Annotated in this window: 55 protein-coding genes (1 of these 55 only partly in view); 33 read left to right on the top strand and 22 right to left on the bottom strand. The window is 64.2% G+C overall.

Annotated elements, in window-relative coordinates:
- On the top strand, window positions 1–767 hold the 3' portion of the coding sequence (locus DM872_RS09090; RefSeq protein WP_179059163.1) for a helix-turn-helix domain-containing protein. The gene continues 346 nt to the left of window position 1, outside the view; the window shows 767 of its 1,113 coding nt (coding positions 347–1,113); its start codon lies off the left edge, out of view; it ends in the stop codon at window positions 765–767.
- A gap of 98 nt (window positions 768–865) precedes the next feature.
- Here the strand turns inward: DM872_RS09090 and DM872_RS09085 are convergent, their stop codons facing one another.
- From DM872_RS09085 to DM872_RS09075, 3 genes are all read right to left on the bottom strand, one after another.
- Window positions 866–1,252: a VOC family protein gene (locus DM872_RS09085; RefSeq protein ID WP_179059162.1), complete on the bottom strand. Its 387-nt coding sequence runs from the start codon at window positions 1,250–1,252 to the stop codon at window positions 866–868.
- A gap of 85 nt (window positions 1,253–1,337) precedes the next feature.
- Window positions 1,338–2,780 carry a SulP family inorganic anion transporter gene (locus DM872_RS09080; RefSeq protein WP_179059161.1) on the bottom strand — a complete coding sequence of 481 codons (1,443 nt, stop codon included), beginning with the start codon at window positions 2,778–2,780 and terminating at the stop codon, window positions 1,338–1,340.
- Window positions 2,781–2,881: 101 nt separating this feature from the next.
- A complete protein-coding gene (locus tag DM872_RS09075; protein WP_179059160.1) occupies window positions 2,882–3,316 on the bottom strand; it encodes a helix-turn-helix domain-containing protein in 435 nt (144 codons plus the stop codon).
- An 81-nt stretch (window positions 3,317–3,397) separates the two neighbouring features.
- Here DM872_RS09075 and DM872_RS09070 point away from each other — a divergent pair, with 81 nt between their 5' ends.
- From DM872_RS09070 to DM872_RS09060, 3 genes are read left to right on the top strand one after another with little or no spacing between them, the layout of a single operon-like run.
- The gene (locus tag DM872_RS09070) at window positions 3,398–3,883 is read left to right on the top strand and encodes a DUF2938 domain-containing protein (protein ID WP_179059159.1); all 486 of its coding nucleotides are present in this window, start codon (window positions 3,398–3,400) and stop codon (window positions 3,881–3,883) included.
- 38 nt (window positions 3,884–3,921) lie between these two features.
- Entirely contained in the window at window positions 3,922–4,488 is a 567-nt protein-coding gene (locus DM872_RS09065) for a flavodoxin family protein (RefSeq protein WP_179059158.1), read from the top strand.
- Window positions 4,489–4,503: 15 nt separating this feature from the next.
- Window positions 4,504–4,731 (top strand): DUF2798 domain-containing protein, encoded by a 228-nt coding sequence (locus DM872_RS09060; protein ID WP_179059157.1) that lies wholly within the window; start codon window positions 4,504–4,506, stop codon window positions 4,729–4,731.
- 164 nt (window positions 4,732–4,895) lie between these two features.
- Here the strand turns inward: DM872_RS09060 and DM872_RS09055 are convergent, their stop codons facing one another.
- A complete protein-coding gene (locus DM872_RS09055; RefSeq protein WP_179059156.1) occupies window positions 4,896–5,462 on the bottom strand; it encodes a hypothetical protein in 567 nt (188 codons plus the stop codon).
- Between the two features lie 193 nt (window positions 5,463–5,655).
- Here DM872_RS09055 and DM872_RS09050 point away from each other — a divergent pair, with 193 nt between their 5' ends.
- From DM872_RS09050 to DM872_RS09040, 3 genes are all read left to right on the top strand, one after another.
- On the top strand, window positions 5,656–6,147 hold the full coding sequence (locus DM872_RS09050; protein ID WP_179059155.1) for an RNA polymerase sigma factor: 492 nt from the start codon (window positions 5,656–5,658) through the stop codon (window positions 6,145–6,147).
- Between the two features lie 83 nt (window positions 6,148–6,230).
- Window positions 6,231–7,202 carry a FecR family protein gene (locus DM872_RS09045; RefSeq protein WP_179059154.1) on the top strand — a complete coding sequence of 324 codons (972 nt, stop codon included), beginning with the start codon at window positions 6,231–6,233 and terminating at the stop codon, window positions 7,200–7,202.
- Window positions 7,203–7,318: 116 nt separating this feature from the next.
- Window positions 7,319–9,754 (top strand): TonB-dependent siderophore receptor, encoded by a 2,436-nt coding sequence (locus DM872_RS09040; RefSeq protein WP_373273696.1) that lies wholly within the window; start codon window positions 7,319–7,321, stop codon window positions 9,752–9,754.
- A 175-nt stretch (window positions 9,755–9,929) separates the two neighbouring features.
- On the opposite strand, the gene DM872_RS09035 is transcribed toward DM872_RS09040, so the two are convergent.
- On the bottom strand, window positions 9,930–10,073 hold the full coding sequence (locus tag DM872_RS09035) for a hypothetical protein (RefSeq protein ID WP_162945806.1): 144 nt from the start codon (window positions 10,071–10,073) through the stop codon (window positions 9,930–9,932).
- A 149-nt stretch (window positions 10,074–10,222) separates the two neighbouring features.
- Between DM872_RS09035 and prpD the strand changes: the two genes are divergently transcribed.
- Window positions 10,223–11,707 (top strand): 2-methylcitrate dehydratase, encoded by a 1,485-nt coding sequence (gene prpD, locus DM872_RS09030; RefSeq protein ID WP_179059152.1) that lies wholly within the window; start codon window positions 10,223–10,225, stop codon window positions 11,705–11,707.
- 45 nt (window positions 11,708–11,752) lie between these two features.
- On the opposite strand, the gene DM872_RS09025 is transcribed toward prpD, so the two are convergent.
- Window positions 11,753–12,085 carry a hypothetical protein gene (locus DM872_RS09025; RefSeq protein WP_179059151.1) on the bottom strand — a complete coding sequence of 111 codons (333 nt, stop codon included), beginning with the start codon at window positions 12,083–12,085 and terminating at the stop codon, window positions 11,753–11,755.
- A gap of 284 nt (window positions 12,086–12,369) precedes the next feature.
- On the opposite strand from DM872_RS09025, the gene DM872_RS09020 reads away from it, so the two are divergent.
- The 8 genes from DM872_RS09020 (at window position 12,370) to DM872_RS08985 (ending at window position 20,008) form a co-directional block, all read left to right on the top strand.
- Complete coding sequence (locus DM872_RS09020) at window positions 12,370–13,383, top strand: hypothetical protein (protein WP_179059150.1); 1,014 nt, start codon at window positions 12,370–12,372, stop codon at window positions 13,381–13,383.
- A gap of 242 nt (window positions 13,384–13,625) precedes the next feature.
- On the top strand, window positions 13,626–14,606 hold the full coding sequence (locus DM872_RS09015) for a quinone oxidoreductase family protein (protein WP_077526986.1): 981 nt from the start codon (window positions 13,626–13,628) through the stop codon (window positions 14,604–14,606).
- An 11-nt stretch (window positions 14,607–14,617) separates the two neighbouring features.
- Window positions 14,618–15,466, top strand: coding sequence for a TauD/TfdA dioxygenase family protein (locus DM872_RS09010; protein ID WP_179059149.1), 849 nt, complete (start codon window positions 14,618–14,620; stop codon window positions 15,464–15,466).
- Between the two features lie 69 nt (window positions 15,467–15,535).
- Window positions 15,536–16,588 (top strand): 3-keto-5-aminohexanoate cleavage protein, encoded by a 1,053-nt coding sequence (locus tag DM872_RS09005; RefSeq protein ID WP_179059148.1) that lies wholly within the window; start codon window positions 15,536–15,538, stop codon window positions 16,586–16,588.
- A gap of 111 nt (window positions 16,589–16,699) precedes the next feature.
- Window positions 16,700–18,001, top strand: a complete 1,302-nt coding sequence (locus tag DM872_RS09000) for an MFS transporter (RefSeq protein ID WP_179059147.1) — start codon at window positions 16,700–16,702, stop codon at window positions 17,999–18,001.
- Window positions 18,001–18,669, top strand: coding sequence for a DsbA family oxidoreductase (locus tag DM872_RS08995; RefSeq protein ID WP_179059146.1), 669 nt, complete (start codon window positions 18,001–18,003; stop codon window positions 18,667–18,669). The genes DM872_RS09000 and DM872_RS08995 overlap by 1 nt, the downstream gene beginning before the upstream one ends.
- Window positions 18,666–19,016, top strand: a complete 351-nt coding sequence (locus DM872_RS08990) for a Rieske (2Fe-2S) protein (protein WP_179059232.1) — start codon at window positions 18,666–18,668, stop codon at window positions 19,014–19,016. The genes DM872_RS08995 and DM872_RS08990 overlap by 4 nt, the downstream gene beginning before the upstream one ends.
- Window positions 18,998–20,008, top strand: coding sequence for a YeiH family protein (locus tag DM872_RS08985; RefSeq protein WP_179059145.1), 1,011 nt, complete (start codon window positions 18,998–19,000; stop codon window positions 20,006–20,008). Before DM872_RS08990 ends, DM872_RS08985 begins: the two co-directional genes overlap by 19 nt.
- A 1,116-nt stretch (window positions 20,009–21,124) precedes the next feature.
- Here DM872_RS08985 and DM872_RS08980 read toward each other — a convergent pair.
- On the bottom strand, window positions 21,125–22,129 hold the full coding sequence (locus DM872_RS08980) for an AraC family transcriptional regulator (protein ID WP_179059231.1): 1,005 nt from the start codon (window positions 22,127–22,129) through the stop codon (window positions 21,125–21,127).
- Window positions 22,130–22,491: 362 nt separating this feature from the next.
- Here DM872_RS08980 and DM872_RS08975 point away from each other — a divergent pair, with 362 nt between their 5' ends.
- The 7 genes from DM872_RS08975 to DM872_RS08945 all read left to right on the top strand — a co-directional run bounded on the left by DM872_RS08975 (window position 22,492) and on the right by DM872_RS08945 (window position 31,637).
- Complete coding sequence (locus tag DM872_RS08975) at window positions 22,492–23,055, top strand: RBBP9/YdeN family alpha/beta hydrolase (protein ID WP_179059144.1); 564 nt, start codon at window positions 22,492–22,494, stop codon at window positions 23,053–23,055.
- Between the two features lie 135 nt (window positions 23,056–23,190).
- Complete coding sequence (locus DM872_RS08970) at window positions 23,191–25,113, top strand: DUF1302 domain-containing protein (protein ID WP_179059143.1); 1,923 nt, start codon at window positions 23,191–23,193, stop codon at window positions 25,111–25,113.
- A 41-nt stretch (window positions 25,114–25,154) separates the two neighbouring features.
- On the top strand, window positions 25,155–26,513 hold the full coding sequence (locus DM872_RS08965; protein WP_179059142.1) for a DUF1329 domain-containing protein: 1,359 nt from the start codon (window positions 25,155–25,157) through the stop codon (window positions 26,511–26,513).
- Window positions 26,514–26,583: 70 nt separating this feature from the next.
- Window positions 26,584–27,636, top strand: a complete 1,053-nt coding sequence (locus DM872_RS08960) for a WD40/YVTN/BNR-like repeat-containing protein (protein WP_179059141.1) — start codon at window positions 26,584–26,586, stop codon at window positions 27,634–27,636.
- A gap of 17 nt (window positions 27,637–27,653) precedes the next feature.
- Window positions 27,654–30,182 (top strand): efflux RND transporter permease subunit, encoded by a 2,529-nt coding sequence (locus DM872_RS08955; protein ID WP_179059140.1) that lies wholly within the window; start codon window positions 27,654–27,656, stop codon window positions 30,180–30,182.
- Window positions 30,183–30,323: 141 nt separating this feature from the next.
- Window positions 30,324–30,674, top strand: coding sequence for a DUF3302 domain-containing protein (locus tag DM872_RS08950; RefSeq protein WP_179059139.1), 351 nt, complete (start codon window positions 30,324–30,326; stop codon window positions 30,672–30,674).
- Between the two features lie 3 nt (window positions 30,675–30,677).
- Window positions 30,678–31,637 carry an HlyD family secretion protein gene (locus tag DM872_RS08945; protein WP_179059138.1) on the top strand — a complete coding sequence of 320 codons (960 nt, stop codon included), beginning with the start codon at window positions 30,678–30,680 and terminating at the stop codon, window positions 31,635–31,637.
- 4 nt (window positions 31,638–31,641) lie between these two features.
- Here the strand turns inward: DM872_RS08945 and puuE are convergent, their stop codons facing one another.
- The 4 genes from puuE to DM872_RS08925 all read right to left on the bottom strand — a co-directional run bounded on the left by puuE (window position 31,642) and on the right by DM872_RS08925 (window position 34,764).
- Window positions 31,642–32,565, bottom strand: a complete 924-nt coding sequence (gene puuE, locus DM872_RS08940; RefSeq protein ID WP_179059137.1) for an allantoinase PuuE — start codon at window positions 32,563–32,565, stop codon at window positions 31,642–31,644.
- Entirely contained in the window at window positions 32,565–33,431 is an 867-nt protein-coding gene (locus DM872_RS08935; RefSeq protein ID WP_179059136.1) for a GNAT family N-acetyltransferase, read from the bottom strand. The genes puuE and DM872_RS08935 overlap by 1 nt, the downstream gene beginning before the upstream one ends.
- A 78-nt stretch (window positions 33,432–33,509) precedes the next feature.
- Window positions 33,510–33,911, bottom strand: a complete 402-nt coding sequence (locus DM872_RS08930; RefSeq protein WP_179059135.1) for a hypothetical protein — start codon at window positions 33,909–33,911, stop codon at window positions 33,510–33,512.
- A gap of 55 nt (window positions 33,912–33,966) precedes the next feature.
- Window positions 33,967–34,764, bottom strand: coding sequence for an alpha/beta fold hydrolase (locus tag DM872_RS08925; RefSeq protein ID WP_179059134.1), 798 nt, complete (start codon window positions 34,762–34,764; stop codon window positions 33,967–33,969).
- Between the two features lie 137 nt (window positions 34,765–34,901).
- On the opposite strand from DM872_RS08925, the gene DM872_RS08920 reads away from it, so the two are divergent.
- Window positions 34,902–35,441 (top strand): cysteine hydrolase family protein, encoded by a 540-nt coding sequence (locus tag DM872_RS08920; RefSeq protein WP_179059133.1) that lies wholly within the window; start codon window positions 34,902–34,904, stop codon window positions 35,439–35,441.
- A 22-nt stretch (window positions 35,442–35,463) separates the two neighbouring features.
- On the opposite strand, the gene DM872_RS08915 is transcribed toward DM872_RS08920, so the two are convergent.
- Window positions 35,464–37,029 (bottom strand): aldehyde dehydrogenase (NADP(+)), encoded by a 1,566-nt coding sequence (locus DM872_RS08915; protein WP_179059132.1) that lies wholly within the window; start codon window positions 37,027–37,029, stop codon window positions 35,464–35,466.
- Window positions 37,030–37,114: 85 nt separating this feature from the next.
- Complete coding sequence (locus tag DM872_RS08910) at window positions 37,115–37,738, bottom strand: isochorismatase family cysteine hydrolase (protein ID WP_179059230.1); 624 nt, start codon at window positions 37,736–37,738, stop codon at window positions 37,115–37,117.
- Between the two features lie 102 nt (window positions 37,739–37,840).
- Here DM872_RS08910 and DM872_RS08905 point away from each other — a divergent pair, with 102 nt between their 5' ends.
- Window positions 37,841–38,371: a winged helix-turn-helix transcriptional regulator gene (locus DM872_RS08905; protein ID WP_179059131.1), complete on the top strand. Its 531-nt coding sequence runs from the start codon at window positions 37,841–37,843 to the stop codon at window positions 38,369–38,371.
- Here DM872_RS08905 and DM872_RS08900 read toward each other — a convergent pair.
- The gene (locus tag DM872_RS08900; protein WP_179059130.1) at window positions 38,368–39,549 is read right to left on the bottom strand and encodes an MFS transporter; all 1,182 of its coding nucleotides are present in this window, start codon (window positions 39,547–39,549) and stop codon (window positions 38,368–38,370) included. The genes DM872_RS08905 and DM872_RS08900 overlap by 4 nt on opposite strands.
- Window positions 39,550–39,573: 24 nt before the next feature.
- Entirely contained in the window at window positions 39,574–39,789 is a 216-nt protein-coding gene (locus DM872_RS08895) for a DUF1127 domain-containing protein (protein WP_179059129.1), read from the bottom strand.
- Between the two features lie 125 nt (window positions 39,790–39,914).
- On the opposite strand from DM872_RS08895, the gene DM872_RS08890 reads away from it, so the two are divergent.
- A complete protein-coding gene (locus tag DM872_RS08890; protein WP_179059128.1) occupies window positions 39,915–41,423 on the top strand; it encodes a winged helix-turn-helix domain-containing tetratricopeptide repeat protein in 1,509 nt (502 codons plus the stop codon).
- A gap of 4 nt (window positions 41,424–41,427) precedes the next feature.
- Here DM872_RS08890 and DM872_RS08885 read toward each other — a convergent pair whose 3' ends face one another.
- From DM872_RS08885 to DM872_RS08875, 3 genes are all read right to left on the bottom strand, one after another.
- Window positions 41,428–42,171 carry a DUF3726 domain-containing protein gene (locus DM872_RS08885; RefSeq protein ID WP_179059127.1) on the bottom strand — a complete coding sequence of 248 codons (744 nt, stop codon included), beginning with the start codon at window positions 42,169–42,171 and terminating at the stop codon, window positions 41,428–41,430.
- On the bottom strand, window positions 42,165–43,874 hold the full coding sequence (locus DM872_RS08880; RefSeq protein ID WP_218649177.1) for a hypothetical protein: 1,710 nt from the start codon (window positions 43,872–43,874) through the stop codon (window positions 42,165–42,167). Before DM872_RS08880 ends, DM872_RS08885 begins: the two co-directional genes overlap by 7 nt.
- A 187-nt stretch (window positions 43,875–44,061) precedes the next feature.
- Complete coding sequence (locus DM872_RS08875) at window positions 44,062–44,967, bottom strand: LysR family transcriptional regulator (protein ID WP_179059125.1); 906 nt, start codon at window positions 44,965–44,967, stop codon at window positions 44,062–44,064.
- A 93-nt stretch (window positions 44,968–45,060) separates the two neighbouring features.
- On the opposite strand from DM872_RS08875, the gene DM872_RS08870 reads away from it, so the two are divergent.
- The 6 genes from DM872_RS08870 (at window position 45,061) to DM872_RS08850 (ending at window position 50,660) form a co-directional block, all read left to right on the top strand.
- On the top strand, window positions 45,061–46,503 hold the full coding sequence (locus tag DM872_RS08870) for an aldehyde dehydrogenase family protein (RefSeq protein WP_179059124.1): 1,443 nt from the start codon (window positions 45,061–45,063) through the stop codon (window positions 46,501–46,503).
- Window positions 46,504–46,516: 13 nt separating this feature from the next.
- Window positions 46,517–47,503 carry a dipeptidase gene (locus DM872_RS08865; protein WP_179059123.1) on the top strand — a complete coding sequence of 329 codons (987 nt, stop codon included), beginning with the start codon at window positions 46,517–46,519 and terminating at the stop codon, window positions 47,501–47,503.
- A gap of 28 nt (window positions 47,504–47,531) precedes the next feature.
- Entirely contained in the window at window positions 47,532–47,654 is a 123-nt protein-coding gene (locus DM872_RS30455; protein ID WP_256873335.1) for a hypothetical protein, read from the top strand.
- Window positions 47,655–47,781: 127 nt separating this feature from the next.
- Complete coding sequence (locus DM872_RS08860; protein WP_256873339.1) at window positions 47,782–49,293, top strand: BCCT family transporter; 1,512 nt, start codon at window positions 47,782–47,784, stop codon at window positions 49,291–49,293.
- Window positions 49,294–49,354: 61 nt separating this feature from the next.
- Window positions 49,355–49,726, top strand: a complete 372-nt coding sequence (locus DM872_RS08855; RefSeq protein WP_179059121.1) for a RidA family protein — start codon at window positions 49,355–49,357, stop codon at window positions 49,724–49,726.
- A 172-nt stretch (window positions 49,727–49,898) separates the two neighbouring features.
- Window positions 49,899–50,660 (top strand): TerC family protein, encoded by a 762-nt coding sequence (locus DM872_RS08850; protein WP_179059120.1) that lies wholly within the window; start codon window positions 49,899–49,901, stop codon window positions 50,658–50,660.
- 246 nt (window positions 50,661–50,906) lie between these two features.
- Here DM872_RS08850 and DM872_RS08845 read toward each other — a convergent pair whose 3' ends face one another.
- From DM872_RS08845 to DM872_RS08835, 3 genes are all read right to left on the bottom strand, one after another.
- Window positions 50,907–51,131 carry a transmembrane sensor/regulator PpyR gene (locus DM872_RS08845; protein WP_179059119.1) on the bottom strand — a complete coding sequence of 75 codons (225 nt, stop codon included), beginning with the start codon at window positions 51,129–51,131 and terminating at the stop codon, window positions 50,907–50,909.
- Between the two features lie 79 nt (window positions 51,132–51,210).
- Window positions 51,211–52,413 carry an NAD(P)/FAD-dependent oxidoreductase gene (locus tag DM872_RS08840; protein ID WP_179059118.1) on the bottom strand — a complete coding sequence of 401 codons (1,203 nt, stop codon included), beginning with the start codon at window positions 52,411–52,413 and terminating at the stop codon, window positions 51,211–51,213.
- Between the two features lie 243 nt (window positions 52,414–52,656).
- Window positions 52,657–53,013: a response regulator transcription factor gene (locus tag DM872_RS08835; protein WP_179059117.1), complete on the bottom strand. Its 357-nt coding sequence runs from the start codon at window positions 53,011–53,013 to the stop codon at window positions 52,657–52,659.
- 323 nt (window positions 53,014–53,336) lie between these two features.
- On the opposite strand from DM872_RS08835, the gene DM872_RS08830 reads away from it, so the two are divergent.
- Window positions 53,337–54,266, top strand: a complete 930-nt coding sequence (locus DM872_RS08830; RefSeq protein ID WP_179059116.1) for a LysR substrate-binding domain-containing protein — start codon at window positions 53,337–53,339, stop codon at window positions 54,264–54,266.
- A gap of 31 nt (window positions 54,267–54,297) precedes the next feature.
- Here the strand turns inward: DM872_RS08830 and DM872_RS08825 are convergent, their stop codons facing one another.
- Window positions 54,298–55,254, bottom strand: coding sequence for a GlxA family transcriptional regulator (locus DM872_RS08825; RefSeq protein WP_373273695.1), 957 nt, complete (start codon window positions 55,252–55,254; stop codon window positions 54,298–54,300).
- Window positions 55,255–55,449: the final 195 nt, after the last annotated feature.

The raw sequence follows: 55,449 nt of genomic DNA, 5'->3' as shown, positions 1-55,449 counted from the left end.
ACCTGATCACCGATGAGGTCTCCTACTCGGCCAACGTCGAGGCCGTATACGGCTGGCCGGTTCGCCGCAATGAAGACTTCTGGGTCCATCTGCATCCCGACGATGTCGCCGCGCTTCAGGCCATCTACCGCGAGTGCGTGGCAGAGGGCAAAGGCTACGAGTTCGATTTCCGCATCTTCCACCCCAATGGCGAGCAACGCTGGATCACCTCCCGTGCCACCTCGCTGCAGGACAGCTCCGGCCGCTCGGTGAAGATGGTCGGCGTGAGCCTGGACAGCACCGAACGCAAGCGCGTGGAAGAAGAGCTAAGACAGAGCGAGGAGCGCTTCCGCGCCATCTTCGAACTGGCCGGCGGTGCCCTGGCATACATCGGCCTCGACGGGCAATGGCAGCGGGTCAACCAGCCGCTGTGCGAGCTGCTGGGCTACAGCGCCGACGAACTTGCCGGCCTGACCTTCCAGCAGCTCACCCACCCCGACGACCTTCCCGCGAACCTGGCCCAGGTCCAGCGTCTGCTGGAAGGAAAAGAGGCGGTCAGCACCATGGAAAAACGCTTCCGTCGCAAGGACGGCAGCGACCTTTGGGTGAAGGTCCGCACCTCGGTCCAACGCAACCCTAGAGACGGCAGCCCGGAACACATGATCAGCGTCTACGACGACATCACCGCCACCCGCGCCGAGCGTCAGGCGCTGGAGGCGCGTATTGCGGAGTTGGAGCAGCGACTGGGCTTGGTGAAGGACCCGTGTGGGGGCGATTTCAATCGCTGAGGGCGGCGGAGCTGCCCCTTCTGTAGAGGTTGGGCAGGACTGCGTCCTGCTTAGCGAATGAATTCGCCCCCACAGTAAAAGCACCGACCCAAACAGCGTCAGCTCTGCCGCGCATAACTCACCGTCAGCATCTCCCACTGATGCCCGTCCGGCTCATTCCAGTAGACGATGGAGCCGCCGTGTTCCTTGTCCACCTGATGGTCGACCGGCCCATGCACGGCGCTGCGATAGTCGATGCCCGCCGCCTTGATCCGCCCCAGGATCGCCTCGAATTCCTCCGGACTTACGCGGAAGCAGAAATGGATCAGCGGGAAGGGCTCGTCCCACTGATCAAAGTCCAGGGTCAGCCCGTCGTTGACGTAAACCGGCGCGAACGGGCCGATGCCGGTTGCCGACCAGGGCACATCCAGCAGCTCGGCCAGGAGCCTCGCCGAGCGCAGCTTGTCCCGCGCCGGCACCATCAGGTGATCGAGTTGAATGGTCATGGCAACCTCCTTGCGGATTTGCGCCTTCCTCCCGATCTAACTGCAGCGCAGAACCGCCGCCCTCGCCAACCCGCCTGACGAGGGGTTAGTGCTGCTCTCCGGCGCGCTTGAGCAGCTTCTTGCAGCGCTCGGACAGGTGCAGCACGCGCAGGTGTTTGCCGGCCTTCGCGTAGCGCTCGCGCAAGGTCTTCAATGCGGCAATGGCGGAGTAGTCGACGAAGCTGAGGTGCTTGCAATCCAGGGTCACCTCGGCTGGATCGCCCGCCGGGTCGAACTGGTTGAGGAACGGCGTGGTGGAGGCGAAGAACAGCGTGCCGTGGACGCGGTACAGCTTGCTGCCGTCGCCATCCAGATGGCTGTCGGCGTAGAGCTCGCGGGCGTGGTGCCAGGCGAAGTTCAACGCGGCGATGACGATGCCGCAAAGCACAGCGGTGGCGAGGTCGGTGAACACGGTGATCACGGTCACGGCGACTATCACCAGGACGTCGTTCAGCGGCACCTTGCCTGCCACCCGCAGCGAGCCCCAGGCGAAGGTCTGCTGGGCGACCACGAACATCACGCCCACCAGCGCCGCCAACGGAATGCGCTCGATCAGCGGCGAGAGGAAGAGGATGAAGAGCAGGATCATCACCCCGGCTACCACGCCGGAGAGCCGGCCCCGGCCGCCAGAGCTGAGGTTGATCACCGTCTGGCCGATCATGGCGCAACCGCCCATGCCGCCGAAGGCACCCGATACGATATTGGCCGCGCCCAGGGCTACGCATTCGCGATCCGGGTAGCCACGGCTCTCGGTGATCTCGTCGGTGAGGTTCAATGTCAGCAGGGTTTCCAGCAGGCCCACCAGCGCCATCAACACCGCGTAGGGTGCGATGATCTTCAGGGTCTCCAGGTTCCAGGGAATATCCGGCAGCGCCAGGGTGGGCAGACCACCGGCGATGTGCGCCATATCGCCCAGGGTGCGGGTGGGCAGGCCGAGCAGGTAGACCAGCAGTCCGACACCGAGAATCGCCACCAGCGCCGGTGGCACCGTGCGGGTCAGGCGTGGCATGAGGTAGACGATGGCCATCGTCAGCACCACCAGACCTAGCATCAGGTACAGCGGATAGCCGCTCAGCCAGTCTTCTCCCGCCTTGAAATGTTCCAGCTGGGCCAGCGCGATGATGATCGCCAGGCCGTTCACGAAGCCGAGCATCACCGGGTAGGGCACCATACGCACCAGCTTGCCGAGGCGCAGCAAGCCGAACGCGATCATGATCAGGCCACCCAGCAGCACCGTGGCGAGCAGATATTGCACGCCGTGCTCCACCACCAACGCGACGATCACCACGGCCATCGAACCCGCCGCCCCGGACACCATCCCCGGCCGGCCGCCGAACAGCGCCGTGAGGGTGCAAATAATGAAGGCGCCGTAGAGGCCCATCAGCGGATTGAGATGGGCGACCAGGGCAAAGGCGATGCATTCGGGGACGAGCGCGAAGGACGTGGTGAGTCCGGCCAGGACATCGGCGCGCAGGCGGGCTGGTTTCATGGTGTACCTGAACTGGGCCAGCGGATCTGGCCAAGGGAGTGGCAAAAAGGGGGCGGATGTTACGGAATTGGCGCTGACCCGGCCAGTCGACCGGTGCCTACCTACGACCTGTTCCTGGGCTTGGGCGCCGCCTTGCTCCAGCGCCGCTCGATGGCGCCGCTGGACGCAGCCTTCAACAGTCGCTTGAAGCTCGGGCACTCCGCATGGCTCGGGGCGGGGCAGGCCGCCGCGTGACGCAGGCCATCGCTCATGGCTTTCAAACGCTTGACCAGCGCATCGATCTCATCGGCCTTGGCCGCGAGCAATTCACGGTCGATGTCCGGTTCGCCGTTGGGCGAGAACATCGAGCGGATCTCATCCAGCGACAACCCCGCCGCCTGGCCGAGGGAGATCAGCGCCAGTTGGTCGAGGATGCCGGGTGCGAACCAGCGTCGGGTTCCATGCTGGCTGAGGGAGGTGATCAGTCCCTTTTTCTCGTAGTACCGCAGCGTGGAGGAGGGGAGTCCCGTGCGTCGGGCGACCTCTGCAATGTCCATCTGTAGTCCCTTGACTTGAAGTTGACTTCAACTTCTAGAGTGGCCCTGACACCCACCACCGTCAACGCGCAAGGGGCTCACATGAACGACATCATCAAGGTGATCAGCATTGGCATCGGCGCCACCGCCGTCATGGATATCTGGCTGGTCTTCCTCAAGCGAATGGGCGTGCAGACGCTCAATTTCGCCTTCATCGGTCGCTGGGTAGGGCACCTGCTGCAGGGGCGCATCGCTCACGACGCCATCGCCAGGGCGCAGCCGATTCCAGGCGAGTTGGCCCTGGGATGGCTCACCCATTACGCCATCGGCATTGCCTTCGCGACTTTGCTGGTGGGGTTGGCCGGCATCGACTGGGCGACCAATCCGACCTTGCTGCCCGCCGTGCTGGTGGGCATGGGAACCGTGGTCGCGCCGCTGCTGGTCATGCAGCCCGCCATGGGCGCGGGGTTCTTCGCCAACAAGACGCCGACGCCGTTGAAGAACTGCCTGCGCAGCCTGGCCAACCACAGCGTCTTCGGCCTGGGGTTGTTCCTCGCCGCCGTCCTCGTGGACGGGATCGTCCGCTGATTTCCAAGCCCGCCATCCATCACATGGAAATGCTCGCCATGAAAAAACTCGCCGTCATCTATCACAGCGCCGTTGGTCATACCGAACACATTGCCCGGCAGATCTGCAAAGGCGCCCAGGGCACGGCCAATACCGAAGTCCTCCTGCTCAAGGCCGAAGACCTTGCTGGCGATCCTGGCCAATTGCTGGCGTTCGATGGCTTCATCCTTGGCTCGCCGACCTATTTCGGCGGTGTTTCCGGGGTCTTCAAGACCTTCATGGACGCGACCGGTCCGCTCTGGCGTACCCAGCAGTTGAAGGGGCGGCTGGCGGCGGGCTTCACCGTATCGTCACTGGCGGCGGGCGACAAGCAGTCGACGCTGATGGCGTTGTTCGTGTTCTGCATGCAGCACGGCATGCTCTGGGTGGGTAATCCCATCCTGCCGGAGCAGCATGCCGGCGTGCCCGTTGAGGAAGCCGCCAACCGTCTGGGCTCCTGGTCGGGGTTGATGGCCCAGTCCAGCCACTCAGCACCAGCCGATCAGTTCGCGCCGGGAGATATGAAGACCGCGCGGATGTTCGGGCGGAATTTCTCCGAGACCCTGCACCGGCTTGCCGGCGCCTGAGACGGAGGTGCCCACATGATTCCCCGCCGCTTCGCCCCGTTGCTGTTCGGCCTGATCCTCTCCGGGCTCATGTCCCTGCTCGTATCCGGCATCTCCACCTGGCGCGCCGCCGGCCCGGTGGTGGATTTTGCCAGCCTCTGGCTAGGTGCCTGGCTCATGGCCTGGCTGGTGGCCTTTCCGGTGGTGCTGCTGGTATCGCCGGTGGCGCGGCGGCTGGTGGAGGGGCTGGTGGGGAAGGAATGAGTCGTAGGATGGGTGGAGCTTGCGATACCCATCAGCTCTTCCCGCATGGGTATCGCTCCGCTCCACCCATCCTACGTTTGCCCACCAAGCTAGGCGTGGCTAGACCCCGTTGGTGGATGAAAAGAGCGTCATCCACCCTACACGCCGTGACGGAGCAGTCGTCGTCAGTTCAACCGATACATCGCCAGCTCATCCTTCGTCAGCACGCGCATGTGCGTCGGCTCGATGCTGTTCATGGTGTCCAGCAGGCTGAGGGGGACGTTCATGTCCTTGAGGTAGGCGGTCGGGCTGTAGCCGATGCCGGTGGAGGCGGCGAGGGCGGAGTCGCCGTGGGGGAAGTAGGGGCGGTGCAGGCCCACGTAGCCGCGAACGGTCTTGGTGCGGCCGGCAGCCAGGAGGTAGACGCAGCTGCCCTGGCACACGCCATTGGTGGGGACCATCACGTCGAAACCGGTTTCCCGCAGCAGCCGACCCATGCGGATGGCTTCGGTGACGCTGCCACCGATGTTGTCCAGCAGCGCGAGCTTGCGGTCGAACTTGCCGGGGTTGGCGCGCAGGCCCTTCATCAGCGCTTCGTAGTCGCCGGGGGCGATGTCCTCGGAGACCTGCACGGCGAGTATCCGACCCGCCTTGGTGTTCTGGACGGGCTGGACTTCCACCTTGGCAAAGGTGGCGGCCGAGCAGAGGGTGGCAAGGCAGAAGACGACGGCCCGGATTGCAGTACGGCTCATGGAACAGGCTCTTTCTGGAGAACGGTTGGCGACGGTCGGAGAAGATACCGAAAAAAGATGCCAAGTCTCCATATGACCTGAAAAGGGGCTTTCGTCGGACGGCCAATCAGCGGGGATGAGGGGAAATTGCGGTAACACTTGAGAGATATTATCATTCGCGACTTTCGATTTCCGGCTTCTCCCAATTCCCTAGATGCGCAAGCGCGAACACGGATTCTTCGAGCATTATGAAGAGCTCATCGGCACCTGGACGCGCCGGCTGAGAAGCCGCCATCGCGCCGAAGATTTTGCCCACGACGCATTCGTCCGGGTGCTGGAGGCTGACCAGGAGAACGTCCAGCAGCCCCGCGCCTATCTCCACCAGACGACCCGCAATATCGCCGTCGACCATTTCCGTCGCGAAGAGCGCCGCGCCTTGCTGGAGATGGACATCGCAGGCTCGGGCGATGAGTCGAAGGATGATCCCGAGTCCTTTATGCACGCAGTTCAATTGGCGGATTCCATCGAGAAGGCCCTGGCCGAATTGCCAGTGAACTGCCGCCAGGTGTTCGTCTGGCAGAAGCTGGAAGGGCTGAGCCAGGCCGAGATCGCCGAGCGCCTGGGGTTATCCAAGAACATGGTCGAGCGGTATATGATCCGCACCATTCGTCACCTGCGTGAGCGCCTGGATGTGAGCTCCACATGAACAGGAACCACCCAGAAGGGCATCAAGACCCGAGCCATGGACACCCACCGCAGCCTGATTCCCGCCACCTGGATGGCAGCCTGATGAAGCAAGCCGATTACGCCGACTGCAAGGTGCGCGACGAAGCCGCCCAGTGGTTCAGTCGCAACCGCGACCCCGAGCAGGGCAGCGACGAGCGCCGCGAATTCGAAGCCTGGCTGGCGGCAGCTGCGTCGCATCGATCCGAGTACCGCTTGCTGGAAGTGATGTGGAGTGCCGTCGACCTGATTCCCGAGCAACGCTTGCGGGAGCTGTGCACGGCAGAAGTCCTGCCTTTGCCGGTGCGTTCGCGCCGACGCTTCCTGCAGGGTGCGTTGGCGGCCGCGGCCAGCGTCGCACTGGTGATGGGCGCGACCTACCTGCTCGATCCGCTCTCATTGCGTGGCGAGAGTTTTACGACCGCACTGGGCGAACGTCGCCAGGTCATGCTGGCCGATGGCTCGACCCTCGATCTCAACGGTCGCACCCGCGTCACCGTTGTCTACAGTGCTGACCGTCGACTGGTGCGCCTGGAGGCCGGTGAAGCGATGTTCAGCGTGACGCCGGACAAGGCACGCCCCTTCGTGGTCGAAGCCGGACCAGGCCGCGTCACCGTCACCGGTACGCGTTTCAATGTGCGACGGGATGTCGAGGACGTGCGCGTGGCGGTGGAGTCGGGCCGCGTCCTGGTAGCCGGCGAGCGGGGTGAGGCGAGCCGGCCGCTGCTGGCCGGCGACGGGGTGCGGGTGGCGGCCGATGGCGGGGTCGGTCCGGTGCAACGCATCGATATCGCGAGCATTACCGCCTGGCGACAGGGCAAGCTGATCTTCAATGACGTGCCCCTCGTGGAAGTGGCGCAGGAAGTGTCCCGCTACCGGGAACAACCCCTGCGTGTTGCGGAGGAAGTGGCCAACCTGCGCTTCTCCAGCGTGTTCCGCGCCGATGACACCAACGCCTTGCTGACGGCCCTTCCGCGCATCCTTCCGGTCAAGGTCAGGACCCTGCCTGACGGGTCAAGCGAAATAATTCCGTTTTAGATTCAGGTTTTTTTTCTGTCGTTCGTCTTCTCGTCCGACTCTTTGCGCCCAGTGCAGTGCAGGGCGCTTTCTTTCAGGACCGGACGAACGTGATCAACGAAGTAACGCAACAAGCTGTGTCGCCAGATTCCTCCCGCAAGACTCCTCGTACCCACCGCTGGCTGCCCCTGAGCCTGGCCATCGCCCTGGCTGTCGGCAGCGTCGGTGTCGAAGCCGCCGAGCGCACTGAAGTCCACATTCCGGCGCAGTCCCTGGCCGGCGCCCTCGGCCAGCTGGGCAAGCAGACCTCGCTGCAGCTGTTCTTCAGCCCTGACCTGGTGGCGGGCAAACAGGCTCCCGCGGTCGATGGCAACCTGCTGCCGGAAGAAGTGCTCGCGACCTTGTTGCAGGGCAGCGGCCTGACCTTCGACCTCTCGGACGGCACCGCCATCCTACGTCGCGTATCCAGCGAAGAGCAGGGCGCGTCGGCCATGGAGCTGCCGGCCTCCAACATCACCGTGGTCGGTGACTGGCTGGGCACTGCCGAAGACGCGGTGGTGCAGAACCACCCCGGCGCCCGTACCGTGGTTCGCCGCGAAGCGATGATCGAGAAGGGTGCGATGAACGTGCGTGACGCGCTGCGCTCGGTGCCCGGCGTCCAGGTCCAGGAGTCCAACGGTACCGGCGGCAGCGACATCGCCCTCAACTTCGGCGTGCGTGGTCTCACTTCGCGTCTTTCGCCCCGTTCCACCGTCCTGATCGACGGCGTGCCTGCCGCCTTCGCCCCGTACGGCCAGCCGCAGCTGTCCATGGCACCGATCTCCATCGGCAACCTCGACAGCATCGACGTGGTCCGTGGTGCCGGTTCCGTGCGTTATGGCCCACAGAACGTCGGTGGCGTGATCAACTTCGTCACCCGCGCCATCCCGGAGAAGTTCTCCGGTGAAGTCGGCACCTCCATGGAAGACACTGCCCATGGTGGCTGGAAGTACCTCAACAATGCCTTTCTCGGCGGCACCGCTGACAACGGCATCGGCGCCGCGCTGCTCTATTCGGGCGTGAATGGCGACGGCTACCGCGACGGCAACAACGACAACGATATTGACGACGTCTTGCTCAAGACCCACTGGGCGCCCACCGAGCAGGACGACCTGTCGCTGAACTTCCACTACTACGACGCCACCGCCGACATGCCGGGCGGCCTCACCCAGGCGCAGTACGACGACAACCCGTTCCAGTCCGATCGCGACTGGGACAACTTCAGCGGCCGCCGCAAGGACGTCTCGCTGAAATACCTGCGCCAGGTGGACGACGTCACCCAGGTGGAAGTGCTGACCTATTACAGCGACAGCTTCCGGGGTAGCCACATCGCCAGCCGCGACCAGAAGTTCCTCAATTCCTATCCGCGCAGCTACTACACCTACGGAATCGAGCCGCGCGTTTCGCGCATCTTCTTCGCCGGTGAGAGCACCCACGAGGTGGGCGTTGGCTATCGCTACCTGAAAGAGGCCATGCACGAAGAAAGCAGCCGTGTGGCCCTGGTGAAGAACGTCCCGACGCCGACTCCCGGCCCATCGGCTGACGGCCATGTGTTCCAGGACCGTACCGGCGGCACCGAGGCCAATGCCTTCTACATCGACGACAAGATCGACGTGGGCCAATGGACCGTCACCCCGGGTGTGCGCTTCGAGAGCATCAACACCGACTGGCACGAGCGCCCGGTGATCGGCACCAACGGCAAGCCGGTGCAGGAGAAGAACCGCAGCAAGGACTACAACGAGCCGCTGCCGGCCCTCGCCGTGATGTACCACCTCTCGGATTCCTGGAAGCTGTTCGCCAACTACGAGACCTCGTTCGGCAGCCTGCAGTACTTCCAGCTCGGCCAGGGCGGGGAGGGCGACAACGCGGCCAATGGCCTGGAGCCGGAGAAAGCCAAGACCTACGAACTGGGCACGCGCTACAACAGCCAGACCTGGGGCGGCGAAGCGACGCTGTTCTACATCGACTTCGACCACGAGCTGCAATTCATCAGCAACGATGTGGGCTGGACCAACCTGGGCGCGACCAAGCACCAGGGCCTGGAACTGTCCGGCTACTACAACCTGGACGAACTGCTCTCGGGCCTGAGCCTGACCGGCACCTACACCTTCACCCGCGCCACCTATGAAGGCGACATCCCGGGCTTCAAGACCCGCGACCTGCCGTTCTACTCGCGTCATGTGGCCAACGTCGGCCTGCGCTACCAGGTGGACCGCTGGACCTACAACTTCGACGGCTACGCCCAGTCGGGCCAGCGCGCGCCGGGTACCGGTATCGATGCCAACGGCAACTTCACCGGCGACTACATCACCGAACCGACCGCTGACGGCCAGTTCGGCGACATTCCCGGCTACGTGACCTGGAGCGCCCGTGGTGCCTATGACTTCGGCGAGCAGCTGTCCAACCTGAAGGTGGGCGTGGGTGTGAAGAACATCTTCGACAAGCAGTACTTCACCCGTTCCAGCGACAACAACGCGGGCATCTACGTCGGCCAGCCGCGCACCTGGTATATCCAGGCCAGCGTAGGGTTCTGAGGTAGGAGGGCTCTGCCGTTCTGTAGGAGCGAGCTTGCTCGCGAAGGGCCGTGCTCGGATTGTTCGCGAGCAAGCTCGCTCCTACCCTCAGTAGCCCCGATTTAGTATCGAGAGGTACTCGGGCGAACCTGCGGTCCGCTCAGCGAATGAATTCGCCCCCACAGATGTTGTTCCCTCAATCCCAATCGTCCGGCTTCTTGTCCTTGCTCGGCGCCTTGTCGCTGATGCGCTTCACGTCCGCCGCAGGCACCTGTTCCGGTGGCTGGCTCGGGCCTTGGGGCTTGGGCGCGGGTGTGCGCACGTTGGGGTCGCTGTTCATGGGAACCTCCGATTTCTCTGTCTCCTAAGCGCAGCACAAGGCGGTGCGTCGCGCTGGCCGCCTGTCGCCCGGCGGGTTTCATCGGCTGGGACCAGCCTTTGCCAAGTCAGGGCCTAGACTGGAAGCCATCGCCACAAGGAGACAGGGCCATGAGCAGCAACGTCGACCTGAACCAGCGGCCACCCTATGACCCGGTGATCGAGACCATTGCGGATTACGCGCTGGCTTACCGGGTGGAGTCTGCGGAGGCGCTGGGCACGGCCCGTAATTGCCTGATGGACAGCCTCGGTTGCGCCTTGATGGCATTACGCTTTCCCGAATGCACCAAGCTCCTCGGCCCCCTGGTGGAAGGCACCCAGGTGCCGCAGGGCGCGCGGGTGCCGGGCACGTCCTACCGGATGGACCCGGTCAAGGCGGCCTGGGACCTTGGCGCGATGATCCGCTGGCTGGACTTCAACGACACCTGGCTGGCGGCCGAGTGGGCGCACCCCTCCGATAACCTGGGCGGCATCCTCGCGGTGGCCGACCACCTGTCACAGCGGCGCGTGGCCAGGGGGGAGCCGCCGCTGACCATGCGCCTGGTGCTGGAAGCCATGGTCAAGGCTCACGAGATACAGGGCGTGATGGCCCTGGAAAATTCCTTCAACCGCGTCGGGCTGGACCATGTGGTGCTGGTCAAGCTCGCATCCACTGCGGTCTGCGCCTGGCTGATGGGCGCGAGTCGCGAACAGATGCTCTCGGCCATCTCCCACGCCCTGGTGGATGGCCAGGCCCTGCGCACCTACCGCCACGCGCCCAATGCCGGCTCGCGCAAGTCCTGGGCGGCGGGCGATGCCACCAGTCGGGGCGTGCGCCTGGCGGATATCGCCATGCGCGGGGAGATGGGCGTTCCCGGCGTGCTCAGCGCACCGCAATGGGGCTTCTACGACGTGTCCTATAGCCACACCAACAAGGACCTGGCGACCAAGCCGCTGGAAAAGCACCACTTCAGCCTGCCCCAGCCCTTCGGCAGCTACGTGATGGAGAACATCCTGTTCAAGGTCAGCTATCCCGCCGAATTCCACGGCCAGACGGCCTGCGAAGCGGCGGTGCGGTTGCACCCCCTGGTGCGCAACCGCATCACGGAGATCGATCGCATCCTCATCACCACCCAGGAGTCGGCCATTCGCATCATTTCCAAGGAGGGCGCCCTGGCCAACGCCGCCGACCGCGACCATTGCCTGCAGTACATGACAGCGGTGGCCCTGGCTTATGGCGACCTGGCCGCCGAGCATTACGAAGACGACTTCCATCAATCCCATCCGATCATCGACCGCCTGCGCGAATGCATGGAAGTGGTCGAAGACCCCCGCTACAGCCGTGAGTACCTGGAAGCGGACAAGCGCTCCATCGCCAATGCCGTGCAGGTGTTCTACAAGGACGGCCGGCACACCGAGAAGGTGGAAGTGGAATACCCAATGGGTCACCGTCGCCGGCGCAGCGAGGGAATGCCGTTGCTGGAGGAGAAATTCAAGACCAGCCTGGCGACCCGCTTCGCGCCCCATCGGTGCGCGGAGATCCTGGCGCTGTGCAAGGACCAGGCTGCCCTGGAGGCAATGCCCGTGGATCGGTTCGTGGAGTTCTTCGTGGGCTAGCTGACAGGTGGAGAGAGCCCCGGACCGGGGCTCCTCAACGTCGCATCAATCGTCGTAACGGTCGTGGTCGCGGCTACGGCAGACCTTCTCTTTGTCGAAGACTTCCCGGGACGCCTCGATGCGCACCCGGCAGGGGCCATCACGGTAGTCGCGGTGCCATTCGCCACGGCGCCAGCTCTTGCCGCGTCCGTCCGGGCAGCGGATGACCTTCCGGTAATAGCCGCGGTCGGTGATTTCCTTCACCCGGCAAGGGCCATCGCGGTAGTGCTCGACCCTGCCGTCATCATCGTCCCGTCTGTGGTCGGCCTGGGCACTCTGCATGGTGCCGGCAAGGGTTGCGACCAGAACAAACACACCCACTAGCGGGCCTGTTTTCATTGCTTTACCTCGATTCCGATACGACTGGAGTGGGCCAGCGTCCACGCGCTCGTCGCGAGGCTCGACCTGGCGACGAATATGACCACGCGGCGGCATTTTTGCTCCATGGTGCAACGCGTCCGAACGAGGCACGGGGGAGGGTGGTCATACCTATACTCATAGGACCTGGGCCGACTGGCCCACGGGACGGGCGAACTCTCATGAGCGCTGCGCAAGTTTCCCCCCGAATTCGGGCGAAACAGGTGCCCGGCAGGCTCTTCGGAACCCCGGGTACGCTGCTTTCAATGCTGATCGTCATCCTCGCGCTGACGCTCGGCGGGTGCGCGTCGAAACCGGAAGAACCGCCTCCGGTCGTCGTCTCCCAGGCCACCTGGCGCCAGGTGGACCGCGACATCGCCGCCGCTTCCCTTGCGGCCACCAGCCAGGCCCGCCGTTACGCCCAGGATTCCATGGATCGCTGGATGGACCTGATCTACCAACGCACCGATAGCGAATTCCTCCCCTGGTTCTCCAGCTTCTGGACCCGCAAGTGGCTGAGCATCAAGGTCGGCTGGTATCGCCTGAGTTCTGACGGCGAACGGGAACAGACGGTGAATCGGCTGGCCGCCTACCTGCAGGAGGAATACGACGAGCAGGTGCTGCAGCCGGTTGCCCGCGAGATTGATCCGGACGACATCATGGAACAGACCACGCAAACCTATATTCAGCAGCTGGATGAGCGCCTGCAAGTGATTCCACAGCGCTTTGGCGTACCCGGCGACCAGTTCGCCCAGCATCTGCAGAAGATCCCGGCGATCGAGTTGGCACCGCCCGGCCAGCGTGCGTCGCTCTACCAGGTGCTCAAGGCCGACCCGCTGGAGAAACTGCCAGCCTATGCCTCGCTCATGGGCCAGATTCGCAATGCGCCCAACGGCGCAGGGGCCTGGACCACCGATGACGGCCTGTCGCGTATCACCCGCGACACCAGCGAGCAACTGGAATCGGAACTGGCGACCAGCGGTGCCGCCAGTGTCGCCACCAGTTTCATGGGACGCGTCGCGGGCCCGATACTGTCCCTCGGCTTCACCGGGGTCAGCGCCATGCTCCATGAAGAGGGGCGGGCCGATCGTGAAGCCACCTTGCGCAAGAGCCTCAACCAGGCCTTCGACGAAGAATGGCTGGAGCTGATGCGCAACCCCGACGTGGGGGTGATGGCCGGGGTGATCCACCTGTCCGGGCAAGTAGAAGGCAGCCTGACGCAGACCAAGACCCAGCCCATCCAGTTCCAGCCACTGCCCAAGGTGATACCTGCGCAATAGCCTGCCCATTCGCCGGCTCCCGGCCGGCACTGCTCCCCGCGTTCCACCTGTCGAACATCGAACACCCCACTGCATTTCTCGGCGCGGCGCAGGCTTTGCCGCTGCGCCGGCTGCGCCGGCTGCGCCTGTCATGAAATGCGAAGCTGCTGACGCCCTATGAGAAGCAGCCGGAGGGGGGGATGCCTAGAGTCCAATCCATGGGTCCGTGACCCGACTACAAGAATTCAGATTGGAGATAAGGCATGGCCAAAGCGGTTCGGTTTTATGAAGCTGGGGGACCGGAAGTACTTCGTTATGAAGAGGTCGAGGTAGCTGATCCTGGTCCGGGCGAAGTTCGCATCCGTCACGTCGCCGTGGGCCTGAACTACGCCGACACCTACTTCCGTAACGGTACCTATCCCATCCCGCTGCCCAACGGCATTGGCGTCGAAGCCGCCGGTGTGGTGGTGGCGGTCGGTGCGGGCGTGACCAACGTTGCCCTCGGCGACCGTGTCACCTACACCGGCTTCCTCAACACCCTCGGCGCCTACAGCACCGAGCGTCTGGTGTCCGCAGCGCCGCTGATCAAGCTGCCCGAAACCATCGCCTTCGAAACCGCTGCGGCCATGACCATGCGCGGCCTGACTTCCGCCTACCTGATGCGTCGTATCTACGACTTCAAGGAAGGCGACAGCATCCTCCTGCATGCCGCTGCCGGCGGTGTGGGTCTGATCGTCTCGCAGTGGGCGAAGCTGCTCGGCCTGACCGTGATCGGCACCGTGTCCACCGAGGCCAAGGCTGAAGTAGCGCGCTTTCACGGCTGTGACCACGTCATCAACTACAGCGAAGAAGACATCGCCCAGCGCGTGCGTGAGCTGACCGGCGGGCGCGGTGTCGATGTCGTGTTCGACAGCGTGGGCAAGAACACTTTCAACGCCTCCCTGGATTCGCTCCGCCGCCGTGGCCTGCTGGTGTGCGTCGGAACCGCTTCGGGTCCGGTGCCGGCCTTCGATCCGGTCCTGCTGGCCATGAAGGGTTCGCTGTTCATCACCCGCCCGGCCCTGGCTGACTACATCGCTGACCCGGCAGAGAAGGCCGAGTTGGTCGGTGAGCTGTTCGACCATGTTGGTAGCGGTCGCATCAAGATTGATATCAACCAGCACTACGCGCTGGAAGATGCGGTCCAGGCCCATCGTGACCTTGAATCGCGCAAGACCACCGGTTCGTCCATTTTCGTCATCTGAGGTCGCTGGCCATGAAAGTCGAGCAACTCACGTGCGCCATCGGCGCCGAAATCAGCGGTGTGAACCTGGGCGACGCTTCTCGTGATGACGGTCTGTTCGCCGAGATCAAGGCGCAGCTGCTCAAGCACAAGGTGCTGTTCCTGCGCGACCAGGACATCAGCCGTGCTGAGCATGTGGCCTTTGCCCGCCGCTTCGGCGAGCTGGAAGACCACCCCGTGGCCGGCAGCGACCCGGAGCATCCGGGCCTGGTGCGCATCTACAAGGACCCGGACCAGCCCAACGACCGCTATGAAAACGCCTGGCACACCGACGCCACCTGGCGCGATGCCCCGCCCATGGGTTGCGTGCTGCGCTGCGTGGAGTGCCCGCCGGTGGGCGGCGACACCATGTGGGCGAACATGGCGCTGGCCTACGAGAAACTGCCGGAAGACGTTAAGCAGCGCATCGAGGGCCTGCGCGCCCGCCACAGCATCGAAGCGAGCTTCGGCGCGGCCATGCCCGTCGAGAAGCGCCTGGCGCTGAAGGCCATGTACCCGGACGCCGAGCATCCGGTGGTGCGTATCCACCCGGAAACCGGCGAGAAGGTGCTGTTCGTCAACGCCTTCGCCACCCACTTCACCAACTTCCACACCCCCGAGTACGTGCGCTACGGCCAGGACTACAGCATGGGCGGCAGCGACCTGCTGCGCTATCTGGTCAGCCAGGCCTACATCCCGGAGTACCAGGTGCGCTGGCGCTGGAAGAAGAACAGCGTGGCGATCTGGGACAACCGCTCCACCCAGCATTACGCCGTGATGGATTACCCGCCCTGCGTTCGCAAGATGGAACGCGCCGGAATCATCGGCGACAAGACTTTCTGACCATCGATCCACCCGGCCGGGACAATTCGGCCGGGCCCCCTGAACAAGAACTTACCGAGGACATCCAGCATGCAATTCTTCGACGATTCCCTGCACCCGGAAAACATGGAAAAAGTGGTCATCACCGTGGCGCCCTACGGCCCCGAGTGGATGCCGGCAGACTTCCCGGAAGACATCCCGGTGACCATGGACGAACAGGTCCAGAAAGCCGTTGATTGCTATGAGGCGGGTGCCACCGTGCTGCACCTGCACGTGCGTGAACTCGACGGCACCGGCTCCAAGCGCCTGTCCAAGTTCAACGAACTGATCGCCGGTGTGCGCGAAGCCGTACCGGACATGATCATCCAGGTGGGCGGTTCCATTTCCTTCGCTCCCGAGGGCGAAGGCGAAGCAGCCAAGTGGCTGTCCGACGATACCCGCCACATGCTGGCCGAGCTGACTCCGAAGCCGGACCAGGTCACTGTGGCCATCAACACCACCCAGATGAACATCATGGAACTCCTCTATCCGGAGTACCTGAAGGGCACCTCCCTGGAAAACCCGGTCTACCAGGCCGCCTACAGTGAGATGACCGTGCCGGCCGGCCCGGCCTGGGTCGAGGAACACCTCAAGCGCCTCATGGCCAACGGCATCCAGCCGCACTTCCAGCTCACCGGCATGCATGCCCTGGAAACCCTGGAGCGCCTGGTGCGCAAGGGCGTCTACAAGGGCCCGCTGAACCTGACCTGGATCGGCATCGGCGGCGGTTTCGACGGCCCCAACCCGTTCAACTTCTTCAACTTCATCCACCGCGCTCCGAATGGCGGCACGCTCACCGCCGAGTCGCTGCTGAAGAACGTTCTGCCGTTCAACACCATGGCCCTGGCCATGGGCCTACACCCGCGCGTTGGCATCGAAGACACCATCATCGACCAGCACGGCAAGCGCTTCACTTCCGTGCAGCAGATCCAGCAGACCGTGCGCATCGCCCACGAGCTGGGCCGCGAAATCGCCAGCGGCAAGGAAGCACGCGAGATCTACAAGATCGGCGTGGAGTACAAGGACGTGGAGGAAACCCTGCGCATGAACGGCATGGCGCCTAACCGCCAGCCGGGTCAGAAGCACGTCCCGTTGCGCACCTGACCTGCGTAGCCAGGAGTCGGCCTACAAGGCCGGCTCCGGCGGGGTGCCAACCGACGCCCCGCCAGCTAGCGTGACAACAACAATTACACGCAAAGATTCAAGGTAACCCCGATGGCCTTTCATACCGCCACCACCGCCGATTTCGACGAATCGGCCGTCAATATCCCGCGCACCTACGCCTGGGTCGTCTTCGCCCTGACGTTCGGCCTGCTGATTTCAGACTACATGTCGCGGCAGGTACTCAACGCGGTATTCCCGCTGCTCAAATCCGAATGGACGCTTACCGATTCCCAGCTCGGCCTGCTCAGCGGCATCGTCGCGCTGATGGTGGGGCTGTTGACGTTCCCGCTGTCGCTGCTGGCTGACCGCTGGGGCCGGGTGAAGAGCCTGGTGCTGATGGCCACGCTCTGGAGCCTGGCGACCCTGGGTTGCGGCCTGGCGAAGAACTACGAACACATGTTCATCGCCCGCTTCCTGGTGGGCGTGGGCGAGGCAGCCTATGGCAGCGTCGGCATCGCGGTGGTGCTGTCCGTGTTCCCCCGGCAGATGCGCGCCACCATTACCGGCGCCTTCATGGCCGGCGGCATGTTCGGTTCAGTGCTGGGTATGGCCCTGGGCGGCGTCCTGGCGCAACACCTGGGCTGGCGCTGGTCCTTCGCGGGCATGGCGATGTTCGGCCTGGTTCTGGCGATGGTCTACCCGCTGGTGGTCAAGCAATCGCGCATCGCCAAGCCGCGCGTGGTGCCCAGCGCCAACGACGAGTTCCCGTGCCGACGCCCGCTGAAAACCCTGTTTGCCAGCCGTTCGGTCATCTGCGCCTACGTCGGCAGCGGCCTGCAGCTGTTCGTCGGCGCGGCGGTAATGGTGTGGTTCCCCAGTTACCTGAATCGCTACTACCACATGGGCACCGACCAGGCCGGCGCGGTCTCGGCCATCATCGTGCTCACCGGCGGTGCCGGCATGATCCTCTGCGGCATCCTCAGTGACCGCCTGTGCCGCAATGCACCGGACCGCAAGATCGCCCTGGCCATCGCCTATTGCCTGATCAGCTGCGTGCTGCTGTCGCTGGCCTTCCAGATGACAACGGGTGTGCCGCAGCTGGTGGTCATCGCCCTGGCGATGCTGGTTGCCACCGGCACCTCCGGTCCGGCCGGCGCCATGGTCGCCAACCTGACCCACTACTCGATCCACGGCACGGCCTTCGCCACTCTGACACTGGCGAACAACCTGCTGGGCCTGGCGCCCGGACCCTATGTCACAGGCGTGCTGGCCGATCTCTTCGGCCTGGATCGTGCTTTCCAGTTGATTCCGTTGATCAGCGTCGCTGCGGCCCTGGTGTTCTGGTACGGCAAGCGCCACTACCAGAAGGACATCCAGAAGCTCACGCCGCTGATGGCAAGTGAGGAACGTTAATGAAACCGCTGTTGGTCGAAATGACTTTCGACTTCATCTGTCCCTGGTGCCTGATCGGCAAACGCAACCTGGAGAAGGCGCTGGGCAACCTGGCCAAGCTGCGGCCGGATGTCTCCGTCGAACTCCGCTGGAAGGGCGTGCAGCTGCTGCCCGACCTGCCGGCGCAAGGTGTGCCCTTCATGGAGTTCTACCTGCAACGCCTCGGCAGCGAGGCGATGGTGCGGGCGCGCCAGGAGCAGGTGAGTGAAGCCGCCTATCACGCCGACGTGGATGTGGACCTGCGACGCATCGTGACCATGCCCAACACCGCCAACGCGCACCGCCTGCTGGCGTTGGCCACGGAGCAGGGCAGCGCGCGTCAGGTCGACGCCCTGCTCGAACGGCTGTTCGCCAGCTACTTCCAGCGTGGCGAGGACCTGGGCAGCAGCGAGCTGTTGCTGCGGGTGGCCAGGCAGTGCGGCTTCGATCCGCGAAACCTGGAGGAGGCGCTGTTCGACGATGGCCGTCCCTATGTGGGACGCGATGCGGTTCCCGCGAACCAGGCCGTTCCCTCGTTCGTGATCGACAACCGGCCGTCCCTGGCCGGTGCCCAGCCGTCGTGGCTGATGCTGGCCCAGTTGCAGCACGCGCTGGAGCGGCGCGAAGCGACGGAGGCATGCCTGCCATGACCGCGCGGGTAGAGGTGCCAGCGGACAAGCTGCCGCCGGAAGGCGGCCGCAGCCTGTTTCGTCATGACGGCAAGTCGCTGGTGCTGTTCAACCAGGGCGGTGAGATCTACGCCATCGACGAAGGCTGCCCGCACAACGGCGCCTCCTTGTTCGGCGGCAAGCTGGAGGGACGTTTGCTGCGTTGCCCGGCCCACGGCCTGCGCTTTGACCTGGCCAGCGGATGTGTCCCTGGCGTGAGCGGCTTCGGTGTCGCCACCTATGCGGTGGAGCTGCTGCAGGGCCGTTGTTTCATCGATCTATCGCGGCCGCGTCCGCAGGAATCAATCGTATGTCTGCAACAGCAATAACCTCGCTGGGATCGCGCACCCGGGTACTCATGCCCGGCGTGATCGTCAGCGCCGTGGTCGCCGCGGCGGCCACCTTCCTTTCCGAGCACTACGGTGCTCCGGTGATGCTTTTCGCCCTGTTGCTGGGCCTCGCAGTGAACTTCCTGGCGACCGACGGCGCATGCAAGCCCGGCATCGAGTTCACGGCCCGCGAAGTACTGCGGGTCGGCGTGGCGCTGTTGGGCATTCGCATCACCCTGGAACAGATCGCGTCGCTCGGCTGGCAGCCAGTCGCCATGGTGGTGGCACTGGTGGTGGTTACCATCCTCGTGTCAGTCGCAGTGGCGCGTCTGCTTGGCTTCAACAGCCTGTTCGGCCTGCTCACCGGTGGCGCCACCGCCATCTGCGGTGCGTCGGCGGCGCTGGCCCTGGCGGCGGCGCTGCCGAGCCATCCGCAGAAGGAACGCGCGACGCTGTTCACCGTGATCGGCGTGTCGGCACTGTCCACCCTGGCGATGATCCTCTACCCGATGATCGCCGAGGCCCTTGGGCTCTCGCCGTTGCATGCCGGGTTCTTTATCGGCGGCACTATCCACGACGTGGCCCAGGTGGTGGGCGCTGGCTACAGCATGGGGCACGAGACCGGCGACAGCGCCACGGTGGTCAAGCTGATGCGTGTGGCGATGCTGCTGCCGGTGATCGTCTGCGCCGCAATGATCACGCGCATGCGCGGCGCCGAACCAGGCACCAAGCGTCCGCCGCTGCTGCCCTGGTTCGCGGTGGGCTTCGTGATCCTCGCTGCCATCAACAGCACCGGCTTCATCCCGCCCGTGGTGCAGAACGCCGGTAACGAACTGTCGCGCTGGTGCCTGGTGATCGCCATCAGTGCCCTGGGCATGAAAACCCAACTCAAGGACCTCGCCTCCGTGGGTATCAAGCCGATCCTGTTGATGGTGGGGGAGACCGCCTTCCTCGCCGCCCTGGTGCTGGCAATGCTGCACTGGGGGTTCTAACGACTACTCCTGCTCCCGTAAGGGGGTCATCGACGCCTGCCAAAGCGGGCATTTGCCGCGCCGGAGCCTATAGGGAAGGGCTTCGTAGCGCGGTTTTTTTTTGGCGTGACGGGGTGAATGCAGGGAGGCATTTACCCCTTTTTTTATTTGGACGGTTGGTACAGGTGGCGTAGGAGCGAGCATCTGCTCGCGATGCCCGGCACGGACTTCCGGGAAGCGTTGGGCTTCGCTGCGCTCTGACCAACCTACAAAGGCGATCGGCAGCGCGATGGGGGTGTAGGAGCGAGCTCTGCTCGCGAAGCCCAGCACGGACTTCCGGGAAGCGTTGGGCTTCGCTGCGCTCTGCCCAACCTACAAAAGCGATCGGCAGCGCGATGGGGGTGTAGGAGCGAGCTCTGCTCGCGAAGCCCAGCACGGACTTCCGGGAAGCGTTGGGCTTCGCTGCGCTCTGACCAACCTACAAAAGCGATCGGCAGCACGATGGGAGTGTAGGAGCGAGCTCTGCTCGCGAAGCCCAGCACGGACTTTCGGGAAACGTTGGGCTTCGCTGCGCGCTGACCAACCTACAAAAGCGATCGGCAGCACGATGGGGGTGTAGGAACGGGCTCTGCTCGCGAAGCCCAGCACGGACTTCCGGGAAGCGTTGGGCTTCGCTGCGCTCTGACCAACCTACAAGGGCGATCGGCAGCACGATGGGAGTGTAGGAGCGAGCTCTGCTCGCGAAGCCCAGCACGGACTTTCGGGAAACGTTGGGCTTCGCTGCGCTCTGACCAACCTACAAAAGCGATCGGCAGCACGATGGGGGTGTAGGAGCGAGCTCTGCTCGCGATGCCCAGAACTGGCTTTCGGGAAGCGTTGGGCTTCGCTGCGCTCTGACCAACCTACAAAAGCGATCGGCAGCGCGATGGGCGATGTAGGAGCGAGCTCTGCTCGCGAAACCCTGCACGGACTTTCGGGAAGCGTTGGGCTTCGCTGCGCTCTGACCAACCTACAAAAGCGATCGGCAGCACGATGGGGGTGTAGGAGCGAGCTCTGCTCGCGAAGCTCTGTCGTAGGTTGGCGCTGAGGAACGAAGCCCAACAGCGGCGCCGATGGGTTTCGTTCCACAAAGGCGGACTACTCCTCCGCCTTCACCTGATGCTCACGCCGCCACGCTGCCGGTGCCATGCCGAACTGGGTGGTGAACCAGCGGGTGAAGGAACTGGGCACCGAATAGCCGAGCAGGTCGGCGATGCGGGAGAGGGAATAGCGCGGATTCTCCATGTAGCGCAGCACCAGGTCGCGGCGCACCTCGCTGATCAGGTCGGAGAAGGTCACTTCGCTTTCTTCCAGGCGCCGCTGAAGCGTGCGCACGTTCATCCCCAGCGATTGGGCGATCTGCTCGATGGTGGCGCGGCCCATGGGCAGCAACAGGTAGATGGCCTTGCGCACGTCGTTCAGTGTCGATTGCTGGGCGGCGCCGGGCAGGGTCTCCACCAGGCGCAGCGCGTGGCGGGCCATGGCCGGGTCAGCCAGGGGGTTGGCCTTGTCCAGGTCGGCGGCCTGGCAAACGATGCCGTTGAACTCGCTGCCGAACTCCAGCTTGCAGCCGAACACCCGCCGATGCAGTTGCAGGTCCGGCGGCGCGTCGTGGCTGAAGTTCACTGCCATTGGCCGCCAACCCGAGCCGAGCAGGGCGCTGCACATGCGGAACAGCACCCCGATGGCCAGCTCCATGCCCTGGCGGATGGGGACCGGCGGGTCGGTGATGATCTCTTCCCGCAGTACGACTGTCTTGCCCACTTCGTCCACGAACAGCGCCAGTGATTCGTTTAGCAGGTGGCGGTACTGGACGATGGTTTCGAGCGCATCACGCAGGGTCGGCTGGTGGGAAAGCAGGAGGCTGATGACGCCGAAGTCCGAAAGCTGACGGGATTCGGCCATGCGCAAGCCGAAGGTGAGGCAGCCGCTGGCGCGGGCGGAATCTTCCAGCAAGGTGGCAGCCGCCGAGGTGGGCAGGCGTTGGTCGGGGTTTTCTATCAGTGCCTGGCTGAGTCCTGCCTGGCGCAGCATCTGTTGTGGGTTGAGACCGAGGTGTTGGGCCACTTCCATGTAGTTGGTGAGGGCCGCCGCGCGAACCATTGGAGTCATGTCGATCGCCACGCTGTCGTTGTACCGGAGTGTGCCTGTAGGCATGCGCCGATTGTTTTTGTCAGATAAAGCGAAGTGAGTCTGTCGTCGCGGATAGTCTTTGAATTTGTCTTTCATGACAACGCCGGCATTTTTCCTTGTTCCGGCCAGATGAAAGTAAAGCCAATCCCTGGAATTTGGCCCATGCCACGGATGACGGGCATGGCCGCCCGGCGGGCTGGAAAAGGGAGCAGGGCGGGGCTGTCATGAAATGCGAAGAGCCTGACGCCCTATGAGAAGCGACTCCCCCCTGGCACCTCTACTGTTTGCATCACCAAGTTCCTCCAGCCGCGATTGCGGCACAGGGTGATGACGTGAACAACAACGACAACGCAACCATCCTTATCGTCCCCGGCCTGCGGGATCATGTGCCCGAGCACTGGCAGACCCTGCTGGCCGAGCAACTGCCCAAAGTCCGCAGCGTTCCACCGCTGGAAGAGGACAAGCTGAGCCTGCCGGCGCGCGTCGAAGCCATTCAGCGTGAGCTGGAGCAAATCGACGGCCCTGTGATCCTCGTTGCCCACAGCGCCGGTGTCCTCATGGTGGCGCACTGGGCGGCTCGCTACAGCCGACCGATCAAGGGTGCGCTGCTGGCCACGCCTCCGGACCTGGACGCTGCCTGGCCGGCGAACTACCCGAGCCCCGAATCCCTTCAAGCCAATGGCTGGACCCCGCTGCCGCGTCAGCCGCTGCCGTTCCCCAGCCTCGTCTGTGCCAGTGACGACGATCACCTGGCCAGCCTGGACGCGGTTCGCGCCCTGGCCAACGACTGGGAAAGCAGCCTGGTCGAGCTGGGCAAGGTCGGTCATCTCAATCCGGCCTCGGGCTACGGCGAATGGCCGGACGCCCATGACCTGATCCGGATACTGGATCGCTGATCCAAAGATTCCAACTCATTCGGCCGGGGAGTCCGGCGTAAGTGGCGCGCGGCCATGCAACCGGCTGCGCGCAAACCAGGCAGGGAGCAAGGAAAGGGTTGCGGTAGCCAATACAACAAAAAGCGGAGCCAACGCATGAAAGACAAGAACAATCACAACCTGAACCTGCGCAGGTGCCTGCTCGCCTCGGCCATTGCGGCCGGGATCGGCGCGCCAGCAGCGATACAGGCCATGGAAGTTGACACCGGTAACCCGGACTGGTCGGTTCGCTTCGACAACACCGTGAAGTACAACTACGGTGTTCGCACCGAGAGTGCCGACAAGCGCATGCTGGCTACGCCGAACAACAACGACGGTGACTTCAACTTCCGTCGTTCGGGCACCAACATCACCAATCGCGTCGACCTGTTGACTGAGCTGGACGTGATCCACCAGGGCAACAAGGGCTTCCGTGTCAGTGCCGCCAGCTGGTACGACAAGGCCTACGACAACACCGGCTCCAACTCGAACCCGTTCGTCAACGGCAACGAGGCCTTCTCCCGCATTGCCGGCCAGCCCGGTACCAACAATGCGGTGCTGGGCAGCCCGCACCTTTCCAACTACGCCCAGCGCTATTACAGCGGCCCGTCCGGTGAAATCCTCGACGCCTTCGTGTTCTACAGCACCGAAATTGGCGAAGAGTCGATGTTCAGCATCAAGGCCGGCCAGCACAACGTGTACTGGGGCGAAACCATCCTCAATCCCGTGCATGCCATCAGCTACGGCCAGTCCGGCCTGGACCTGGCGAAACTCGCCGCGGCACCGGGTACCGAGGCCAAGGAACTGTTCGTTCCGCGCAACCAGGTTTCCGCTTCCTTCACCATCAACCCTGAGCTGACCGTTGCCGCCCAGTACTTCCTCGACTGGGACGCTGCACGCCTGCCTGAGGCCGGCACCTACTACGGCAGTTCGGACGTTGTGGGCTTCGGCGCGCAGTCCTTCCTTCTCGGTCACACCGGCGGTCCGGGCCTCGCGGGGCCGAACGGCACCCTGACCAACATTCGCCGTGGCCACGACATTACTCCGGATAAGCGCGGTGACTGGGGCCTGATGCTCAAGTGGTCGCCGGAATGGCTGGATGGCACCGTTGGCGCCTATTACCGCCAGACTTCGGAAATCCTGCCGCAAGCCGTACTCGATGGCACCGGCCTGACCGCACGCGGTGCAGCTGGCCCCATCGCCAACGTGCAGAACTCCATCAGCACCACCAACTACAAGCTGGCCTACGGCGACGACATCGACATCTTCGGCCTGAGCCTGTCCAAGGAATTCGGCGGCATCAGCGTCGCCAGCGACCTGAACGTCCGCCACAACATGCCGTTGGCGAGCATCCCGGCCATCACCAGCGCCACCGGCCCTGGCGGCCTGGCTGCGGGCCTCGGCTTGCTGCCGGCGCGTATTCCGGGTTCCGGTGTGGTCACCGATGTTCCGAGCAGCGGCGACAGCATGAGCGCCACCGGCGACACCCTCCACTGGACCCTGAACGGCTTGATGACCATCGGCGACACGCCGCTGTTCGACGCGGCCAGCCTGCTGGGCGAGCTGTACTACAGCAACCTGCTGAAGCTCGATAGCAAGAACGAGGCGCTCTACAAGGGCAAGTCCACCTACCACGGCATCGATCAGCCGACCCGCGACAACTGGGGCGTCGCGGTCAATTTCACGCCCACCTGGTACCAGGTATTCCCGGGTGTGGACCTGTCCGCCCCGATGTCCGTCAACGTTGGCCTGGACGGCGTTTCGCCGGTACAGGGCGGCGGCGCCGAAGACACCGGCAACTACTCCGTGGGGATCGGTGCGGCCATCTACAACCAGTACTTCGTGGACCTGAAGTACGTGGACTCTTTCGGCGACGCCGAGAAATGTGAAAACGGGGCCACCGACGGCTCGACTCCTAACGCATTGGACGCCACGCAGCGCTACACCTGCTACGCCGGGGGTTACTCCTCCTTCTCCGGCGGCGGGGCTACCACGGAAGACCGTGGCGCGGTGTATCTGACTTTGAAGACCACCTTCTGACATTCCGCATAGCTCAAACAATAGAGCAGGAGAACAACGAGATGAGATTCGTGAAAACTCTGATGGCGGCTTCCCTCGCGGTGGCCTTCGCTAGTTCCGTCCATGCCGCCGTGTCGCCTGATGAGGCCGCCAAGCTGGGCAACAACCTGACCCTGGTAGGGGCCGAGAAAGCGGCTAGCGCCGATGGCTCGATCCCGGCCTACGACGGTGGCCTGACCACCGCTCCGGCAGGCTTCAAGTCCGGCGACAGCATGCGCCCCGATCCTTTCGCCAGCGAGAAGCCGGCGATGGTGATCGATGGCAAGAACGTCGACCAGTACAAGAACCTGCTCAGCGCTACCACCGTCGAGCTGGCCAAGCGCTACCCAGGCTTCCGCGTTGATGTCTACCCGACCCACCGTACCGTGGCCATGCCGCAGCCGGTGCTGGACAACGCCGTGAAGAACGCCACTGGCGCCAAGACCGCCAATGGCGGCCTGGCTCTGGAAAACGTGCTGCCGGGTGTGCCATTCCCGATCCCGCAGTCCGGCGCCGAAGCCATGTGGAACCACCTGCTGCGTTACCAGGGTGTGACCATCAACTCCAAGTACGACTCCTGGAACGTTGACGCCGCCGGCGTAGCGACCCTGGCCACCACCGGCCAGGCCTTCATCAACTACCCGATCTACCAGGACCTGAACAAGCCCATCGCCAATACCGACGTGTATTACCAGATGAAGCTGTACTACTCGGGTCCGGCCCGTCGCGCCGGCGAGGCGATCATGCTCAAGGACGCCGCCAACGCCGTCGAGCAGCCGCGCCGCGCCTGGCAGTACCTGCCCGGCCAGCGTCGCGTGAAGCTCGCGCCGAGCCTCGCCTACGACACCCCGAACCCGGGTACCGCCGGTGCCGGCACCTACGACGACGTGTTCGTCTTCAACGGTGCACTGGACCGCTATGACTGGAAACTGGTGGGCAAACAGGAACTCATCGTTCCCTACAACACCTACAAGCTGACCTACGCCCAGGACCCGAAGGCCCTGACCACCCCCAACCACCTGTCACCTGACTACGTGCGCTGGGAGAAGCACCGCGTCTGGGTTGTCGAGGGCACGCTGAAAGAGGGCGCTCGCCACATCTACGCCAAGCGCCGCTTCTTCCTGGATGAGGACAGCTGGGTCGCTCTGGCTTCGGACCAGTACGACGCTCGTGGGCAGATCTACCGTGGCTCCTTCGCTTTCCTCAGCCAGAGCTACGACAAGCAGGTACCGGACACCACCCCGTTCGTGATCTACGACCTGGTGGGTAACTCCTACAACATCAACGGCATCGTTGGCCCGTACGGCGGCATCCGTTATATCGACCCGCTGACCAAGGCTCAGTGGGCAGCCGAGTCCCTGGCTGGCGCCGGCATTCGCTAAGCCAGGTTGGTTGCCGCTCCCTTTGAGTGTGGGGGAGCGGCAACCGCTTTCTTTTTCAGAGGACGTCCCGATGTTTTCTTTCAAGTTCATCGCTCTGGGCATGGCCCTCATGGCGGGTAATGCCCAAGCCGCGTCCCTGGTCGATGTGCTCGACCTGCCGGCGCAACACAGTGAACTGGCGATACGCAGCCCCTTGCTCGACATGGCGCAGGCTGGCCAGCGTCTCGTCGCTGTAGGCCAGCGCGGCCACATTCTTTACTCCGATGACCAAGGCCAGAGCTGGCACCAGGCTAGCGTGCCGGTCAGCTCTGACCTGAATGCCGTGCAATTCCCCACCGACAAGCAAGGCTGGGCCGTAGGCCATGACGGCATTGTGCTGCACAGCACTGATGGCGGCGCCAGTTGGGAAAGGCAGCTCGATGGCCGCCAGCTCGGTCGACTCATGCAGGATTACTACAGCGCCCGTCCCGATGCCGGTCAATGGCTGGATGAAGGCAAGCGCATCGAGACCGAAGGCGCCGACAAGCCGTTCCTTGACCTCTGGTTCAGCGATGAACGCAATGGTTTCGTCGTGGGTGCCTTCAATCTGATCTTCCGCACCCGCGATGGCGGGCAGAGCTGGGAGCCCTGGACCGACCGTACCGACAACCCGTCCGGCTACCACCTCAACGCCATCTCCAGCGACGGCGAGCATCTCTACATCGCCGGGGAGCAAGGTTTGCTGCTGCGCCTCGACGGCAGCGGTGAGCGCTTCCAGGCACTGGAGTCGCCCTATCAGGGCAGCTTCTTCGGTATCAGCGCCCAGCCCGGCATGGTGCTGGCTTACGGCCTGCGCGGTCACGCTTATCGCAGCACCGATGCCGGTGCCACCTGGACAACGGTGAAGACCGGGCTGAACAGCAGCATCACCGCGTCCACGCGCGATGCCAAGGGCACGCTCTACCTGTTCGGCCAGACTGGCCAGGCCCTGGTGAGCAGTGATCAGGGCGCCAACTTCCAACCGCTGGACATCGGCCAGCCCGTACCTGTCTACGGCGCCCTGGCGTCGAGCGACAACGGCCTGCTGCTGGTGGGCGCGCGAGGCATCAGCCAGCGCCCCGTGGTTTCTGGAAAACAAGAATAAAAGCGAGGCATACCCACATGGGTGGCATGAAACAAGAGCCGATGCCGGTTATCCGGGATCTGAAAGACTTCGACCCACGCAGCGGCAACCTGCTGGAACGCATGGTGTTCAACAACCGGCTGCCGTTCGTGATCGGCATCCTGCTGGTGACGGTGCTGCTGGGCTACATGGCCTTCACGCGGCTGGAACTCAAGCCCAGCTTCGAGAAGATGATTCCCCAGGGACATCCCTACATCCAGAACTTCCTGGAGAACCGCAAGGCGCTGCGCGGGCTGGGTAACAGTGTGCGCATCGTGGTGGAGAACCCCCAGGGCGACATCTTCGATCCGGCCTACCTCGATGCGCTGAAAAAGGTGCATGACGAGCTGTTCCTCACCGCGGGCGTCGACCGCGCCTGGATGAAATCCCTCTGGGCCCCCGGCGTACGCTGGACCGAAGTGACCGAAGAAGGCTTCCAGGGTGGCCCGGTCATGCCCGATGGCTATGACGGCTCGCCCGCCAGCATCGAGCAACTGCGGCAGAACATCGCCCGCGCCGGTATCGTCGGCAGCCTGGTGGCCAATGACTTCAAGTCCACCATGCTGGTGGTGCCGTTGCTGGACCAGGCCACCGCCGGCAGCCAGGGCGTGGACTATCACCAGTTCTCGCGCAATCTGGAAGAAAAACTCCGCCTGCACTTCGAATACGGAGGCGACCGCAAGGCGCAAGCTTCGGGTGAAGAAGGGCAGGGCGCGATCAAGATCCGCGTGATCGGCTTCGCCAAGCTCGTGGGCGATCTGATCGACGGTCTTATGCGGGTCATGGCCTTCTTCGGCCTGGCCGTGGTGACCACCTTCTTCATCATCCTGGCCTACACCCGCTGCCTGCGCAGCAGCCTGCTGGTGATCGTCTGCTCGCTGCTGGCGGTGGTCTGGCAGTTGGGGATCGTCGCCTGGCTGGGCTACGCGCTGGACCCGTATTCCATTCTGGTGCCCTTCCTGATCTTCGCCATCGGCGTGTCCCACGCGGCACAGAAGATGAACGGCATCATGCAGGACATCGCTCTGGGTACCCATCGCCTGGTGGCGGCTCGCTACACCTTCCGCCGTCTGTTCCTGGCTGGTGTCACCGCGCTGCTGGCGGATGCCGTGGGCTTTGCCGTACTGATGCTGATCGACATCCCGGTGATCCAGGACCTGGCCATCACCGCCAGTATCGGTGTGGCTGTGCTGATCCTCACCACCCTGCTGATGATGCCGGTGGCGCTGTCCTACGTGGGCGTTGGCAAGAAGGCTGCTGAGCGCGCCCTGCGCATCGACAACAACGCCGCCGCGCACAAGGGCTTCGGCCATGTGTGGGACTTCCTCGACCGCTTCACCGAGAAGCGCTGGGCCCTGACCACCGTCGCCCTGGCCTCGGTGCTGGGTGTGGCGGGCTTCATGGTCAGCATGAACCTGCAGATCGGTGACCTGGATGCCGGCGCACCGGAACTGCGTCCGGAGTCCCGCTACAACCGCGACAACGCCTACATCACCAGCCACTACGCGCTGTCCAGCGACCTGTTCGCGGTGATGGTGAAAACGCCGGCCGAGGGCTGCTTGAACTACCAGACGCTGATCCAGGCCGACCGCCTGGCCTGGGCTCTGCAGCAGCATCCGAACGTGCAGGCTACGGCATCCCTGGCCAACGCCGTGCGGCAGATCACCGCTGGCACCTATGAGGGCAACCCCAAGTTCCTCAGCCTGCAGCGCAATCAGGACGTGCTGAACTACGCCGCCCAGCAGGCCTCGGTGAACACCCCCGAGCTGTTCAATACCGACTGCTCGCTGATGCCGGTTATCGCTTTCCTCAAGGACCACAAGGCACAGACCCTGGACGAAGTCGTGGCCATCGCCGATCGCTTCGCCGCCGAGAACAGCAGCGAGGATCGCCAGTTCCTGCTGGCAGCCGGAAGCGCGGGCATCGAGGCGGCGACCAACATCGTCGTGCGCGACGCCAACCGCACCATGCTGTTCTATGTCTACCTGGCGGTGACGCTGTTCTGCCTGATCACCTTCCGCAGCTGGCGTGCGACCCTGGTGGCCTTGCTGCCGCTGGTGCTCACGTCGGTGCTCTGCGAGGCGCTGATGGTGGTGATGGGCATTGGCGTGAAGGTGGCCACGCTGCCGGTGATCGCCCTCGGCGTCGGCATCGGCGTCGACTACGCGTTGTACCTGCTCAGCGTGCAGCTGCAGTTCCAGCGCCAGGGCCTTTCGCTGTCGGAGGCGTACAAGAAGGCGGTGTCGTTCACTGGACGGGTCGTCGGTCTGGTGGGCATCACCCTGGCCGCCGGCGTGGTGTGCTGGGCCTGGTCGCCCATCAAGTTCCAGGCCGACATGGGCATCCTGCTCACCTTCATGTTCGTCTGGAACATGATCGGTGCCCTGATCCTGATCCCGGCGCTGTCCTATTTCCTGCTGCGCGAACGCGGCGAAGCGGCGCGGCCGGTGAGCCCGGCCGACGAGCCCGTTGCACACCCCGTCAGCGGGGCGGTGCAGAGCGGCCAGATGGAGTCCGTTCAGCCCTGACCCGCAAGCGAAGGAAGTTGGACTAATCTGGAAAACGGGGGATCGCCGCCGGCCGCTTTTGCGGGCGGCGGCGATACCGTTTTCGGATTTACCGACGTGCCTGCTTCATGTTGTGAAGGCCGTCCTTCAGGACATAACAACATGCTTGATTACTTCGCGCTGGGCGTTCTCTTTTTCGTGGGGATCGTGCTGTTCTACGGCATCATCGTGCTCCACGACATTCCCTACGAAATCGCCGTACACCGTAACCACCCGCACCAGGACGCCATCCACGCCGCCGGCTGGGTGAGCCTGTTCACCCTCCACGCGCTGTGGCCGTTCCTGTGGATCTGGGCCATGTTGTACCGCGAGGATCGTGGCTGGGGCTTCGACCACGGCAAGCCTGGCTCCGCCCAGAACGCTGACCTGGCAAAGGAACTGGCGGAACTGCGTCAGCGCATCGACCAGCTCGAAGGTCGCGCGCCGGTCATCCAGGACGAGAAGGGGGATTGAGCCATGGACCTGTTACTGATCCTCACCTATACGGCGTTCTGCGTTGCCATCTTCAAGATATTCAAGATCCCGCTGAACAAGTGGAGCGTGCCCACCGCCGTGCTCGGCGGCATCGTGCTGATCGGCGCGCTGATCTTCCTGATGAACTACAACCACCCCTATTCGGAGGTGGCGCGGACCTACTTCGTCTCGGTGCCCATCGTGCCCGAGGTGTCGGGCCAGGTGATCGAGGTGCCGGTCAAGGCCAACCAGCCGCTGGAGAAGGGTGACGTGCTGTTCCGCATCGACCCGACACCGTTCGAGAACAAGTTGAAGTCCATCAAGGCACAGCTGGTTTCGGCCCGCGCCGACCAGTCCCGCGCCCGTGAACTGGCAGCACGCAATGTCGGCAATCGCCGCGACGTGGACCTCACCACCGCACGAGTCGACGACTTGCAGGCGCAGCTGAACATCGCCCAGTTCGACCTCGACAACACCGTGGTGCGGGCGCCGAGCAAGGGCTTCGTCTCCCACGTGTCCCTGCGTCCGGGCGTCCGGGCGGTGAAGTTGCCGCTGCGCCCCTCCATGGTCTTCATTCCTGACGAAGGGTTTTATTTCATCGCCTGGATGCGGCAGAACAGCCAATTGCGCCTGAGCACTGGCGATGAGGCGGAAGTGGCCTTCGACGGCATTCCCGGCCGCGTCTTCAAGGGCGAGGTGAAGCAGGTGATTCCGGTGATCGGCGAAGGTCAGGTGCAACCGTCCGGCACCTTGATCAGCTTCACCGGGTCACCGCCACCGGGCCGGGTGCCGGTGTTCATCGAAATCACCGACCCGGACTACGCGCAGTACGCCGCTGTGATGCCGGGTGGCTCCTATGGCCAGGCGGCGCTCTACAGCAAGCATTTCCACCATGTGGCGATCATGCGCAAGATTCTGCTGCGCATGGCGGCCTGGATGAACTACATCTTCCCGTTCCACTGATCGGCTAAGGCGGGCTGCCTCCAGGGTGGCCCGCCTGGTATCCATGCACGGTCATCCAGTGCCAGGCGATTTCTTCGCGGCGGCACACCCAGACGCCTTCATGTTCCCGCACATGGTCGAGAAATCGCGCGAGCGCCATGGCGCGTGCGGGATGGCCGCTGATCCTGCCGTGCAGGCCGACGCTCATCATCCTGGGTTGCCGTGCGCCTTCCCGCCAGAGGTAGTCGAAGGCATCCTTCAACTGCTGGAAAAAGTCCTGCCCCGATGCGAAGCCGTGGGGCATCAGGTAGCGGGCATCGTTGTTGACCAGCGTGTAGGGGATGATCAGGTGCGGCGGTGCGCCGGGAAGCCAGTAGGGCAGGTCATCGTTGTAGGCATCCGAGCTGTAGAGGAAGCCGCCTTCCTCGCGCAGCAGGCGGCGGGTGTTGGCGCTGACCCGGCCGGTGTACCAGCCCAACGGGCGGCGGCCGCAGATGCGCTCGATCAGTTCGATGGTCCGCTGAATGTGGCGACGTTCCTCGTCCTCGGTCACGTCGCGATAGTCCAGCCAGCGATAACCGTGCCCGGCCACCTCGTGGCCACCCGCATGCAGGGCATGGCCGATCTGCGGCACCAGTTCCAGGGCGCGACCCACGGCAAACGCGGTCAGCGGCAGTCGGCGTTCGTTGAACAGCTCGAGGATGCGCCAGACACCCGCACGGGAGCCGTATTCGTAAAGGCCTTCGACACTGAGGTCCCGCTCGCCGATCCGCGCCGGCCGGCCAGGAAGCTCGTGCAGGTAAGCCTCTGACTGGCCATCGCCGTTGAGCACACAGGATTCGGCACCTTCCTCGACATTCAGTACGAACTGCACGGCCACCCTCGCATCGCCAGGCCAGCGCGGATGAGGTGGCTTGCCGCCGTAACCGAGCAGGTCGCGCTCGACCATCAGCCCAGCTCGAAGGTGGTGACGCCGAAGACCCGGTGCTGGGTGACGGCGGGCAATGGCCCGAGATACATCCGGGCGCAACCGAAGACTTCCTCCATGCCATGTCGCTGCACCAGGGCCATGGCATCGGGATTGTTCTCCGGGGCATCGAGGAATAGCGGGCCATCGATGGCGAACTCGCTCAGCTGCGCGAAGAGGGCTTCGGCCGCGCTGGTGTCTTCGGCGAACAGCGGGCCGATCTTGCAACCCGCGAGGCAGCGCCTGATGACCCCGAATCCGGCCAGCCGGCCATTGCGCCGGCAACCCAGGGCGAGGGCCTCGGGCTGACTGATCCAGTCTTGCAGGAAGCGGGCTCGGGGTGCAGGGAAGCAGAGGCGGTCGTAGGCCTGCACTTCGTCCAGGAGGAAATCGGCAAGCGGCAGGATCTCTTCGTCGGGCGCCCATTCCGGTGGCTCGGCGACCTGCGTCTGGAACCGCAGGTTGCGATGGGAGAACACGAAGCCACCCTTGGCGTAGTAGTCCTGCATGGCGAACACGCCGTCCATGCCGATGGCGGCACCTGGATTGAGGCGGGTGAGCAGTCGGTCGCGGCGTGCGTGCCAGAGGATGTCGCCGAGTCCGCGCCCGCGAAATTCCGGGCGGATGATGAAGAACCCCATGAAGCCGAACTCACCCGCGTAGGAGGTGATGGCGCCGCCACCGATCAGCACGCCGTCCAGGTCCGCCGCTATGTAGGCTTCCGGGTCGTTCGCCCAGAACAACTCGGCGTCGTGCAGGCCCGGATTCCAGCCTTCGCGCGCCGCCCAGCCAACCAGTTCGTCCAACTCGGGGCGCAGCATGTTGCGGATAACCAGCGGGATAGGCATGACGGGAACTCCTCGGAGGAGGTGGACGCTATCGGTATAGCGCCAAGCGAGGAGGGCGGCCAGGCCGCCGGGCGGACGTCAGGCGTCGCGCAGGAGGTCGTGGGAGTCCAGCAGGCGGTAGGCGATTTCCGGGTGCAGCTCCAGGCCCCGGCGAATGGCCGCCGGGATGGACTGGCGGGTCTTGCGGCAGAGGCCGGGCAGTTCGTCGATCTCGATATCGATTCCGCGCATGCTCCGCACTTCGTTGAAGCCGGGGGCGATATGCAGGCGCACCCCGAGCTGCTCGTATATGCGCCGCTGCATGTGTTCCAGGTCGGCAAGGCTCTGGATGTTCTCCAGCCGCTCCAGCAGGCGCTTCTCCTCCTGGCGGGTCAGCAGCAGGATGCGTACATCGGCACCTGGCGACTCCAGCAACTCCTCACGCCCGCAGTTGCAGGCACCGGGAGGGCAGGGTTGGCGGGTGGGGAGAGTGGGCGTCATGGCTTCCGATCATAGTCAGCCGAAGGCCCGGGTGCCAACGGCGCCCGGGTCCGGTTCAACGCAGCAGTTCCGCTACGGCCTGCAGGACGATCTCCGGTTTTTCGCGATGAGGTACATGGCCGCAATCATCGATGAGCAGGACCCGCGACGGCCCGTCGGTCAGCCGTGCGATCTGTTGCGGGTGCAGGTCGGAGCCGAATTCGTCCAGGTCGCCATGGATGGCCAGTACCGGGCAGTCCAGGCGGTCGATCTCGGCTTCCAGAGTCCAGTCGGCGAATTCGGGTGACAGCCAGGTTTCGGTCCAGGCATCGAGCACCCAGCGGGCCTTGTCGCCGTGGTATCTCGCCAGGCGGTCGATCTGGCCGTCCTGCTGGAATCCGGCCTTGGCTTCACGAATGCCTTGCAGGGTGCGGTCTTCGACGAACGCCTGGGCCGACTCGGTGATGAGCGCCAGGCAGTCTTCGCGGTGGCGCGCGGCGCAATGGGTTGCCATGCCACCGCCGACGCTGTGGCCCAAGGCGATGAACTGGCCGATGCCCAGATGATCCTTCAGGGTCGGGAAGGCCTGTTCGGCTTCGTCGCCGACGAATCCGCGCGACAGTTCGCGTGGATTCGCGTCCGAGCGGCCGAAGCCCAGCCGGTCGTAGGCCACGACCGTCTTGCCGCTGATCGCGGCAAGTTTGCTGGGAAATTCACGCCACAGCTCGACGCAGCCGAGGGAGTCGTGGAAGAGGACGATGGGCGGCTCGTCGAAGGACGGGCTGAGGTGGGCAGGACTCCAGAGGCGAACGAACAGACGGCCGTGCAGGCTGTCGATGTGCAGGTCCTGTGTATGGTGGCTGGGGCTTGGCACGGGTGACTCCAACACGATGATCGGCCTGCAGGTTGCCAGAAAATATCCGGGTAGCGGTAGAAGGTTGACTCAGTCTCTGGTCTGGATTGCCGCCCCGTCCTAAGCTTCGCCTTTCAATTCTGCAGGGACTGCTGCCCATGAAAACCGCTCTCCTGATCATCGACGTCCAACGCGCCATCAGCGTCGGCGAGTACGCCGCTTTCGAGATCGACCGTGTGATCTCCACCATCAATGACCTCAGCGCCAAGGTGCGGGCCGCCGGGCTGCCCGTGGTGGTGATCCAGCATGAGGAGCCCGAAGCCTATTTCCTCTACGGCAGCGAGACCTGGCAATTGGCGGACGACCTGGTTGTGGCGGACAGTGACATTCGCGTGCGCAAGACCACGCCGGACTCCTTCCACCAGACCGAACTGCAGGAAGTGCTGCAGCAGCAGGGAATCCAGCGCCTGATCATCTGCGGCCTGCAGACGGACTATTGCGTGGATACCACCGTGCGCCGCGCCTTGGCGCTGGGCTACGAAGTGGTGCTGCCGGCGGACGCCCACTCGACCCTCGACAACGCCGCCATCAGCGCCGCGCAGATCATCGCCCACCACAATGCGGTGCTCGGCAGCATGTCGAGCTTCGGTGTGCGGGCGGAGGTGGTGCCCGCAGAGCGGGTGCAGATCGAGGGCTGATCGCGTCCGCGGGCGCTATCGCTTACTGGCCATCGACAATGCGCGGCAGCTGCAGAGGGTTGCCCTCGCGTAGTGCCTCGGGCAGCAGTTCGTCCGGGAAGCCCTGGTAGCACACCGGCCTCAGGAAGCGTTCGATCGCCGTCATGCCCACCGAGGTGAAGCGGCTGTCGGACGTGGCCGGGAACGGGCCGCCATGCACGGACGCGAAGGACACTTCCTGCGGATGGGCGAATGCGTTGACCACGATGCGCCCGGTACGTCTTTCGAGGACGGGGAGCAAACGGCGAGCCAGGGGCGAGTCGCTGGCTTCGAGGTGCAGGGTTGCCGACAGCTGGCCGCGAAGCGAACGGGCCACGGCAAGCATTTGCTCCACATCTCCGACCTTCACCAGCAGCGCCACTGGCCCGAAGACCTCTTCCGCGAGCCGGGGCTCGGCGAGAAAACGCTCGCCATCCACCTCGAACAGCGTGGCGCGGCCATCCAGGTCGGCGCTGGTCACCGCGCCTTCGGCGATGCGTTGGGCGCCGGCGGCTTCCAGGCCATCGAGGCCGCTGACATAGGACGCGTGGATGCCCGGCGTGAGCAGGGTGCGCGCGGGGGCTATCTCCAGGCGAGTGACCATGGCCTCGCGCAGTTTGGCGAAGCCCGCGCCATCGATCGCGATAAGAATCGCCGGCTTGAGGCAGGCCTGGCCCACATTGGCCAGCATGCGTTCGATGAAACCATCGCCGATCACGCGGCCGCGCTCGGCCACGGCACCCGGCAGGATGAAGGTCGGGTTGACGCTGGTCATCTCGGTGAAAACGGGAATGGGGTCGGGGCGCTGCTGGGCGCGGCGGTACAACGCCATGCCGCCCGCTTCCGATCCGGTGAAGGTCACGGCCTTGATCAGCGGGTGATCCACCAGGTCCTCGCCGATGGTGTTTCCGCTGCCACGGAGCATCGAGAAGACACCTTCGTGCAGGCCGCTCTCGCGCACGGCCTTGCGGATGGCGCGCGCCATGATTTCAGACGCGCCGGGGTGGGCGTTGTGGGCCTTCACCACTACCGTTGCGCCGGCCGCCAGCGCCGAGGCCGTATCGCCACCGGCGACCGAATACGAGATGGGGAAATTGCTCGCGCCGAAGATCGCTACCGGACCGGTCGCCATCTTCTGCAGCCGGTGGTCCATGCGCGGACGCGGCTGGCGATCGGGCTGGGCTGGATCGATCGACAACTGGAGGAAGCGCCCTTTGCGCACCACATCGGCGAACTGGCGGAACTGTGTGGCGGCCTTGCTTGCTTCGCCTTGCAGCTGCGCCTCGGGGAGTCCGGTTTCCAACGCGGCACGGGCCGCCAGCACCTCGCGGGCCTGTTCCAGATTGTCGGCGATGCGTTCGAGGAAGGCCGCCCGTTCTGCCAGCGTGCTGTGGCTGTAGCTGTCGAACGCTTCGTCGGCCAGGGTGGCGGCCTGGTCCACCTCCTGCACGCCGCCGAAGGCGAAGTCCGGTTCCATGAGCTGGTTGGTCGCGGGATCGAGCGCCTTCATGACGCCTTGACTGGCGGGCACGTCGCGGGCGCCGATGATGAGGTTTCCTGTCAAATCCATCTCTTTGTCACCTGATGATGCGGGGAATGGCGTCGTTTCGACGCGAGGCGCCGCCGCCTGGAGCGGCGGCGACCCGGCGTGACGGTCAGTTGGCGAGGTTCGCGATGAGCTCGTTCGTCGTCACGATGGAGTGGGCGAAGGTGGGGCCGTTCAGCTCGTGGGCGGCATGCATCATGTCGTGGCGGAAGGCGGCGGTGGCATCGCGTACCAGCGTGACGTGGTAGCCGAGTTCCGAGGCGAAACGGGCAGTCGCTTCGATGCAGGTGTTCGCCAGCAGGCCGACGATGATGACGTGGCTGATGCCCCGTTGCTTGAGGCGGAAGTCCAGGTCGGTATTGGCGAAGCCGCTGGAGCCCCAGTGTTCGGAGATGATGGTGTCGCCTTCACGGGGCGCGAAATCCGGGTGCCACTCGCCGCCCCATTCGCCACGGGCGAAGTGATGGCCGTGCATGATCTTGCACTGGGTGGGCGTCGGGTGGTCCCAGCTTTCGTAGTCACCCGGCTCCCAGCGCCGATGCGGCACGATGAACACCGGAATGCCGCGCTCGCGGATTGCACGGTCGAGCGTGCGCAGGTTGTCGAGCAGGCCGACTTCCGAGGCTATGGGTTCGATCAGGGGAAAGATGCGCCCGCCTTCGGAGAGGAAGTCGTTGTAAGGGTCGACCAGCAGGTAGGCGGTCTTGTCGATGGGATAGGGGGTGTTCGACATCATGGGGTCCTCGTGATTAGGGGATGTCCATTGCTCCCTGGATTGACTTTGTCCGTTATCACTATGAAAATCATATTTACAAAATCACCCCCCGGAGACGCCATGTCAAGCCCGAGAAAATTCGCCGAGACGCTGTGTCCGGTTGCCCGCGCCGAGGACCTGGTGGGCGACCGCTGGACGGTGCTGGTCTTGCGCGAACTGTTCATGGGCAACCGTCGATTCGACGAGATCCAGGCGCAGACCGGCGGTACGCCGCAGATGGTCGCCACTCGCCTGAAGCAGATGGAGGCGGACGGCCTGGTGCTGCGCACGCGCTACAACGAGCGGCCGGTACGCTACGAGTATCAGCTCACCGCCAAGGGCGAGGCCTTCTATCCCGTGATCCTTGCCCTGCGTGCCTGGGGTGAGCAGTGGTGCAAGGCCGCGGAGGAGGGGGTCGCCGTGCACTTCACCCACAAGACATGCGGAAAGCCCGCCGGCCTGGGGCCGCTGTGCGACGGCTGTGGCGAAGTCCTGCGGCGGGAAGACCTGAGCGGCGAGCAGAACCCGGCCTATGCCGAGGAACGCAACGAACGGCGCGAGGCGTTTCGGGCTGCCCGGGGAGCGGCCGCCTCTGAGCAGAAGGGTGGCTAGGTTCGCGTGTCGTTGCGGCGATGCTTCCCCACCAGCAGGAACACCGCCAGCACACCGCACAGCAGGCCGAGGGACAAGGGCATCCCCTGATACCCGATCAGCTGCATTGCCAGCCCGGTCACGGGAGCACCCACCAGGCCGCCAACGCCCCAGCCGAATGCGAAGGCCGCATTCCCGGCCATCAGGGTCTGGCCGGTGAAACGCTCGCCGAGCTGGATCAGCGACATGGTGTAGATCCCGAACGCGAACCCGCCCCAGACGAAAACGAACGGCCAGACGAGCCAGGAGTTCAAGGCCGATGGCAGCAGCAGGCAGCCTGCCAGCGACGCCAGGGCGCAGACCAGCATGGTCCGCCGCGAGCCAGCCTTTTCGGCCACGCGGCCGAGCAGGATCTGCAGCCCTGCATTGCCCGCGATGTAGCAGGTGATGAGCGAAGCGATGCGTTCATCCGTATTGCCGAACGCGGCGCCGTAAACCGCGAACAGGGAAAGCAGTATCTGCTCGAACGCGGCTGCCGCGAAAACCGCGAACAGCAGGAGCGGCGCCAGGGCGACGAAGCCGCCGACCGAGGTTGCCTCACCTTCATGCGATGTCTTCGGCAGGCGCGGCACCACCGCCAGCACGATCAGGCCGCAGAGCAGGAAGGCCACGATACCGACCATGAAGGGCGGCCACCCTTGCGTGCCGACCATGCCAAGGGACAAGGGGCCGAGGGCGAAGCCAGCCGAAACGATCGATGAGTAGAGCCCGAGGATTCGACCGCGCCGAGCGGCGGGCGTGATCGCCATCAGCCAGGTTTCGCTGATCACATAGAGCGGGTTGGCGAAGAAGCCGAGCAGGAAGCGCAGCGGCATCCAGGCCCAGACCTGCTGGGTCCAGGCAATCGCGATAAGGCTGAGCGCGGCCAGCACGGAACACAGGATGGCGAGCCGTCCTCCGCCCACTCGCCGCACCAGTGCCGGGATCAGGGGCGAGGACAGGATGAAACCCAGCGGCGTCATCGCCGCCGACAAGCCGATCAGCGCTGGCGTCGTTCCCTGCCGCTCGAGGATGAAGCTGAGCAACGGGTAGGTGAGCCCCTGCGCCAGGGCGAACACCGAGACGGTCGCGATGATGCCGGCCAGCGCGGCCCAGGGAATCCTGTCCCCTCGTGCGGATATCGTGCTGTTGGCCGTCATGCGGACCTCATCGCGGCATTCACCTCATTCCTGCCAGAAAGGCTTGGCGATCTCCGCCTCGGCCTGATGCCGGGTCAGCCCGATGTCGGCGATCAAATGAGGATTGGCCTTCGTCATTCGTTCAAGTTCCCCGCGAAAGCGTTTGCGCGCCTCCCAGGTGGCGAAAATGTATCGCAAGGTCGCCAGTTTTTCGGCTCGGCGCGGCGCTTCCGCCGGCCACAGGTGGGGAGTATCGTTCATGACAACCTCCTTGGGGTTCGAGAAAGACCTCGACCCGCAGGAGAATTCTCCAGGGTACGTACAGCGTCGTACTTAAGCGCCCCCAAATAGTTCTGAAAACTTCCAAACGGTTACAGGTGCGCCATATGCAGGGATCGCGCTTTGCCTTCGGTCCTTTCGTGCTCGATGTCGGCGCGGGGACATTGCTTCGGGACGATGTCCCCATTGCCATCGGCTACCGCGCACTGAAACTGCTGGCCGCTCTGGTCGCGAGGTCCGGCGACATCCTCGGCAAGGCCGAGTTGCTGGACGCAGCGTGGCCGGGGCTGATCGTGGAAGAAGGCAACCTCAGCGTCCAGATCGCGCAGTTGCGCAAATTGCTGGGTCCTCCCGCCGAGGGTGATCAATGGATCGCCACGGTTCCGCGCGTCGGCTACCGCTTCTGCGGAGCCGTCGAACGGCTTGGCGGCATCAAGCGAACACCCTTACCGCTGCCCAGCGAGCCCTCGATCGCCGTGCTGCCCTTCATCAACGTCAGCAACGATCCCGAGCAGGAATCCTTCGCCGACGGGATGACCGAGGACCTGACAACCGATCTGTCGAGGATTCCCGGCCTGTTCGTCATCGCACGCAACTCGGCCTTTGCCTACAAGGGCAAGGCCATGGACGTGCGCCAAATCGCCGAAGACCTTGGCGTGCGCTACCTGCTGGAGGGGAGCGCAAGGCGCGCCGCGGGGCGCGTACGCATCAACGCTCAGTTGGTGGATGCGCTGAGTGGCGAACACCTGTGGGCGGAGCGCTTCGACCGCAGCCTGGACGATATCTTTGCGGTTCAGGACGAGGTCACCGGCAAGATCGTGGAAGCGCTGCTCGGCCGCCTTCGCACAGCGCCGCCACGCAAGCGGCCTGGGAATCTCGAGGCTTACGACCTCTGCGTGCGGGCGCGCAAACTGATGGATGACTCACCACAGACGGCACAGGAGGCGCACCTGATGCTCGCCCGCGCGGTCTCGCTCGACCCCGACTACGCGGAGGCCTATCGCTGGCTTGCGGTGAACCACTGGATGGGCTGGGTGCACAGCGGCGGCCCCACGGAGCCTGACCGCAACCTTGCCCTGGAACTGGCGCGCAAGGCCGTGGCAATCGATCCCGACGATGCCGGCAGTCGCTGGGTCCTGGCCTACCTGCTGACTTATGCGCGCAGTTTTGCCGAGGCGGATGCGCAGTTCGCCAAGTCGCTCGAACTCGACCCCAACGAGGCCGACACCTGGGCGGCGCTCTCCGACGTCGCGGTCCTGGCCGGGCGGGTGGAGGAGGGCCTTGAGTTCATTCGCAAGGCGTTCCGCCTCAACCCGTTCCCGGCAAGCTGGTACTACCTGACACTCGGCCAGGCGCAATATGCGGCCGGCGACTACGCAGCGGCGGTCGAGACACTGCGCAGGGACGAAACCTACCGCACCAGCTCACGCCGCTTCCTCGCGGCAAGCCTCGCTCAACTGGGCCGGCTAGACGAGGCGCGCGCGGAAGTCGAACTCTTCCTCGTCGGCAACCCGTATTTCACCATCGGCCATTGGGCTGCGACGGAGCCATTCCGCGACGCCGCGACGCTGGCGCATTTTGTCGATGGCTACCGCAAGGCCGGCCTTCCGGAGTGACCCCTCAGCGCCCACCGGCACCGCTGCGGGAGCGTTCGGAGCTTTCCACCAACACCGCTTCGGCGAGCCCGTTGAGGCGTTGCCAGAGCGCGGGAGAAATCTCCATGCCGTTTTCCAGGGCCTGTTCGCGGGCGAGGGCGAAGTCATCGGGGGTCACCAATCGCTCACTCTGCTGAACCTCTGCCTCGCCTGCCGGTTGCGGCCGTGCGGGTGTACCGAGGATCAGATGTAGCGATTGGCGACTCGCCCGAGGCGCACCCTGTGCAAGCTCGTGGGTCAGGAAGGTCGGGTAGGCTGCACCAGGTTCGATCCGGGCGATGTGGCTGAGTACCGGTGCGTGGCCATTCTCCCAGCTGGCCTGGACCCAAAGCCCGCGCCGCGCGCAGTCTCCAAGCAGTTTGAGGATGAACTTGCGGTTATGGCAGTTCCGCACTTCGACGCGGAGCGAGGTCTGCTCAACGGCCTGGACAGAGGCCAGTTCCAGCAGTGCCGGGAGGCAGTTCAGGGCGCTGCGTCCGTGACAGTCGGCGACCAGGCTGCCGGTGCCCTCGGCCAGCAATTCGGCCGCGGCTCGATTACGGTCGGCCACCAAATCCAGTGCCCGTTCCAGCTCGCCCAGGCCGTCCTCGCCGTGCAGTTGCAGCCAACCGACCAGGGCAGCCGCGTCTTCGTAGTGCCCCGGGGTGTAACCCATGCCCTCGAACACCCGCTTGAGCAGGGAAGTCAGTTCATTGGCGGAAATCAGCATCGATCTTTCTCCTGGATAGGGGCGAGCGGCAGGAACCAGTCATCGTCGAAAGGCTGGCCGATGTCCTCCAGTACGGGCGCGCCCTGGAACATGGTGTTACGGACCCACAGGCGCGAGCGGGGGTCGAATTTGCTCACCCCGAAGAACGACAGCTTGCAGCGCAGCAGGTGCATGGGCAGGACGTCGCGGTCCAGCAGGTTGGCGCGGATTTCACCGTAGTGAGTGTTTGCCATGCCCTGGATACGGCGGACGATGCTGCGCTGTTCCGGATGGCAGAGCAGGAAACGGGCGACGTTGTGCTGCGGATGCTGCGCCAGGTAGCCGACGAGATGCCGATGGCATTGCTGGACCAGGTAGCCGATGCCCAGCGGCATCTGCTTTTCCTTGCCTTCGTCGAGGCTGCAACTGCCCAGGCGCGGTTCCTGTTTCTCTTCGGAGCGGTACCAGAAGGTTTCCTGCGCGCCATCCGCCTCGAAGTCGATGGCCAGCGCCCAGTCGTAGCAGCTCTCGATCAGGGCTTTCAGCTGCTGGGCGGCCATCTCCGGTTGCAACTGGAGTTGTTCCGGCAGGGCCAGGCGGTCCTCCAGTTCATCCACCAGTTCAGGGTGCAGTTCCAGCAGGATGCAGTTGATCAGCTCCTGGCCTTGCAGGCTCGCATGGCCGAGGGCCCATTCCTGCAGAGCCTGCCAGGAGTCCAGCGGTGCCTGGCCGAGCCAGTCGTGCAGGCTGCGCAGATCGCTCAGCACGCGCTGGTTGTTGCCGGTCTGCCACTCGTCTTCGGTGAAGGTTTCCTCGATATGGCGGATGGCCCGGTCAACCAGCTGCGGGAAGCGGGCAAGCCGTGCGGGTGTCACGGGGTGGGTGGCGAGAATGCGGGCCAGGGCCAGTTCGCGCATTTCGATCCAGCGGCTGATCAGCTGCGGGTGGTTGATCAGATAGGGTGCCATGCCCAGGCCGGTGGAGTTGCCGATGCCGAAGTAGCGCTTGATCGCCGGCTCGAAGGGCACCGAAGTGGTCGGCGAGCGACGTCGGGCAATGTGCTCGGCCTGTTGCAGGCTGAAGTTGCGCAGCATGAAGCAGGTGAACATCTCGGCGGAAAACGGCCGGGCAAAATCCGGGTGTTTGCGGCTGACCTTCTCCCAATCGGCCATGCCCAGCTTGCCGCTGCCGTAGACGGCCGTCGTGCGATACAGGTAGCCGACCTTGGCGATCTGGGCGATCTCCGGCTGCCGGCCCTGGGCCAGGGCGTCCACCACGCTGTCGAAATTGCGCACGCTGCGGTTGGCCCGCGACAGCACCATCACTTTCGCGTCGAGGCGGCCGGCTTCCTGCAGCGGCACGTTGCGGCGCAGGTAGTCCACATAGGCGTCGTCCACTTCGCCTTCACACAGCGCCATGGTCAGGTCCCATTCACTGGCGATGACGCGGTCGTTGCGCTTTTCCGGCGCCAGGTACTGCGAGAACAGGACAAAGCTGAACAGGTCGCTGCGGGTGCGAATCCGATAGATCACCGTGCCGTAGCCGTCGGCATCCAGATCGAAGCGCTGCGGCTCGATCTGCCAACGCTCGCGCATGATCCTGCGGACCAGGCTGCGCATGAAGCTCAGGCGGCTCTGATGCAGGCTGCCGAGCCGTTCCAGGTCCATGACCAGGCTGGCGGGGCGCATGGGCAGGCTCGCGGCTTCGGGCAAGCCGGAATCCATGATTGAAGGGGTACTCATTCTTGGGCCCTCAACTGGCGTAACCGCATACCTGGGCCGGCTGGCGACCGGGAGCGGCTTGTTATTTGTCTGCCGTCGATGGTGGGACAGCGGGCCTCCCCGAGCAATTCAGATCGCCCTATCGTCCGATAAGGAATCCTTATTCAAGTGGTTTGATCGATCAGCATAGTTATCGCCAGTCGTCCGGCTCGAGTTCGTTGTCCCGCAGGATGAACTCGAACAGCGCCTGGGCGGCCACCGGCAGGGAGCGGTTGGCCAGGCGGACGATGCCGATATCGCGCGTCACCAGCGGGTCGGCCAGGGGGATGAAGCACAGTTGACCCGGTTCAGCGGGGAAGGCGAAGCGGGGCAGGGTAGTAATGCCCATGCCCGCTTCGATCATGGCCAGCAGGGAAATCATGTTGGAGATATAGAACTGCGAATCGGCCACCAGCTCCTCGGCACTGGTACCGGTGAGCAGACGCGAGGTGCCATTGGCGATCAGGCGTTCCCCGCGCAGTTGCTGCCAGCCGATCTGCTCCTCGGCCGCCAGCGCATGATCCTGGCGGCAAACCACGCCGATGCTGTCTTCCCAGATCGGGATGAAGCGAATATCGCTCTCGGTTTCCCAGAGGCTGGAGATGCCGAAGTCCACCTGCTGGTTCTCGACCATGGTCAGGACCGCCTCGGAATTGTCGTCGAACAGACTGACGTGCAGGTCCGTGGCATCGCCGATGAAGCGCGTGAGGATGTCCGGCAGCAGGCGGCTGGCAATCGACGGCACGGAGGCGATACGCAGATGGCCGGACTTGTACTGGGCGATCAGGCTCATGTCGCGCACCACGCGATCATGGTGCTCGATCAGTTCCTTGGCATAGGCGAGGAACTGGGTGCCGAAGGGCGTCAGGTCCGGCTTGGTGACGCGGGCATTGCGCTTCTCGAACAGAGGTTGGCCCAGCTTGCCTTCGAGGTCGCGGATGGACAGCGAAATGGCTGGCTGGGTGCGGTGCGCCCGCTCGGCTGCCGCATGGAAACCCTGGAGCTCGGCCACCCAGACGAAGTGACGCAGTTGCACGACTTTCAGGTCCGGCAGCATGGTAAGTTTTCCTTATCAATCAATATTTACAACTAATTTTAGTTTATCTGAGACGGCACCTACCATGCGCTCAAAGCGAGAACGGAGGTGCACATGTCCAGCAAGACTTTCAGCAACTACATCGATGGCGCCTGGGTAGAGGGCGGCTCGAGTATTGCCAACCGGAGCCCTGCGAACGTCGACGACGTCGTGGGTCATTACACCCAGGCCGATGCCCGCCAGGTGGATGATGCGATTCATGCCGCCAGCGCGGCCCAGCAAATCTGGGCACGGAGCGGACTGGAGGAGCGCTACCAGGTGCTCATGGCGATCGGTAATGAGCTGATCGCACGCAAGGTCGAACTGGGCGAACAGCTGTCGCGGGAAGAGGGCAAGACCCTGGCCGAGGGCGTCGGCGAGGTCTATCGCTCCGGGCAGTTCTTCCACTATTACGCCGCCGAGGTCCTGCGCCAGCTGGGCGAGACGGCGGATTCGGTGCGACCCGGCGTGGAGATCGAAGTCCGTCGTGAGCCAGTCGGCGTGGTCGCCATCATCACCCCCTGGAACTTCCCGATGGCCACGGCCGCCTGGAAGATCGCTCCGGCCCTGGCCTTCGGCAACGCCGTGGTATTCAAACCGGCGAATGCCGTACCGGCCAGCGCCTGGGCGCTGACCGAGATCATCTCCCGCCAGGCCCTGCCGGCCGGCACCTTCAATCTGGTCATGGGCAGTGGCGCCGAGGTCGGCGAACGCCTGATCCACTCCACCGGGATCAATGCCCTGAGCTTCACCGGCTCGGTGGAAACCGGGCGCCGGGTCGCCGCCGCTACGGCCGCCAATTTCGTGCGCTGCCAGCTGGAAATGGGCAGCAAGAACGCCCTGGTCGTGCTCGACGACGCCGACCTGGCGTTGGCGGTGGAATGCGCGGCGAATGGTGCCTTCTTCGGCACTGGGCAGAAGTGCACGGCCTCGTCCCGGCTGATCGTCACCGAGGGCATTCATGATCGTTTCGTCGAAGCGCTGGTTGAGCGCATGGGGCAGCTGAAAGTCGGGCACCCGCTGCGTGAAGGCGTGCAGATCGGCCCGGTGATCGACGAGCGCCAGCTGGCGCAGAACCTTCGCTATATCGAGGAGGCCAAGGCAGAAGGCGCGCGCCTGGTTTGCGGTGGCGAGCGCATCGCCGAAGAGCACGAGGGCTTCTACATGCGCCCCGCGTTGTTCGTCGACACCCGCAACGACATGCGCATCAACCGCGACGAAGTGTTCGGCCCGATCGCCTGCGTCATCAAGGCGCGGGATTACGAGGAGGCGCTGGCCATCCTCAATGACACGCGATTCGGCCTCACCGCCGGGATCATGACCCAGTCGCTGAAATACGCCAGCGACTTCAAGCGCCGCGCCAACACCGGCTGCGTGATGGTCAACCTGCCCACCGCCGGCACCGACTACCACGTGCCTTTCGGCGGTCGCAAGGATTCCAGTTTCGGTCCCCGCGAGCAGGGGCAGTACGCCCGCGATTTCTACACGGTGGTCAAGACCGTCTATGTGCGTCCCTGAGGGAGAGAGCGCCATGCAAGAGCTTCTGATGATCGACGGCCTGCAGTACTCCAACTGGAGCCCCGAGCTGTTCCGGCAGATGCGCGAAGGCGGGCTCAGCGCCGTCCACGCCACCATCGCCTACCACGAGACCGCGCGCGAAACCCTGTCGCGCATTGGCGAATGGAATCGCCGCTTCGAGGCCTTCCCGGACCTGATCCGGCCTGTGCGGCAGGCTTCGGACATTCGCCTCGCGCATCAGGAAGGGCGCGTCGGGATCTTCTTCGGCTTCCAGAATTGCTCGCCCATCGAGGACGACATCGACCTGGTGGAGATCTTCCGCCAGCTCGGGGTCTTCATCATGCAGCTGACCTACAACAACCAGAGCCTGCTGGCCTCGGGCTGTTACGAACGCGAGGACAACGGCATCAGCCGCTTCGGTCGCCAGGTGATCGAGGAGATGAACCGTGTCGGCATGATCATCGACATGTCACACAGCGCCGAGCGCAGCACCCTGGAGGCGATCGAGCTGTCGAGCCGGCCGGTGATCATCTCCCACGCCAACCCCACCAGCTTCCATGCGGCCAAGCGCAACAAATCCGACGCGGTGCTGCGCGGCATTGCCGAATCGGGCGGCCTGCTCGGCTTCAGCACCTATCCCTTCCATCTTCGCGGTGGTTCGCAGTGCCAGCTCGGCGAGTTCTGCGACATGGTCGCGCGCACCGCGGACCTGATGGGAATCGACCACATCGGCATCGGCACCGACCTCTGCCAGCAGCAGCCGTTGCAGGTGCTGGAGTGGATGCGCAACGGCCGTTGGAGCAAGGCCAAGGATTACGGCGAAGGCTCGGCGGACAACGCCGACTGGCCGGAACCGCTGCACTGGTTCCGTGATAGCCGCGACTTCCCCGTCATTGCCCGAGGCCTGCGCGAACGCGGCTTCGCCGAGGACGAGGTGCGCAAGATCATGGGCCTGAACTGGCTCGACCTGCTGGAGCGCGGAACCGCGCCTCAGCCATGAATCCCTGATACCCACACGTGAGGACGCCATGAACAAGAACAAGAAAGGAGCCTCGACCTTCTCCCAGCCTGGAGATGGCCTGCGCCCGATCCCTGATTTCCAGAACCCGATGCCTCCGGAGGGCATGAGCGAAACGCGGCCACCGTGCTGACGCTCCGCTCCGCTTCGTTCCAGAACCCATGGTCAATCGCTCCGCCGAGTTCGAATCGGGGGAGCCAGCGCAACAACCTGGAGGCATCATGAAATTGTTCCCGACCCAGACCGTAGGCAGCGAACCGATGAAGTGCTCGGCACTACAAGGCATCGACTTGCCCCTGTTCGTCATCAGCGGCGGCTTCCTGCTCGCCTTCCTGATCGCTGCATTGGTGGATATCGATGCGGTTTCCGCGCTGGTCAACACGCTGTTCGCCTGGTCGACGAAAGTCTTCGGTTTCTATTGGCAGCTCCTGATGCTGGCGACCTTCCTGGTCAGCCTGGGCATCGGCTTCAGCAAGTGCGGCCGCGTCCGCCTGGGTGGCATCGACCGGAAGCCCGATACCAGCACGTTCAACTGGATCGCCGTGATCATGTGCGCACTGCTCGCCGGTGGTGGCGCCTTCTGGGCAGCCGCCGAACCGCTGATGCACTTCGCCAGCCCGCCACCCCTGTTCGCCGGCGTACAGCCGAACACCGAGCAGGCAGCCCATGTGGCGCTGGCCCAGTCGTTCGTGCACTGGGGCTTCCTCGCCTGGGCCGTGCTCGGCAGCCTGCTGGCGATCGTGCTGATGCACCTGCACTACGACAAGGGCCTGCCGCTGGCACCGCGCACGTTGCTGTACCCGCTGCTGGGTGAGCGCGCGCTGAAAGGGCCGATCGGTAACCTCGCCGATGCCACGTCGATCATCGCGGTGGTGGCCGGCACCATCGGCCCGATCGGTTTCCTCGGCCTGCAGATCAGCAATGCGTTGAATGCCGTCTGGGGCTTGCCAAACGACCTGCTGACCCAGTCCATCACCATCATCCTGGTGACGGTCATGTACACCACGTCCTGCCTGGTGGGGCTGAACGGCATCCGCATGGTCAGCGAGATCAACGTCTGGCTGATGATCGGCCTGGCGCTGTTCATGATCGTCGCGGGACCGACCCTGTTCATCCTGTCCGGCTTCCCGGTGGCCTTCGGCCTGCAGCTGGAGCACTTCCTGCCCATGACCCTGTACCGCGCCGATCCGAAATGGCTCGACTGGTGGACGGTCTTCTACTGGGGCTGGTTCATCGGTTATGCGCCGATGATGGGCCTGTACGTCGCCAAGATTTCCCGGGGCCGTAGCATCCGCCAGATCATCCTGACCCTGTCGATCATCGCCCCACTGGTCACCATGTTCTGGTTCACCGTGGTGGGTGGCACCGGCATCGGCCTGGAGTTGCAGACCCCCGGTATCGTCACCAGCCACGGCACCCAGCCCGAAGCCATGCTGCTGGGCGTGACCCAGAGCCTGCCGCTGGCGGGGCTGGTCTCCGCGCTGTTCCTGTTCCTCAGCTTCATTTCGGTGGCCACCAACGGTGATGCCATGGCCTACACCGTGGCCCTGGCGATGTCCGGCAACGACTCGCCGAAGAAGTGGCTGCGCGCCTTCTGGTGCATCGGCATGGGGCTGGCGGCGGTGGTGCTGATCACCATCGGTTCCGGCGGGGTCTCGGCGCTGCAATCCTTCATCGTCATCACCGCCGTTCCGGTCTCCCTGCTGATCCTCCCGGCGCTGTGGAACGCCCCGCAGATCGCGCGGCGACTGGCCCGGGAGCAGCAGGTCTAGTCCCTTGGGAGGGTGCGATGCCCATCGCCCCTCCTTTTTTCTTCCGATGCTGGAGAGCCCAATGAAACAGTCCGTCAGTACCCGTTTGTATCCGTCCAAGGCACCGCTGGAGTGGGCCGTGATCGGTAACGGGACACTGTATACGGCGCAGATTCCCATCGACGTCGAGGGACGTGTGGTGGATGGGGGCATCGAGGCCCAGACGCGCCAGACCCTCGACAACCTCAAGCACACCCTGGCGTGCGCAGGGCTCGGCCTGGAGGCCGTGACCCAAGTGCTGATCTACGTGACCGACCGCAGCTACCTGGCAACCGTGAATGCGGTCTATGCCGAGTACTTCGCCGCGCCCTATCCGAACCGCGCCGCAATGGTGGTGGCCGGGCTGGCCCGCGAGGAGATGCTCGTGGAACTGGTGGTCTACGCGGTGGCCTGAACGACCGCTGTCTCCGGTCCGTTCCGGTGATCCCGGAGGACTGGTTTACCGCTCGCCGATTGTCCCGGCGGCGACTCCTACTACGCTTGATCCTGGTACGAGCGCTTTTCCGTCACGAGCGGACCGGCGCTCGTACCCATTTTCGCCATATGGCCTGACCTGGGAGCTTGGGATGGAATGGTTGCTCAACCCGGAAATATGGGTGGCCTTCTTCACGTTGACCGCGCTGGAAATCGTCCTCGGCATCGACAACATCATCATGATCGCCATCCTTGTGGGGCGGATGCCGCTGCATATGCAGGCGCGCACGCGCTTCTTCGGCCTCGCTCTGGCGATGGTCACCCGCATCCTGCTGCTGCTTTCCATCTCCTGGATCATGCGGCTCACCAACGACCTGTTCGAGGTGGCCGGGCAGGGGATATCCGGGCGTGACCTGATTCTCTTCTTCGGAGGCCTGTTCCTCCTCTGGAAGAGCAGCAGCGAGATGTACCAGGGGCTGGAAGGCGAGGATGAAATAGCCGACGAGCCACGGAGCCTGGCCGGGGGCTTCATTGGCACCATCATCCAGATCGCCCTGATCGACATCGTCTTCTCGCTGGATTCGGTGATCACTGCCGTTGGTATGGTCTCCAACGTCCCTGTGATGGTTGCCGCCATCGTCGCCGCCGTACTGGTGATGATGCTCGCCGCCGGCACCATCAGCGCCTTCATCGACCGGCACCCGAGCCTGAAGATGCTGGCGCTGTCGTTCCTGGTGGTGGTCGGCACGGTGCTGATCGCCGAGTCGTTCGACGTTCACGTGCCCAAGGGCTACGTCTACTTCGCCATGGCCTTCTCCCTGGCCGTCGAAGCCCTCAACATCCGCGCCCGCGCGGCTCGCGGTCGCAAGTCGGCAGACCCGGTGAAGCTGCGCAAGGACATGATGGGCGAGTGATGCTTTGTGTAGGAGCGAGCTTGCTCGCGAACCTTCCGAGCCGACCATTCGCGAGCAAGCTCGCTCCTACAAGGGCGGCGCCTGCCCAGGGATAAAGCAGTTGGGCGACAAGTCAGCGTATGAAGCGGAAGAGCGAGTGTGCTGTGCTCCTACGGGGACGGTGCCAAATGAAAAAAGCCCGCCAACACGAGTGTTGGCGGGCGAAGCAGGCGGGGACTAGAGCCAGCGTCCCCGCCCAGGGAGTAATCAGCTGAGGCGGGATTGCGCGTGCAGGCGAACCACGTAGCCGAGCTTGATCGCGATCGGTCCAAGGAGTGTCAGCAGGTGCGCCAGCACCAGGCAGCCCATGGAGAGGAATGCGTCGAAGACGTAGGCCAGCAGGGCTCCTGTCACCAGCATGGCCATGCCACTGACCAGCAGCTGGCTGCCAAGCAAGTAGACGCGCTGGGGGGATTCGAAGAAAGCGAACATATCCAATGCTCCGGCAGGGGTTGCGGCCTACCAAGGGCGTCCGTGACGGAGTCACGGACGCCGGGTCCATGCAGGGTGATCAGGCCACCGGAATCATCGGGTCGGCGGCTGCCAGGGCGGCGGTGCGATCGGCTGCCGGCGGGTAGATCCACATCGTGTTGATCTGGGTCTTGAGCTCCTTGGCTTCGGCCTTCACCAGCTTGAGCTGACGGTCCCAGCCTTCGGTGAACACCGCGCCCCAGGCACCCAGATCCAGGCAGGTCACGTACTTGGGCTGGCGGTAGGGCGTGGGCGACACGCCGAGGATGTCGGCGGCGACGTTGTTGCCGGCATGGCGACCGAGAGAGATTGCGTGCTGGCAGGACATGGCAGCGAAGTTGCCGATGTCGTCGGTGGCGGCATAGGCGACATCACCGGCGGCGAAGATGTTGTCCTGGCCGAGCACCTTGAGGTTTGCGTCCACATGCAACCGGCCCTGGCCATCGCGCACGCTGGACAGCTGCTCGGTCAACGGGCTCGCCCGGAAGCCGACGGTCCAGATCACCGTATGGCTCTCGATATGGCGACCGTCGGCGAGGGTGACGCCATTGGCGTCCACCGCGGCAACGCTGGTGCCGAGCACCCACTCGATGCCGAGGTGATCGGAGGCTTCGACGATCGACGGGCGAATCCCGTCGCCGAGGGCGGCGCCGATCTGCGGGGCGCGGTCGATGACGATCACGCGGATATCCTGGTCGTTACCCAGTACCTCGCGCAGGCGCGCCGGCATTTCGGTGGCCGTCTCGATACCGGTGAAGCCGCCGCCGGCGACCACCACGGTATTGCGAGCCAGGCTGTAGGGGCGCTCCGCGAGAGACTTCAGGTGCTGTTCCAGGCGCGTTGCGGATTCGATCTGGTCGACGTCGAAGGCGTGTTCGGCCAGGCCAGGAACCGGTGGGCGGGCCAGTTGGCTGCCGGTCGCCAGGACCAGGCGGTCGTAGTGCAGCTCCTGCTGGCGGCCAGCCTCGTCGCTGTAGCCGACGGTCTTGGCCTGCTCATCGATGCGCTCTGCAGTGCCTTTGACGAAACGCACACCAACCGAATCGAACAGGGCATCCAGCGGCGCAAACATGGCGTGGACGTTGGGCTCGTAGAAGCGCGGACGGATGCGCAGTTCGGCCTGGGGTGCGAGCAGGGTGATTGCCACATCGTTGCGATCATGTTTGTCCAGCAAACGTGCGGCGCTCAACGCGCTCCAGAGTCCACCGAAACCTGCGCCCACAACCAGAATTTGTTGTTTCATGAAGTGCTCCTCGAAAGAAGTGCCCAATAAAATTGATGTTGTTTTTCCAACTCCGGCGTGACGATTACAGGTCCATTGATACTGGGTTCCCATATTCGCTGTATCGGATCGTCCGCTGTGGTTACATGCTATCGATGGATATCTACTGGCGCACTTCTACATAGGGTCAGCAGAATTATGCGTCAGTCGAATTGATATATACCTAGGTATAAGTCGAATGCGCCCAGGAACTTCCGGATGTTCTCAGGGGCGCTCGCGCAGGGCGGTTTCGATGCAGTTCAGCAGTGTGTCGGCTTCGAAGGGCTTGGGGAGGCAGGCGACCATTCCGGACGTATCGGGGCCAATGGCGCCCGGGTAGGCGGTGATGAAGATGGTGGGAATCCGAAAACCCATCGCGATGAGTTTTTCATGCATCTCGACGCCGCACATGCCCGGCATCTGGATATCGGAGATCAGGCAGTGCGCTTCGGCCGGGCCGCTGGAGCCGAGGAACTCCAAGGCGTCGGAATAGGTTCTGGCCTGGTAGCCGCTGGCCCTCAACAAGCTTTCCAGCGCCGTACGGATTGATTCGTCATCATCGACGACTGCAATAACAGCCATATTGCGCACCTGAGTATCTGCGTCATGTGGGGTCGCTCGTTGCGGCGGCCTGTCGTTATTTCAAGATACGCTGTCTCATAACGTCGAGAAGTATACCTACGTATAGTCTCCGCCCCTTGAGGTCAAGCACTTCGGAGTTACCCGTCGACGCATGATACTCAGGTACAAGTGCACGTCCCGAAGGGATACTTCATCTGCACTGACGTACAAATGAATTGTTCCCGGAACCTCGAATAATCTGGCGCTACTCATTCATTGGCTTCCGGTAACTCCGGAGGTGCAGGGAAAGTTGTAAAAGACCCATTAACCAGGCGGCGGACATCATGAACAGAAATGACCTGCGGCGTGCCGACCTCAACTTGCTGGTTGTCTTCGAGACCATGATGCGTGAGCGCAACGTCACTCGTGCCGGAGAGCGCTTGTTCATCGGCCAGACGACGGTCAGCAGTGCATTGGCCCGACTGCGCTCGATGTTCAACGACCCCCTGTTCATCCGCACCGGCGGGGTGATGGAGCCGACCGCGCGGGCGGAGGAAATCCATGCCCGGCTGGCACCGGCCCTGGACGGCATCGCAGTGGCCCTGAGTTGCTCCCAGGAGTTCGACCCGCTCACCAGCGACGCTGCATTCCATGTCGGACTCTCGGACGATGTCGAGTACGCGCTGCTCCCGCAGCTGATGAGGCACCTGCGCGACGAGGCACCGAACATCACCCTGGTGGTGCGCCGGGTGGACCAGTGGCAATTGCCCCAGCTGATCACCACGGGCGAGATTTCCGTGGGCATCAGCCTGGCGCAGGGACTGCCGGCCAGCTCCCACTGCAAGCGGCTGCGTCCGATGCAGCCGGTGCTGCTGCGCGGCGATTCAGCGGCATGCCGCCTGACACTGGACGAGTTCTGCGCGCGGCCCCATGTGGTGGTGTCTTCGATGGGCAACGTCATCGATGATGTCGATCACGTCCTGGGTGTAATGGGGCGCCAGCGCAAGGTGGTGCTGGCGGTGCCGCAGTTCAGTGCCTTGCCGGGGCTGCTCGCCGGCAGCGACATGGTCGCCATCGTGCCGGACTACGTGGCCCAGGCCATGGCGCGGCTGCACGGGATGCACGCCGAGTTCGCGCCGCTGGAGCTGCCGGCTCCGGTCCTGTCCATGGCCTGGCGCGGCGCGAGCCACGACGATCCGCGTGAACGCTGGCTGCGTTCCTGCTTCTTCCGTCACCTCGGCAAGGTGCCCGAGCAGGCATCGGTTGCGGCCTGAGGGGCGAAGGCGGGGGCGGGTGGGATACCGATCAGTGTTCCCGCGTGAAGCGGCTGCGGTAGTCGCGAGGAGAGATGGACAGGTTTCGCTGGAAGGTACAGCGCATCCGTTCCTCGTCGCCGAATCCGCAGAGCCGGGCAATCTGCTCGATATTGCGCGGGGAGTTCTCCAGCAAGCGCTTCGCTGCTTCGAGGCGGAACAGTTCGATGGCCTTGGAGGGCGTCCGTCCGGTCTTGAGCTTGTAGACCCTGGAGAAGTTGCGCTGGCTCATTTGCGCGCGCTCAGCCAGGCGTTCCACCGTCAGGCTTTCATCCCCCAGGTTTTCCGTCAGCCACAGGTGCAGGTCGTCGAACGCCGCGCTTTCCCCCGATTGCGACTGCAGCAGCGTGCTGTACTGCGCCTGGCCACCCGGTCGCTTGAGGTAGACCACCAGTTCCCTGGCCACCTGCATGGCCACTTCGCGGCCACAGTCGGCTTCCACCAGGGCCAGTGCCAGGTCGATGCCGGCGCTCACGCCCGCCGACGTCCACACCGTTCCCTGCTGGATGAAGATCGCGTCGGCATCGACATCAATGGCCGGAAAACGCTCCTTGAGCGTGTCGCACATGGCCCAGTGGGTGGCGGCGCGTCGGCCATCGAGCAGGCCGGCCTTGGCCAGCAGGAAGGCGCCACTGCAAACCGCCGCGACCCGCCGAAAGCGGTGGGCCGCGCCCGACAGCCAGTCGACCAGTTCGCCGTGGCTGTCCAGGGACAGGCAGATTCCCGGAGCGCCGGGAACGACGAGGGTGTCTGCCGGGGGAACGCTGGGCTGATCGAGTCGGGAGGTGTCTACGGCCAGACCTTCGACGGTCTGCACCAGCCCGCCTTCGAGGCTGGCGGTGCGCAGCTGGTAACCGGGCATCTGGCGCGCGGACAGCGCCTTGGTGGCGGCCCAGAACACCGTCTGGGCACCGGTCAGGTCGAGCAGCCCAATCTGCGGGTAGGCCACGAACACCACTTCGCGAGGCCTGTCCCACGTCGAAGCCTGGGTGTCGAATGTGCTGTCCCTGGGTGGGGTTGTCCCTTCGCTGCCTGGAGGACCGACCATTGTTTCCGCCGTGACTGTTCGAATGGCATTGGGAAGTATGTGTCGCAGTGTTTTTTTTCAAGCGATCCGCGAGGGTCGGTCGTCGGAAAGTCGGAC

Origin of the sequence: Pseudomonas taiwanensis (genome assembly GCF_013393345.1) — a bacterium.
GTDB lineage: Bacteria > Pseudomonadota > Gammaproteobacteria > Pseudomonadales > Pseudomonadaceae > Metapseudomonas > Metapseudomonas resinovorans_C.
The sequence above is the reverse complement of the archived record's forward strand: the minus strand, read 5'-3'. Positions and strand labels throughout refer to the sequence as shown.

What these genes read in the sequence shown, in the direction of transcription:
- DM872_RS08875 (WP_179059125.1), bottom strand. Translation starts at nt 44,967, where the DNA reads ATGCTGCCGGACCTGAAAGTCGTGCAACTGCGTCACTTCGTCTGGGTG.
- DM872_RS08920 (WP_179059133.1), top strand. Translation starts at nt 34,902, where the DNA reads ATGAAAACCGCTCTCCTGATCATCGACGTCCAACGCGCCATCAGCGTC.
- prpD (WP_179059152.1), top strand. Translation starts at nt 10,223, where the DNA reads ATGAGCAGCAACGTCGACCTGAACCAGCGGCCACCCTATGACCCGGTG.
- DM872_RS08980 (WP_179059231.1), bottom strand. Translation starts at nt 22,129, where the DNA reads ATGGTTCGCGCGGCGGCCCTCACCAACTACATGGAAGTGGCCCAACAC.
- DM872_RS08995 (WP_179059146.1), top strand. Translation starts at nt 18,001, where the DNA reads ATGAAACCGCTGTTGGTCGAAATGACTTTCGACTTCATCTGTCCCTGG.
- DM872_RS09055 (WP_179059156.1), bottom strand. Translation starts at nt 5,462, where the DNA reads ATGAGCCGTACTGCAATCCGGGCCGTCGTCTTCTGCCTTGCCACCCTC.
- DM872_RS09050 (WP_179059155.1), top strand. Translation starts at nt 5,656, where the DNA reads ATGCGCAAGCGCGAACACGGATTCTTCGAGCATTATGAAGAGCTCATC.
- DM872_RS08845 (WP_179059119.1), bottom strand. Translation starts at nt 51,131, where the DNA reads ATGTTCGCTTTCTTCGAATCCCCCCAGCGCGTCTACTTGCTTGGCAGC.
- DM872_RS09080 (WP_179059161.1), bottom strand. Translation starts at nt 2,780, where the DNA reads ATGAAACCAGCCCGCCTGCGCGCCGATGTCCTGGCCGGACTCACCACG.
- DM872_RS08970 (WP_179059143.1), top strand. Translation starts at nt 23,191, where the DNA reads ATGAAAGACAAGAACAATCACAACCTGAACCTGCGCAGGTGCCTGCTC.
- puuE (WP_179059137.1), bottom strand. Translation starts at nt 32,565, where the DNA reads ATGGTCGAGCGCGACCTGCTCGGTTACGGCGGCAAGCCACCTCATCCG.
- DM872_RS08850 (WP_179059120.1), top strand. Translation starts at nt 49,899, where the DNA reads ATGGAATGGTTGCTCAACCCGGAAATATGGGTGGCCTTCTTCACGTTG.
- DM872_RS08865 (WP_179059123.1), top strand. Translation starts at nt 46,517, where the DNA reads ATGCAAGAGCTTCTGATGATCGACGGCCTGCAGTACTCCAACTGGAGC.
- DM872_RS09005 (WP_179059148.1), top strand. Translation starts at nt 15,536, where the DNA reads ATGCAATTCTTCGACGATTCCCTGCACCCGGAAAACATGGAAAAAGTG.
- DM872_RS09060 (WP_179059157.1), top strand. Translation starts at nt 4,504, where the DNA reads ATGATTCCCCGCCGCTTCGCCCCGTTGCTGTTCGGCCTGATCCTCTCC.
- DM872_RS08915 (WP_179059132.1), bottom strand. Translation starts at nt 37,029, where the DNA reads ATGGATTTGACAGGAAACCTCATCATCGGCGCCCGCGACGTGCCCGCC.
- DM872_RS08900 (WP_179059130.1), bottom strand. Translation starts at nt 39,549, where the DNA reads ATGACGGCCAACAGCACGATATCCGCACGAGGGGACAGGATTCCCTGG.
- DM872_RS08965 (WP_179059142.1), top strand. Translation starts at nt 25,155, where the DNA reads ATGAGATTCGTGAAAACTCTGATGGCGGCTTCCCTCGCGGTGGCCTTC.
- DM872_RS08905 (WP_179059131.1), top strand. Translation starts at nt 37,841, where the DNA reads ATGTCAAGCCCGAGAAAATTCGCCGAGACGCTGTGTCCGGTTGCCCGC.
- DM872_RS09035 (WP_162945806.1), bottom strand. Translation starts at nt 10,073, where the DNA reads ATGAACAGCGACCCCAACGTGCGCACACCCGCGCCCAAGCCCCAAGGC.
- DM872_RS08885 (WP_179059127.1), bottom strand. Translation starts at nt 42,171, where the DNA reads ATGCTGATTTCCGCCAATGAACTGACTTCCCTGCTCAAGCGGGTGTTC.
- DM872_RS09085 (WP_179059162.1), bottom strand. Translation starts at nt 1,252, where the DNA reads ATGACCATTCAACTCGATCACCTGATGGTGCCGGCGCGGGACAAGCTG.
- DM872_RS08835 (WP_179059117.1), bottom strand. Translation starts at nt 53,013, where the DNA reads ATGGCTGTTATTGCAGTCGTCGATGATGACGAATCAATCCGTACGGCG.
- DM872_RS08990 (WP_179059232.1), top strand. Translation starts at nt 18,666, where the DNA reads ATGACCGCGCGGGTAGAGGTGCCAGCGGACAAGCTGCCGCCGGAAGGC.
- DM872_RS09015 (WP_077526986.1), top strand. Translation starts at nt 13,626, where the DNA reads ATGGCCAAAGCGGTTCGGTTTTATGAAGCTGGGGGACCGGAAGTACTT.
- DM872_RS09010 (WP_179059149.1), top strand. Translation starts at nt 14,618, where the DNA reads ATGAAAGTCGAGCAACTCACGTGCGCCATCGGCGCCGAAATCAGCGGT.
- DM872_RS09020 (WP_179059150.1), top strand. Translation starts at nt 12,370, where the DNA reads ATGCTGATCGTCATCCTCGCGCTGACGCTCGGCGGGTGCGCGTCGAAA.
- DM872_RS08950 (WP_179059139.1), top strand. Translation starts at nt 30,324, where the DNA reads ATGCTTGATTACTTCGCGCTGGGCGTTCTCTTTTTCGTGGGGATCGTG.
- DM872_RS08890 (WP_179059128.1), top strand. Translation starts at nt 39,915, where the DNA reads ATGCAGGGATCGCGCTTTGCCTTCGGTCCTTTCGTGCTCGATGTCGGC.
- DM872_RS08985 (WP_179059145.1), top strand. Translation starts at nt 18,998, where the DNA reads ATGTCTGCAACAGCAATAACCTCGCTGGGATCGCGCACCCGGGTACTC.
- DM872_RS08855 (WP_179059121.1), top strand. Translation starts at nt 49,355, where the DNA reads ATGAAACAGTCCGTCAGTACCCGTTTGTATCCGTCCAAGGCACCGCTG.
- DM872_RS08870 (WP_179059124.1), top strand. Translation starts at nt 45,061, where the DNA reads ATGTCCAGCAAGACTTTCAGCAACTACATCGATGGCGCCTGGGTAGAG.
- DM872_RS09000 (WP_179059147.1), top strand. Translation starts at nt 16,700, where the DNA reads ATGGCCTTTCATACCGCCACCACCGCCGATTTCGACGAATCGGCCGTC.
- DM872_RS08955 (WP_179059140.1), top strand. Translation starts at nt 27,654, where the DNA reads ATGGGTGGCATGAAACAAGAGCCGATGCCGGTTATCCGGGATCTGAAA.
- DM872_RS08830 (WP_179059116.1), top strand. Translation starts at nt 53,337, where the DNA reads ATGAACAGAAATGACCTGCGGCGTGCCGACCTCAACTTGCTGGTTGTC.
- DM872_RS08840 (WP_179059118.1), bottom strand. Translation starts at nt 52,413, where the DNA reads ATGAAACAACAAATTCTGGTTGTGGGCGCAGGTTTCGGTGGACTCTGG.
- DM872_RS09075 (WP_179059160.1), bottom strand. Translation starts at nt 3,316, where the DNA reads ATGGACATTGCAGAGGTCGCCCGACGCACGGGACTCCCCTCCTCCACG.
- DM872_RS09045 (WP_179059154.1), top strand. Translation starts at nt 6,231, where the DNA reads ATGAAGCAAGCCGATTACGCCGACTGCAAGGTGCGCGACGAAGCCGCC.
- DM872_RS08945 (WP_179059138.1), top strand. Translation starts at nt 30,678, where the DNA reads ATGGACCTGTTACTGATCCTCACCTATACGGCGTTCTGCGTTGCCATC.
- DM872_RS08960 (WP_179059141.1), top strand. Translation starts at nt 26,584, where the DNA reads ATGTTTTCTTTCAAGTTCATCGCTCTGGGCATGGCCCTCATGGCGGGT.
- DM872_RS08930 (WP_179059135.1), bottom strand. Translation starts at nt 33,911, where the DNA reads ATGACGCCCACTCTCCCCACCCGCCAACCCTGCCCTCCCGGTGCCTGC.
- DM872_RS09025 (WP_179059151.1), bottom strand. Translation starts at nt 12,085, where the DNA reads ATGAAAACAGGCCCGCTAGTGGGTGTGTTTGTTCTGGTCGCAACCCTT.
- DM872_RS08860 (WP_256873339.1), top strand. Translation starts at nt 47,782, where the DNA reads ATGAAGTGCTCGGCACTACAAGGCATCGACTTGCCCCTGTTCGTCATC.
- DM872_RS08910 (WP_179059230.1), bottom strand. Translation starts at nt 37,738, where the DNA reads ATGTCGAACACCCCCTATCCCATCGACAAGACCGCCTACCTGCTGGTC.
- DM872_RS08880 (WP_218649177.1), bottom strand. Translation starts at nt 43,874, where the DNA reads ATGGATTCCGGCTTGCCCGAAGCCGCGAGCCTGCCCATGCGCCCCGCC.
- DM872_RS30455 (WP_256873335.1), top strand. Translation starts at nt 47,532, where the DNA reads ATGAACAAGAACAAGAAAGGAGCCTCGACCTTCTCCCAGCCTGGAGAT.
- DM872_RS08935 (WP_179059136.1), bottom strand. Translation starts at nt 33,431, where the DNA reads ATGCCTATCCCGCTGGTTATCCGCAACATGCTGCGCCCCGAGTTGGAC.
- DM872_RS09065 (WP_179059158.1), top strand. Translation starts at nt 3,922, where the DNA reads ATGAAAAAACTCGCCGTCATCTATCACAGCGCCGTTGGTCATACCGAA.
- DM872_RS08895 (WP_179059129.1), bottom strand. Translation starts at nt 39,789, where the DNA reads ATGAACGATACTCCCCACCTGTGGCCGGCGGAAGCGCCGCGCCGAGCC.
- DM872_RS09070 (WP_179059159.1), top strand. Translation starts at nt 3,398, where the DNA reads ATGAACGACATCATCAAGGTGATCAGCATTGGCATCGGCGCCACCGCC.